The following is a 40,980-nucleotide window of genomic DNA, read 5'->3' on the forward strand; positions in this document are numbered from 1 at the left end:
TACGGCTATCAAATAAGAATTTGCATTTGCTCCAGAAATTGCATTCCCGTTTAAAAACCATTGAAAATCTGGATTAGCTGCATCTGTAGTTACAGTAACATTTAAAGTTTCTCCTTCGTTAATTGAAGTAGTTTCTGCAACATCTATGCTCGATTCAAAACCATTGCTGCTTAAATTAATACTACCTGTAGCTTTACATCCTCCAAAATCTACTTCTACAGTATACACGCCTGATTCGTTTGTAGAATAAGTACGGTTAACTGCACCCGCTATCGTTGCTCCATCTTTTTTCCAAACATAACTATTTCCAGAAGTTGCTGTTAAAATGGTTCCTGTACCATCTGAACAAAATGGGTTTCCTAAACTAGAAGTAATTGTAACTGCTGAGCCTCCGTTAGAAGGACTTACGGTAACACGATTAGAACTGAAGTTTTCATCTAAACATCCTCCGTAATCAATTTGTACATAATATACACCCTGCGAACTTGCTACCAGTGTTGTACCACTTTGTCCGACAATTAAAACATCATCTTTAAACCATTTGTATTTTAAATTTGGATAGTTTACAGGAGATGAATTCTGATCGCCAGGTGTAGGATTATCAATTGATAATGTGAAGCTTCCTCCTGCACAGTAAGATGCTGTCTCATTTCTATTATTAATATAAAATGATTCAACAAATGTTCTATAGTATACAGGAAAATTAGTTACGTTTTGTGAATTTCTAAATTTGATACTGTAAACAGGACTAGAAGTATTACTCTTTATACGAAGACTGTATGTATCTGAACCTTTTAAATTAGTTGGAACTCCAAATTTTATAGTCTGCTGCTGTAAAGCTGCGTTCTCTGTTACAGAAATCTTTGTAGTAGCGATTGGTGTTGTAAAATTTCCTGCATCATCTGAGAGTTCTACCTCAAAAGATGTACCTGCAGGAAAATCTACATAACTAAAGGTTGCATTGTATTCATTAAAGGGTTTGCCATCGACAATAAGTCCCGCGCAAATCCTAGGATAGCCCAACTGTTGTGGAACAATAGTTTGGGCATAAGAATTTGATTTAGTAAAAATGATTATACTAAATAAAATGAAAACTTTAAAAAAAGATAAAGTAGTTTTTTGAATCATATAGTACGTTTTCTTGCTAAGTCTATACGCTCAAAAAACAAGATATCAATAAATGTTTCTGAAAAGTCATATTTGTAGTTCTCAATAATATCTTTTGCAAGAATTGAGGTAGAACTAAGCAATGCATTTTCATTACATTCTATGAACTGATTATTCGTTTCAGTCGCCATAGTAAGGTTGTCCTTGGGGGTGGACAACCCTACTATAAACTGATTGGAATTATCTATTTTACTGTTATTTAAAACAGCTGAGTCATTGTTTTGATTTGCCTCGATTACCGCAGCTGATTTGCAGTCAAAACCAACAGAAACTGTAGGTTTTTCTGTTGTCAAACTTTGTGCATACAGACTTAACGAAATAGGAGAAACCAAAAAGAATATATATAAATATTTTTTTGTAGATAGAGCCATTATGTTTTGATCTTTATTTGGTCCGTACAAGACGATACATAAATTGTGTCTGGGGACTTTATTAATAAAATTTACGCGAAATAAAAATCGAAATTTATTTATCTATTGCCGCTTGAAGCTGTAATTTTTCCTAACTGTAATCTGTAGTCTGGCTTTTTAGGGTTGAACATATCAATGAATGTTTCTTTGTTGTCACTTTGTGAGTAAACATTAAAGAAAACACTGTTTCCATACCAGCTCTCTAAATCTTCATTGTTAGAATTGTATTCAGTAAAGATGTTTCCTTTACATAAGTTGAAATACATTTCCTCAAATTTGATTTTTTTAAGGTTAGCATCATTGATTTCAGTTTTGCTGTCTAATAATACTGCAGGATTAAATCCAGAGATCACACTTCTTTTCATTTCAAGAGAAGCATTTTCAGCTACGTATACAGCTTCTTTTACCAATCCTGCCTGAATATCAGCATTGATATTTTCACTGTCGTTAAGCATTGTAATGTTAGTAGCAACAACTAAAGTTTGTTTTTTAGTAAAGTCTGTTTCGCTCTTTTTCTCATAAGATTTTACTTCCATACAACGAGAACCGTCTTTTGTACTAGAGAAATAAGAAGATCTAACAGCTAATGAATTGTAGAAACGACATTGAACTCCCTGAGAGAATTTGTAATCGTCATTGATTGATTTATAAGAAACAAATTTTGTAGCATTAACATCTCCTCCTAAGAAACCAAATGAGTCACCACCAGCGTAGCTTACCATAATGTTTTCAAGGACAGTTTTGTTTCCAACACCAGCCAAAGTCAAACCGTTGAAAGTATCAACACCTTTTACTTTTTTACCAGCGAATTCGATTCTAACAAATCTTAAAATTCCAGAGTTTGAAGCAACATTGTCACCACCATAAGTAGTTAATGTTGGGTCAAGATCCATGTTGTAAGAACCTACGTTTCCAAATTTGTTAATTGGAGCATCTCCAAGAATAACAATTCCACCCCAGTCTCCAGCTTTTTTCTGGCTGCGGTTTGAAGTAAATACGATTGGATCTGTTTCTAAACCATCAGCAACAAGTTGTGCACCTTTTGTAACTACCAATGTTCCTTTAGTTTCGAAATCACCAATAATTAATGTTCCTGGTTCAATTGTTAAAACTGCATTGTTAGTAACATAAACATTACCTTGAAGTACGTAGATGTTTCTCTTAAGCAACTTTGTATTAACAGAAATGTTTCCTGCTAAAATTTGATTTGCTTCTCCATACTCTACTTTGTTAGGCTTAAATTCTGTCCAGTTGTTTAACCAGTTTGTGTAGCCCATAATTCCTTTTTCTTGTTGAGCATTCATACTCGCTACAGTCAAAAGAACGCAGATCATTTGAGTAATTTTTTTCATGATCAATGTGTATTAGGTTAATAATAAATTTGGGTATGCGTAAATACAAAAACTCCCCTCGTGTTTTCTAATAAAATTTCAGAATACAACGAGAACGAGTTGATGATGATTTCTTTCTCGAAATAACGCAGAAATTTTATGCATCTACGTAAACAATCCGAAAAAGGTTTTAAAAATATTTTTTAATTACATTTCGTTCAATTCATTGAACTCGTGTAAAGATTTTAATGTGTTTTCGTAAAATAAGATTGCTGCAATAAGGTTTCCTTTATCAGAGTAAGGCATCATTTTTCTTTGAAACTCAACTGTAGTATCTAAGAAAGTTGATGTACCAACTGCCTGAGCATCTAAAACTTTTTTGTGTTCGTTATCGTCTGGAATACCTAAGTCTGCCATCGTAACACCTGGTTTAGTAACCAAAGCAATGTAAGGGAGAGTTTTTACTAATACTTTAATTCGTTCGATGTACAATTCCAAAAGTTCTCCTTTTTGCATACCGCTCAATTCTTTTTGATCATGGTATTTACGAATAAGAGCTGTTGTACTAATAATACTTCTTGGAGCATTCTTTGCCTGAGCCGAAACAGCTGCAGTTGTCATGATTAAAAATGCACTAAATAAAATAATTTTCCCTTTCATAAATTCTTATTATATAATTGGTTGTTGATGCAAACAAAAATATAGAAATTAACTTAAATTGCAACTTTATTGATTTTTTTTTTCAAAAAAAAACCTTAAAAAAACCTTAAAAACCAGTCTTATGTCGAGAAAATGTGCGTTTTAACGGGCTTTTTGTTAAAATTGTTAAAAAGCAAAGCATAAGATATTCCCTATAAAAAAACAGCACTTTGAACTAATAAATAGCTAAAAAAAACGTACGATTGTCGTTTTAAGCAAAAAAATATTAACAAAAAAGTCTTGATATCTGCTCGCGTGAAGCAATTTATTAACAAAAGCTGGTTAACATACATCAAAAATTTTAGCAAAAATCAATCATAATCTCATAAATCAAATCCAGCCGATAATCTTTTAATCTAAAATTTTTGACTACATCATTTTCTTCTATCTTTGCTTCATGCAATTTTCTCAAATTTTAGGTCAGGATTATATCAAAAGCCACTTAATAAAAAGTGCATCTTCCGGACGAATTCCGCATGCACAATTATTCATTGGACCCGAAGGAAGCGGTACACTTTCTACTGCAATTGCCTATGCGCAGTATATTTTATGCAATAATACCGGAAACGAAAATGAAAACGGAAACGATTCTTGCAATTTAAAGTTTCAAAACCTTTCGCATCCCGATCTGCATTTTATTTACCCAACAGTTACTACCGAAGATGTAAAAACCAAACCAAAAAGTTTAGACTTTATTCAGGATTGGCGAACATTTATTCAGGAAATGCCTTACGGCGGTTTATTTGACTGGTATAAAATTCTGGGCGTTCAAAACAAACAGGGTGAAATCAGAGTCGAAGATGCACAGGAAGTTTTAAAATCGCTTTCCCTAAAGTCGTATGAAGGCGGTTATAAAATCATGATTATCTGGATGGCAGATAAAATGAATATTGCAGCTTCAAATAAACTTTTAAAGCTTCTTGAAGAACCATCAGATAAAACCATTTTTATTCTGATTTCTGAAAATGAAGAAGACATTATACAAACCATACGTTCTCGCTGTCAGGTAATTCACTTTAACGGACTTCCGGAAAAAGTTATTGCCGAAGCATTGGTTGCCAGAGAAAATATTGATTCTAATTTCGCTAAAAAAATCGCTCATCAGGCACAGGGAAATTTCAATAAAGCAATGCATTTGTTAAAAGAAGATGATACTGAATATCCTTTTGAACAGTGGTTTGTTAATTGGGTCCGCGCTGCCTTTAGAGCAAAAGGAAACGCAGCAGCAATTCAGGATTTAATTTCATGGAGCGAAGAAATTGCCGGACTTGGACGCGAAAGCCAGAAAAAGTTTATTCAGTTTTGTATCGAAATGTTCAGACAGGCACTTTTACTGAATTATCAAACGCCAAGTTTAGTTTACATAGAACCAAAAGTCGACAAATTTAAACTCGAAAATTTTGCTCCTTTTGTAAACGGGAATAATATTCACGAAATTTTCAAAGAACTTTCAGATGCCATGTATCACATTGAAAGAAACGGAAATGCAAAAATAATCCTAACCGATTTATCTATAAAACTGACTCGTTTAATTCATAAAAAATAGTCCTCAAATGAATAATGTTGCCTCAATTTTATCACTGGCATTTTTAGCCTTAACATTTTTACAATCAGGCTACGAAAAGATTTTTTACTGGAAAGATAATGTAGCCTGGCTTAAAGAACATTTTGCCAAAACGCCATTAAAAAATCAGGTTCCACTTGCTTTACTGCATTTATTAATTTTAGAATTAATTTCCGGAATTTTAAGTGTTGTCGGAGCCATACAATTACTAACGAACAGTGGTCGTGAGTATGGTTTTTATGCCGGAATTTTTTCATGTATCTGTTTATTAATGATGCTTTTCGGACAGCGATTAGCCAAAGATTACGATGGTGCGAGAACCATAGTTATATATTTCATTCCTGCCGTAATGGTAGTAAACTGGTTGAATTAATCAACCGCAATTATTTTAAATTTTCACATTAAAAAAATGAATCCAAAACATCCTTCAGAGTCCCTAACTATATTAACTGATTTAGTTTTACCGAGCGAGACTAATCCTTTAAACAATCTTTTCGGAGGCGAATTATTAGCCCGAATGGATCGTGCAGCAAGTATTGCAGCACGCAGACATTCCCGCCGAATTGTAGTTACGGCATCTGTAAATCACGTGGCTTTTAACAGGGCCATTTCGCTTGGAAGCGTAGTTACTGTCGAAGCAAAAGTTTCAAGATCCTTCAAAAGTTCTATGGAAGTTTTTATAGACGTTTGGGTAGAAGACCGCGAATCTGGAAACAGAACAAAAGCAAACGAAGCAATTTATACTTTTGTAGCTGTAGATGATACCGGAAGACCTGTCGAAGTACCGCCAATTGTACCGGAAACAGAAATTGAAATACAGCGCTTTGACGCAGCTCTGCGTCGTAAACAGTTGAGTTTACTGCTTGCCGGAAAAATAAAACCTTCTGATGCAACAGAATTAAAGGCTTTATTTTATAGTTAAATTGTGACAATTTGGAACAATCAAACTTCAAAAAAAGAAGTAATTTTACAAATTATAAGCCTGACCTTTAAAATTTAAAAGAAGCAATTTTTTTGAATTTTATCTGGAAAGAAAAATAACAATTTTAGATAATTAAGAAAAGATGAGTTCAGACAAAGAAGCCAAATTAAAAGCGTTACAATTAACGCTTGATAAACTTGACAAAACCTACGGAAAAGGAACCGTAATGAAAATGGGCGACAGAGCCATTGTGGAGGTAGAAACGATTTCTTCTGGCTCACTTGGTGTTGATTTAGCTCTTGGGGTAAATGGATATCCAAAAGGAAGAATTATTGAAATATACGGGCCGGAATCATCTGGTAAAACAACATTGACATTACACGCTATTGCCGAAGCACAAAAAGCGGGTGGAATTGCAGCGTTTATTGATGCTGAGCATGCATTTGACAGAAATTATGCTGAAAAATTAAATGTTGATATCGAGAACTTAATTATATCACAGCCAGACAATGGTGAGCAAGCTTTAGAAATTGCCGAAAACCTAATTCGTTCTGGAGCTATAGACATTGTTGTAATTGACTCTGTAGCTGCATTGACACCAAAAAGCGAGATCGAAGGTGAAATGGGAGATTCTAAAATGGGGCTTCATGCACGTTTAATGTCTCAAGCATTAAGAAAACTTACTGGAACTATCAGTAAAACAAATTGTACCGTTTTCTTTATTAACCAGCTGCGTGAAAAAATTGGTGTTATGTTCGGGAATCCTGAAACAACAACCGGAGGTAATGCATTAAAATTTTACGCTTCTGTACGTTTAGATATTCGTCGTTCTGCTCAAATTAAAGACGGTGAAAACGTAATTGGTAACAGAACTAAAGTGAAAATCGTTAAAAACAAAGTGGCACCGCCTTTTAAAACTGCTGAATTCGACATTATGTACGGAGAAGGAGTTTCTAAAACCGGTGAAATTCTTGACTTAGCGGTTGAATTTGATATCGTTAAAAAAGCAGGATCTTGGTTTAGCTATGGTGATACAAAATTAGGTCAAGGACGTGATGCTGTAAAAGCTCTAATTAAAGATAATCCAGAATTAGCTGACGAATTAGAAGAAAAAATAAAAGCTCATATGAAAGAATTAGCAAACGCTTAATCTTTTAAAATTAATACTTTACACATAAAAACCCGGACTTATAAAAGTCCGGGTTTTTTATTTTGAAAATAAAATTAGAAATCAACGCAACCTTTTTAAAACAAACTCATCTATTAAACAGACATACGATTTGTTTTTGGTATGGGCCATAAATACCAATTCGTCGTTTTTTTAGAATAAATTTGGTTGGTTGATTCAGTAAAAATCCGTTAGTATCCAAGAACTAACGGATTTTTTACTAATTATTTTAAAGAATTTTCTTCTTTCGACGCAACCTTTTTCATTTTTGACGCTCTTAATAATATGTGACATTAACTTGAGTTTAATAAACTCTTTATTATCAACCCTATAAATACTTAATCATGAAAGAGAGAATAGAAGTGTTGTTCAATAAAAACCGCAGAAAAACCAAATTAAAATTTAAAAAAGTATTACGATTCATCTCTGAAAAAATAATACACCGATAAACTTTTTGAATTATAAACGGGGGTTTTTATTCAAAAGAAAACCCGGCAATTTTTTATATTTTGCCGGGTTTGTATTTTAAATTACTCTTTTAAATCTTTCTTTTTAAATTCGAGTAAACCTTTATAAATCATTTCTCTGACTGTATCTCTAAGCTCTTTTCTGTTATCAGATGTCAGTCCGCTTGTTTCTACGAAAGGCAGAATGTTACTGCGCATTTTTCCAAGACTGCCGCTTAAAAACCTATAAGGAAAACGGTCTTTATTATCAGGAAATACAATAGGCACAATTGGAATTTGATGGTCTATGGCAAGTCTGAAAGCACCATCTTTAAACTCATCCAGCAAAATCGATTCATCATCCGGAACGCCGCCTTCAGGAAAAATACAAATACTTAAACCTTGGTTTAAACGGCTTTGAGCCCTTTTAAAAACCTCATTTTTACTTTTTGATGAATTTCTGTCAACCAAAATACAGGTTCTTTTATAGAAAAATCCAAACAAAGGAATCTTTACAAGTTCCTTTTTTCCAACAAAAACAAACGGATTTTTAATAATCGCCAGCATCAGCATAATGTCAGTCATTGATGTATGATTGGCAACGATCATATAGCTTTTTCCCTTGATCAGTTTTTGTTCTCGTTTTACTTTATAATAAAAACCCATTCCGTACAGAATGAATTTAGCCCAAATACGGGCCATTTTAAAGAAATATGGATATCCTCTCTCAGAGATGATAGAAATAAGCAGTAACGGCAGCATAATAAGTATTGGCACCGCCATTAAAACGTAAAACCAAACGCGCCATATAATCCAAAAAGCAATTTTCAATATTTTCATGGTTTCAAATGTAAGAAAACCGAAGTGAATTTTATAAAAGAATTTACATTCCAATAAACTTTGCGAACTTTGCAGTTAAATTAAAAATAAACTTTGCGAACTTTGCGGTTAAAATTAAACTTGCAATATTTGCGGTTAAGAAAAAAACTAGAATGGCAAAAATACTTACTGGTGTTCAGAGTACTGGAACGCCTCACTTAGGAAATCTATTGGGAGCTATCATCCCTGCAATTGAGTTATCGAATAATCCGGCAAACGAATCTTTTTTGTTTATTGCTGATTTACATTCGATTACACAAATCAAAGATGGTAAAACATTAAGAGAAAATACCTTTAGTGTGGCTGCTGCATGGCTTGCTTTTGGATTAGATATTGACCGTGTTACTTTTTACAGACAGTCAGATGTAGTTCAAACAGCTGAATTAACCTGGTATTTAAGCTGCTTTTTTCCGTTTCAGCGTTTAACTTTGGCACATTCTTTCAAAGACAAAGCCGATCGTTTAGACGATGTTAACGCCGGACTTTTTACTTATCCAATGTTGATGGCTGCTGATATTTTATTGTATGATGCAGAATTTGTTCCTGTTGGAAAAGATCAATTACAGCATATAGAAATTACCCGTGATGTAGCTTCAAGATTCAACCACCAAATGGGCGAAACTTTTGTACTTCCAGAAGCTAAAATTCAGGAAGACAGCAAATTGATTCCCGGAACTAATGGAGGAAAAATGAGTAAATCTGCTAATAATTACATCAACATTTTCCTGGATGATAAAGCTTTGCGCAAGCAGATTATGAGTATAGAAACGGATAGTACTCCGCTGGAAGCTCCAAAAAATCCTGATACCTGCAACGCTTTTGCTATTTATTCTTTAATGGCAGATGAGTCTCAAATTGCAGAAATGAGAGCGAATTATCTAGGCGGAAATTATGGTTACGGCCACGCAAAACAAGCTATTTTTGAATTGATTGCAGAAAAATTCAAAGCAGAAAGAGAAAGATATAATTACTATATAAACAATCTTGATGAAGTTGATGCCTTATTGAAAAAAGGTGCGGTGAAAGCTTCTGCAGTTGCTGACGGAGTCCTTCAAAGAGTTCGTGAGAAACTGGGATTTGGAAAATAAAACAAATTCAAACTGTATTTTAGACCTCTTGTTAATTCAGGAGGTTTTTTTTATATATTTTTTCGTAACTTCATATAAATTAATTCTTTATATAATTTAATAATATACAAAATGAATAAATATATTGAAGACTACGACATTCCTCCTTATCTTTTTCAGATACTAAATATTGCTTTTGGAATATTGATTATTTATATATTGTACCGATTATTTAAACATTTTAGAAACAAAAATAAATAACAGAAATTACTCGTTAAATATATAAACAACTTTCATAGTAAACTATATAGAATGTTTTTTTTTCAACTCTTCATAATTTGACTTATAGCTTCTTCCAACGGGTACAGAAAAGTTTTCAATAATGAGCTCAGTATTTCCTAAAGCATTTATTTCTTTTGAGTTTACTAAAAAAGATCTGTGAATGCGAACAAAACCAAGAGAGTTTAAATCTATTTCTAAATCACTTATTTTATACTTCACAATAAGCGGCTTTTCATTCTTTAAAACTACCTTGACATTATTTCCCTGACTTTCAATAAACAAAACAGATTTCAGGATAATTTTATATTGCAAACCATTTGACTTCAACATAAGAAAGTCATCTTTTACGTAATCAGAGTCATGTCTTAAAACGCGCTCAACAGCTTTAAAAAAACGATCAAAAGTTATGGGTTTCAAAATATAATCTACCGCTTCAAGTTCAAAACCTTCAACAGCGAAATCTCTGTATGCAGTGGTAAAAATGGTTTTTGGTTTGTTTTTTAATGATTTTAGAAAATCTATTCCGGTTAAGTCCGGCATTTGAATATCTAAAAAAATTAGATCAACAGCTTTAGACTTAGTGAGCTTATAAGCCTCTAAAGCATTTCCGGCAGTACCAACCAATCGCAGCTCTTCAATTTTAGAGATATGATTTTCTAAAAGCTTAATTGCAAGCGGTTCATCATCAACTATAATACAATCAATTTTCATTGGCCGGAATTATTATTTCTACAATAAAGCGATTATCTTTATTTTTAACTAAATAGGAACTCAGATTTCCATAAATAATTTTTAATTGTTCCTGAATTATCTTTAAACCCATACTCTTTTCATTATTAATTTCTTTAGGAACAAAAGAATTTTCAACTTTAAAAACTGTCTTTACAGCATTAGTTTCAATAAAAACTGAAATGAAAATATTTCCAGAAATACTTCCTGCGCCATGTTTAAAAGCATTTTCTACCAAAGATAAAAACAATAAAGGCGGGACAAAATTCTGATTTTTAATTTGTTCTGTAATAATAAGTTCTAGCCTTGAATCGTAACGTAATTTCTCTAATTCGATATAATCGTGAATTACCTTCAACTCATCTGAGATAGAAATTAATTTATTATGGCCTTTATATAAAATATAATCCAAAATGTTTGAAAGACGGCTTATTGATTCTGATGTTTTTTCAGAATCGATAATCGACAGCGAATAAATATTATTTAGCGTATTGAATAAAAAATGTGGATTTAATTGCGTTTTTAAGGCCTTTAATTCTAATTCTGCCTTTTCTTTGAGTATTTCTACAGAATATTGTTTTTCGTTCCTTAAATCGAACATAAATGCTACAGAAACAAAAACAAAAGAGGCTGTCGCAATTGGAATCACATAATAACAAAACAGATAATCCAAATCTGTAAAAATACTTAACAAATCGTCCTGCGGTTCATTACTAAAAAAAGGTTCGGCTATATAAATAGCAAAAACTCTGTTTGAAACTGAAAACAAATAAATACTAGTGACTAAAAAAACGACAAATTGAAAATAATGCTTTTTATAAAATAACCTTTTTATCAAAATGAAATATATAAAATTGGCACTTAAGACTTGAAAAATCAAATGGCACAAATCATACGGAATGTTCATAGAAAAAAGCGGCTGTCTGTATTCAGCATAAATTTTAGCTTCGCCGATTAAGAAAAACAAAATCCAGAAAAACAACTGAAATACAGTACTTTGCTTTGCATTATTATTTAAACTACATTTTATCATAATCCAAAAATAGACAATCAAATTCCATTTTTTATAAGTTGATGGTAAACGGCTTAAATTTAATGATGAACGACAAGAAGCGTCGTTGAAATATGAAATTAAGTTATTCATACATCAAAGTCAGCTTTCCAAATATCGTTCAAAAAACATAAGAAAGTCTGCTCTAGTTTTGCAGAAAAAAATGAACTCTCCAGCAACAGAAAAATTTCTTGGCCTTGATCATTTACGCACTTTGGCAATTGTAATGGTTTTGGTATATCATTATCGCATGTTTGCTCATCCAGAATGGGTCGACAAATATGGTCAATTTGGCTGGACTGGGGTAGATTTGTTTTTTGTTCTTAGTGGATTTCTGATTTCAAAACAGCTTTTTGAACAACTCAAACACTTAGATAAAATTTGCTTAAAAGAGTTTTATATCAAACGCTTTTTCAGAATCATTCCACCATACGCATTAACCTTAATTTTATATTTTTCCTTTCCTCTTTTTAGAGAAAGAGAAGCTTTGCCTTCATTTTGGAAATTTATCACTTTTACTCAAAACATTGAACTTGACCTGCTCCACTTTGGAACCTTTTCTCATGCGTGGTCATTATGTATTGAAGAACAGTTTTATCTTCTTTTTCCATTGTTTCTAATGTTATTTGTAAAATTCCAGAAGCTACATACAATAAAATATTTTCTGTTTTCTCTATTGTCCTTAACTATTCTTTTGAGAATAATTTCATGGCAGCTATTCATAGTTCCTAATCAAAATACGGATAATACATGGAGAATTTGGTACATGAAAATTTATTATCCAACCTACACAAGATTAGAGGGTTTAGTAACAGGAATTGGTATCGCATATTTTTATGAATATTCCAGCTGTTTTAAAAAATTCATTAATTCAAATGGCAGTCTATTATTTTTTATCCGGATTAGTAGTTGTTGGATTTTCGTTTTGGATTTGTTCAAATCAAACTTCACAATCAGCTTCTATAATTGGATTTACATTAGTTTCAATTGGCTTTGGATTAATTGTAATGTCGGCTGTTTCAAAATCTTGTTTTTTATATCATTCAAAATCTATTTTATCTGCTCGGCTGGCATCACTTTCTTTTTCTATTTATCTCACGCACAAAGGAATTATACACTTAACACAAATGGCATTAGAAAAATTAAATATTGAAAAAGACGGGCAAGTTAATTTATTAATTTGTTTTATTAACTGTATCATAATAAGTTATTTTATCAAACATTTAATTGAAAATCCCTCATCAAAAATTAAAAATTATATACTAAAAATTAAGTCTTAAAACATGAAAGCAGCCATTACAATTTTATTACTATTTTTTTCTTTAAACTTAATTTCTGCACAACAAACATCAAAAGATAAGCAGGAAATACATCAACTGTTAAACAGTTTTATGCAAAGTATTGTAAAAAAGGATTCTGTAACTTTTAATAGTTTATTTTTTGAAGGAAACGTTAACTGGATTGGTGTAATTAAAGAAAAAAGTCAGGCCAAAACAATCGAAGATAATCCATCAATCGTAAAAAATTATTTTACAAGCACTTATACTTCATTTATACAAAGTATTCTACAAGACAAAAAAAGCGAGGAAAAGTTCGAAAACATAGTAATTCATAATGATAATGTCATTGCCAGCGTAACATTTGATTACAGTTTTTGGTCTGAAGATTCGATGACAAATTGGGGTAATGAATATTGGCAGCTAGTCAAAATTAATGGAAAATGGAAGATTTCGAGTGTTCTTTTTTCTATTGAAATTTCAAAATATTATCCAAAATCTTAATTCTTTTAAACAACCTCAAACATTTTTCCAGGCAAAGGTCTTATAATTCCTTTCAGTTCCATATTTAAAAGAGTTCCGGAGATTTTAAAAATGGGCAAATCGCATTCCAAAGCGATAATATCTAGAAGTTCTTTTCCATTTTTTAAAAGAAAATCATAAATCTTTTGTTCGTCAGGATTGAGATCGATAAACAATTGTTGTTGAATCACTTTGGGTTTCTTTTCTAAGTCCCAGTTCAAAACATAAATCAAATCTGCAGCACTAGTTAAAACATTGGCTTTTTGAGTTTTAATTAAATCATTGCAACCTTGGCTGTATCTATCTGTTACTCTGCCTGGAACTGCAAAAACATCCCGATTATAATCATTTGCTAAATTGGCAGTTATGAGCGATCCGCCTTTATCTGCAGATTCTATAACAATTGTTGCTTCGCTGATGCCGGCCACAATACGATTTCTTTTCACGAAATTTTCTTTATCAGGATTTGATGAACTCCAAAACTCTGTTATAAAACCGCCGTTTTCTTCCATTTTCGCCATATACTTTTTATGCGTTCTTGGATAAACCTGATTTAACCCATGTGCCAGAACACCAATAGTCTGCAAATTATAATCCATAGCAAACTGATGCGCAACAATATCAACCCCATAAGCAAAACCGCTTACAATTACCGGATCTAGCGGTATCAAATCTTCTATAAGTTTTCGGCAGCATTCTGTTCCATAAGATGTTATCTGCCGCGTACCGACAATACTTATAATTTTTTTGTTTTTTAGATTTATGTTACCGCCCGAAAAAAGTAAAATAGGAGAATCTAAACAATGTTTTAACCGATCTGGATAATTTTCTTCCTGAAAATAAGAAACCGTAATATTGTTTTTTCTTATAAACTCAAGTTCTTGATTCGCTTTCTCAAAAATACTTTTGTCTTTCAGGTTTTTTAATAAAGCCGAACCAACTCCATCTATAGCAGCAAGTTGATTTGTTTTGGTTTTAAAAACATCTTCAGCTTTACTGCAATTTACCAGCAATTTTTTCGCCATTATATCTCCAACTCCATCTACTTTGAGTAAGGCTAATAAATAAAATAATTCCTGATCTGACATCTCTTTAAAATATTATGTAAAATAGAGCTAAAAACTAAACTCAAAAACTATTGCAAATATGATAAAAACAAAGTAATTTCTTAATAAAAATAACATTTTATAATAAACAAAATTTAATATTGCTGATAACCTAAATGTTAAAATACTGAAAATAAATTGTCTATAAAAAAATCTCAATTGTTAATAAAAATTGTGAATAAAATTTTGATAACTATATTCATTACTTAACTTTGTTACTATGAAAATCGAAACTTACATCGCGCAGTTATTGTATCGTTATCAGTGTGTAACGGTGCCTGGATTTGGAGCATTTTTAACCGAAATTCAATCGGCTCAACTGAATGAAAGCACAAATTCGTTTTTTCCACCCAAAAAAACAGTCTTTTTCAACAGCCGTCTAAAAAACAACGACGGATTATTGGCAAATCATGTTGCTCAGGCAGAGAATATATCTTACGGAGCAGCGGTAAATGGTATTGCTTATGAAGTACAAAACTGGAGACAAACTCTTGAAGAAAACGGCGTTATAAGTCTTAAAAATATTGGAGATCTTCGTCTTAATTCTGAAAGCAATATCATATTTACACCAAATGAGCAAATAAACTATCTGGCAACATCTTTTGGATTGAGCCCGTTTGTTTCTCCATTGGTTAAAAAGGAAATCTTTGAGAAAACAATCGAGCAAATTTCAGAAAAAGAACCAATTTCTTTATATGAAAATGAAGAAGTTAGATCTTCAAGACCATTCTTAAGATATGCTGCAATATTTGTTCTTGGACTTGGAATAACTGGAAGTATAGGATATCCATTATACCAAAATCAAATTGCTGCTCAAACCCTTGTGGTAGAAGGAAATGTTCAGAAAAAAGTTCAGAACAAAATTCAGGAAGCAACTTTTGTTATTCAAAACCCGCTGCCAGCAGTAACATTAGTAGATTCTGCAAAAGTAGAAACTGCCGAAAAATTAATGCCGTATCACATTATGGCTGGCGCATTTAGAAGCGAAGCTAATGCAAGAAAAGCTTATAACCAGTTAATTAAAGATGGATACAGCGCCAGAATGCTTGGTGAAAACAAACACGGTTTATTTCCGGTTTTATACGGAAGTTACGCTACAATGGCCGAAGCTGAAAAAGCGCAAAAAGAAATTCAAAAAGGTGAAAATCCAGATGCCTGGATTCTCGTTGAAAATCTATAAAAATCTTAAAATCCTATTCTTTACGAATAGGATTTTTTTATGTTTAACGTGGAACAATTTTGGCATCCTGATTCAAAATTTCTTTTCCGTTTTGTGTAATAACCAATCTTGCCGGAGGCGAATTTTTTTCTCCCAAAACTATGATATAGCATACATAAACATAGTTTCCTTTTTTAAATTCAATATAATGGTTTCCTCCTGTTCCATCCTGAACCCATTTACCGTTAGTTATAATCAAATCTGGTTTTTCAGTCATTTTTTGTTTGATAGACCATGAAGCATAACGAAAGTTATTATTGCCTAAATCATCAATTCTAATTCTGAATTTTGACGTTTCTAAAACATAAACTGGTTCTTTAAATTTAGATATAGACGCATGTACTTTAGTTTTCTCAGAACCTATCAGTTTATTTTTCAAATCGCTTTCAAATTTGGATTGATAATTAATGCTAATTAAACTACCTTCTTCATCAAACCAAATTGTTCCCTGATTTAGCATAATACCGCGCCATCCCATTTCTGTCCAGTCTTTATCGGCTTTAGACGATGTTATTTCTTTCTTCAAAGCGGCATCAAAAATTTCTGAATATCTCTTAATAAATTCTGCTTTATTTTTGATTGATGGAATTGGAGTATCTCTTTTTAACGGATACGAAATTATCTTTGCAATTTCTTCTTTCTTGTCCCCTTTTACGTTGTCAATGAAAACCTGAATGAATTTTTGATATTCTTTTTTAAGTTCCTGACCCGAAATATTTGTGACAGAAAAAATAAGTAATGTAATGTATATAAGCTTTTTCATAATTTCTATTTTACATAATGTTTTTATAGTTAATTCTAAAATTTAGAATTATACAACAAGTTACAAAATCTTAACCAAGCCGCACAAAAATCAAAAATCAAAAATCAAAAATCAAAAATCAAAAATCAAAAATCAAAAATCAAAAATCAAAAATCTAAAATCTAAAATCTAAAATCAGTTAATGCTGGCTTTAAACATCTTAAGTTCATCCCAGGTAAATTCTTCACCGTATTTTTCCTTTAACGGACTTAAGGATTCTTCATCGTAAAACTGAAATGCTTCACGTAAAGCAAGGATTTTATCATACGGAAGCACATCTGAAACGTCTACTTTCTTCGCCTGAATAAGTTTTATTAAATGCGATTCGACAGTTTGAACAGTCAGTTTTCTAATGCGTGCAATATCTTCTACAGAGTTTTTTTGCAGCCAGAGTTCGTGAGTCTCTTCGACAGTGGTCTTTTTTGGTCCGTTTTCGGCTGTTTCATCCACTTTTTTAGAAGAATAACGTATAACAGGCTCATCGACCTGAAACATGTCTGTATTCGCCATTTTATAGTCTTCCTTGATTTTCGAAATTTTATCTGTTTTATAATTTTTAATGGCCGGCGATGTTAAACTTTCCTTACTGATTGTTTCACGGGAAACCACAATATCAACCAGCAGTCTGGCTTTCATTAAACGCAAAACGGCTTTTGTCTGTAAATCGTCCAGCAGAGCTAATTCTTCATAAAACTCTTTTACCTTTTTAAATTTCTGGATTTCAGCCATTTTACTCAAAAGATCCGAAACCAATTTATCCATTGGTTTAAAAAAGTAATCGTAAGCAGCCACTACCCTTTCCTGAACAAACTTTAAATCAACAGTTTCTTTGCTGAAAATTTTATTGAGCTGCTGAATGAATTTCTGTGAAGGATCTGCCAATGCTTCAATCGTATCCATGCGTTTGTGTGCCCAGGCCGAATGTTTTGATTTTTCTGAAGCGACAGCATTTTCATTATAACTAAAACGGTGATTTCTCCATTCTTGAGCTAAATCTGTCCAGTTAAAACTGTTTATCAAATAGTTATGAATAAAATTCTTGGTTTCAAAATGAAGTGAATTTTTCAAATCATCTTCTGTTGCTTTGTTCAAAGCATAATCCATTACGTCCTGATCGTTTGACAGACCGTTCATCTGCATCTTAGAAAGCAAAATAAGACCGTTTAAGGAAGTTAAACGCGAAAGTGCTACATAGGCCTGCCCAGGAAGAAAAACTTGCGATACATCGAGCGCAGCTTTCTCAAAAGTTAAACCCTGGCTTTTGTGAACCGTAATGGCCCAGGCCAATTTGATTGGATAATGGGCAAATGTTCCCAGAACTTCTTCTTCGATTTCCTTTGTCAGTTCGTTGACTTTGTAGCGAATGTTTTTCCATTCGTATTTTTCAACTTCAATAGTTTTGTTTTCTTCTGGAAAATGAACAAAGATTTCTTCTGCCGAGAGTGATTTTATAACGCCCATTTTTCCATTAAAATAACGTTTTTCAAAAGATAAATCATTCTTGACAAACATTACCTGAGCACCCACTTTAAGTTTTAGATTTTCTTCTACAGGAAAAATTTTCTCCGGAAAATCGCCCACTACAAATGGCTGATAAGCAAATTCATTTCCTGCTAAATCATTGATAGCCTGTTCATTTATAGCATCAGCTTTTGCATTGTGCGTTGTAAGGGTTATATAGCCCGGATTCATTTTTAAGTCGAAATCCGGCTGTACATATTGGTTTAAAACCTCAATATCCTGAGTTGTGATTTGATTGTTTCGCAGATTGTTTAAAACCGAAATAAAAACATCGTCGCTCTGGCGGTAAATCTTGGATAATTCGATATACAAAGGCGGATTTTGCTGAATTACATGTGAATGAAAAAAGAATTTGCCTTTGTAAAAATTGCGCAGAGTACGCCATTCTTCATCCCGAATTACGGGCGGCAGCTGCAATAAATCACCTATAAAAAGCACCTGAACACCTCCAAAAGCTCGCGTATTTCTTCGGACTGTCTGCATCATAAAATCGATAGCATCCAGTAAATCAGCACGAAGCATGCTGACTTCATCAATAATCAGCAGTTCCATATTTCGAATTACATTTCGCTTTACATTGTTCATTTTAAAATGTCTGCGAAGTGATTCTTTATTCTCAAATTTTACGGTTTCTGTAAACTGGGAACTTTCTTCATACGAAGGAATAAATGCTGAAAAAGGCAGCTGAAACATCGAATGAATTGTTACACCGCCTGCATTTAAAGCTGCAATCCCGGTAGGCGCGACAACTACAGTGTTTTTGTGCGTTGTTGCTATAATTTCACGCAATAAAGTCGTTTTTCCTGTACCGGCTTTACCTGTCAGGAAGATTGATTTTTGTGTTTGATTGATAAATTGTAAAGTGTAAGCTGCAGCTTCAGAAACGTTTTGCATTAGACCGGTATTAAACGTCAAAATTATCGCATTTTTATAAAAGAAAAAAACCTAAATCCGGTGTGGATTTAGGTTTTTCAATTTTAGTTTTAGTTAGTTTGGCAGTTCTTATTTTTTAGCTTCTTCTTTTTTAGCTGGAGCTTTTTCTTCAGCTTTTGGAGACGCTTTGTATTTGTCGTTTAAAGCTTTAACTACTTCTTTTGTAATATCATACTTTTCTTCAGCATACAAAACTGTAGCTGCATCACCTGTTCCGTAGATATAAGAATATCCGTTTTTCTTACCGTATTCTTTGATGAATTTTTTAACTCCGCTTACAAGAGAATCCATTTCAACACCGCTTTCCTGCTGTAATTGCTGAGATAATGCTTGTTGAGCATATCCTAATTGCTGCTCTCTTTTTTGCAATTCTGCACCTCTTTGCTGCGCCCATTGCTGGCCATTTGCCTGTGCCTGACTTTGAAAATTAGCAGCGTCTTGTTTAAAGCGGGAAATTTCAGCTTGTAATTGTCTTCCTTTTTCTTCTGCCTGAGCTTTGTATTTAGCTTCAAGGTCTTTTGCTTCAGTGTACTCTTTCATCAAAACTGAAGTATCTATGTAAGCTGTTTTTACTTCCTTAACTTCTGTTGCTTTATTACACGAAACAACTAAAATTGAAAGTGCGATAATTGCTAATGCTTTTTTCATTTTCTAAATTTCTATTTTTTTATTGGTATGAAAGACAAAAATATAAAAAAATAAATAGGATCGACAGAAAGTTTAAAAAATGCTCGAATTTTAGCATATTAGTTTTCTTTATGGTACATTTTTATTCTATAAAATATCATTATTAAAAGTGACTTCTATAGCTTTCTTTAGAGCTATTTTCTAAAAAAAGACAACATAAACCCTCGATTTTACCAAGAAAAAGCCTCAAATGCGCTTATTTTACGTTTTGATGCTTTTTCAGCTCGTAAATTCTGAAACAAAAACTTTTTGAACCTCGTTGTTAAATTTCATTTCTAAAAATCAACAAAAACAAGAAATCAAGTTCATTTTTAAAAAAGTCATGAAATTTCTCTTTTGATACTTTTTGAAATTTTCATTTTTGAAAATCCAAAAAGCAAAATCCAAAAACAAAAAAATTTTGTTTTTTCATCTCGTTAAAGTCAAAAATTAAAAATTGAAAAAATCAAGAAAAAAATAGAAAAACTGCCCTAATTTAAGGTATTAGTTTTCTTTATGGATCAAAAAAAAGCTATAAAATATCACTATTAAAAGTGACTTTCATAGCTTTTATTAGAGCCTTTTTCTAAAAAAAGACAACACAAACCCTCAACTTACGAGAGAAAGTGCCTTAAATGCGCTTATTTCGCGTTTTAGCTGTTTTTTAGCACGTAAATGTGAGATGAATACTCTTTTGTACTTGATGCTTTTAAATTTGATCTTAAACCAATAAAAAATGCACGGACAAAATTCATTTTTCCTGTTTTGTATTTTTCAGAAAGCAGACTCACATAAAATGAATCAAATTTCATTGGAAGTACTTTTTCTAATTTCATATCGACTTTTTCGAAAAGTGATTTTATCGCTTTTTTTGAAAAATGCCAAAAATGAATTGGCACATCAAAAGCTGCCCAAAATTCTCCGTAATGTTTTGCGTCGAAAGATTTAAAATTTGGAACCGCAACAATTAATGTTCCAGTTGGTTTTAACAAACGCTTCAATTCCTGAATTTGAAGTTCTAAATTTGGAACGTGTTCCAAAACGTGCCACATGGTAATTACGTCAAAAGAATTATTTTCTAAAGAAGCTGTTTCTTCTGCAAACGAAATTCCTTTTTGCTTTGCAATATTTTTTGCCCGGTCGCTCGGTTCAATTCCGATTACGTTCCATCCGTCATTTTTTGCCGTTAATAAAAAATCTCCGGTTCCGGCTCCAATGTCTAAAATTTTTCCTTTTTGAGATTGTTCTGAATTTATCAAATTCAGTTTATTTTTTAAAGCGATACTTTTTACAAAATGATATGCTTTTTCAAAAACAGAACGTTTGTTATCTGTATGAGAAATGTAATCTTCACTTTCGTAATATCTTCCTAAATTTTCTAAATCCGGCTGCGGAGAAGTAATCAGCATATCCAGATTTTCATCATAGTACAAATCGAAAATTTCTTTTGAAACAGAATGGTCTTTTACAGTAAGAAAATGTTTTTTGTTTAAAACGTCCATTTTTTAATTCTTGGTATTTTTTGGTTTAATTCATGAGAAATGCTAAAAATGAAAAAATCACTTTTAGCATATTTTTTATTTCTATTTTTTGTTTGTCCAATTTATTTTAACTGCTTTAATTTTTTCATTTTCGATTCTTGTATTTTGATAAACACTAAAACCGTTTTTGATATAAAATAACAAAGGCGATTTATAAGCTTCGCCATTTTGCATTATATCATTTTCATGATCGATAACCCAGCCATTCAAATTGAAATTATTTCTTTTTAATTCTTCAATCAATTTTGTTCCGTTTCCTTTTCCCTGAATTTTATTATTTATCATTATCGAAAACCAAACTTCCTGATCTCGAAAAAAAGTAAAAGCCCAGCCTCCTATTTGATTTTCGTCTTTCAGCAAATAATGTTTTGCTTGGATCAAACTATCCAAATACAAATCAAATTCTTCAAATGCTGCATGACCAAACTGAAACGGAAATGCATTGTTACGAAGATGCATTAAAACCTTTTTTTCTTCTAATGATAAATTTTCTATTCTAACAACTCTCATTAAAATTGAATTCAATGTTTCACGTGGAACAAAATTTAGTATTCAGTCTCGGTTTTCAGTCACAGTTAAAAATACTAAAAACCGAAAACCGAGACTGAATACTTTTCTATCTTCCCATATAAATCAAAAGCACGGAAATATCACTTGGTGATACACCGCTGATTCTTGATGCCTGAGAAATTGTAACAGGTCGGATTTTGCTTAATTTTTGTTTTGCTTCAATCGACATTGATTTGATTTTATTGTAATCGAAATTCTCTGGAATTTTTACTTCTTCTAAACGATTTAGTTTATCAGCATTATTTCTTTCTTTTTCGATATAACCAGAATACTTAACTTGAATTACGGCTTGCTCAACAATTTCTTCATCCAGATTATTTTCTTTGATATAAGAATCCACTTTTTCAAATTTAAGCATATCCTCTAATTCAATCTGCGGACGAGAAAAAACTTTAAACATTTTATCGCCTTGTGAAATTGGTGCCGATTCTTTTTCAATTAAAATTGGATTTGTTTCTGCAACCGTTACACTTGTTTCTTTAAAGAAGGCAACCATCTTTTCAGACTCGTTAAGTTTATGCTCCATTCTTCTCATTCGATCTTCAGAAGCTAAACCAATTTCGAACGACATTGGCGTCAATCTGAAATCGGCATTATCTTGTCGCAGCAAAGTTCTGTATTCTGCTCTTGATGTAAACATACGATAAGGTTCTTCTGTTCCTTTCGTAATTAAGTCGTCGATCAAAACTCCAATATACGCTTCGTCACGTTTTAAAATTAACGGCGCTTTTTCATGTACTTTTAAATGCGCATTAATTCCGGCCATCAAACCTTGCGAAGCTGCTTCTTCATATCCTGTCGTTCCATTAATTTGTCCGGCAAAATATAAACCTTCAACCAACTTGGTTTCCAAAGTATGTTTCAATTGTGTCGGCGGGAAATAATCATATTCGATTGCATAACCCGGACGGAAGAATTTCACATTTTCAAAACCGGCAACAGAGCGCAAAGCTTTAAACTGAATATCCTCCGGAAGCGAAGTTGAAAATCCGTTTACATAAACTTCGCAAGTATTCCATCCTTCTGGTTCAACAAAAAGCTGGTGACGTTCTTTATCTGCAAAACGATTAATCTTATCTTCAATCGAAGGACAATATCTCGGACCTAAACTTTTTATTCTTCCGTTGAACATTGGTGAACGATCAAAACCTTCTCTCAAAATATCATGCACATTCAGCGATGTGTATGTCATGTAACAAGAACGTTGTTGCGTTAAAGGTTTAGTCAAATCAGAATATGAAAACTTATCTGGTTTTGCATCTCCTTTTTCTTCATTCATTTTAGAATAATCCAAAGAACGTCCATCAACTCGTGGCGGCGTTCCTGTTTTCATCCTTCCAGCTTCAAATCCGGCTTTCACTAAATCTTCGGTAATTCCGGTTGCAGCACTCTCGCCTGCTCTTCCTCCTCCAAATTGTTTTTCTCCAATATGAATTAATCCGTTCAAAAAAGTTCCGTTTGTCAACACAACCGATTTGGATCGAATCTCAACTCCAAGCGACGTTCTGATTCCTTTTATCTTTCCATTCTCGATTATCAAACCTTTTACCATCTCCTGGTAAAAATCTAAATTTGGAGTTCCCTCCAACATCATTCTCCATTCTTCTGCAAAACGCATTCGATCACTTTGAACTCTTGGCGACCACATTGCTGGTCCTTTTGATTTGTTCAACATCTTAAACTGAATTGCAGTTCGATCTGAAACAATTCCGGAGTATCCACCAAGTGCATCGATCTCACGAACAATTTGTCCTTTTGCAATTCCTCCCATAGCAGGATTGCAAGACATCTGGGCAATGTTCTGCAAACTCATTGTAACCAACAAAGTTTTGGATCCTAAATTTGCGGCCGCTGCCGCGGCTTCAGATCCTGCATGACCAGCACCAACTACAATAACATCGTACTCTTCTAAAAACATTTTGTTTTATTATTCTCTGCAAACCGTTTAAGGCAGTTCTCAGAATTAACTTTATTTTCTTTTTGTTCCACGTGGAACGGTTATTCTTTTTATTTCAAGTTTCAGGTTTCAAGTTCCGAACGTTTTCGAAAGCACTTTCAATCCCTTTATAACTTCTTCTTCTTCAAAATCAAATCAAATCAAATCAAAGGAAAAGTGTAAAAAAAATAATCAATTTTGGTTCCACGTGGAACCAAAATAAAAACTTCTACACATAGATCCTCTGTTTTAAAAATTCTCGTTAAACCAAAGTTTTAAAATCCCGAAACGATTAAATTCCAAAAAAGCTCAAATATCAAACCTAAAAAATATTTCAGGTGGCACGAAATATCAGAATTCCTTTTTCAGCTTTGCGTTACACACGTATATCGATATATAAACTGTTTCACGTGGAACATCAATTTCTTCTCTTGAAAAAACTCAAACCTTAAAAATTATCTCCAACAACTGTCCCACGTGGAACAAATTGATATAAAAATTTAAACTATGAATCACTTTATATATGTTCCACGTGGAACTAAATCTTGACTCTTTTAAAAAATTTTTAAAGCGTTTCACGTGGAACATATAAAATATTTATAAAATATGTGTTTCACGTGAAACATACTTGATTCAATTTAGATGTTTAATTACTGTTCCACGTGAAACATTGCAATCTTTTCATCTTCTTTTAAACGCATAAGTTCTGCATCTGCATCACTTTTATCTTTGTATCCACAGTAATGTAATATACCGTGAGCAAGAACACGTTTCAATTCTTCTTCAAAAGAAACATTAAAATCTTTAGCGTTATCTTCTACTCTTTCAACAGATATAAATATATCTCCGCTTATTTCTTTACCAACTGTATAATCAAAACTGATAATATCAGTTAGTGTATCGTGGTTTAAATACTCTACATTTATCTTATGCAGGTATTCATCATCACAAAAAATATAATTTATTTCTCCCTCGTTCTTCTTTTCAGAAACAATAACAGCGCTCAACCAATCTGTAAAAGCTTGTTCGTTGTCTAAAGAAAATTCGGTTTCGTAATTAAAGTTTATCATTTTGTATTAAAATATTCTTGAACCTTTTGATTAAAATTCGAGCGCAAAGGTAGCGATTGTCTATTTAAAATTTCTACACTATTTAAATAATCAGTTAATGAGCTTGGTAGAGCATTTGATCGATTAGAAAATTCAGCCTTGTTTGTTTCAGATTGACGCTTTGTATCTTGACCTTGTTCCTGAACTGCATTGTTTAATTTTAATAGTTCTTGCTGAATATTTAAAATTCTCTGCAGGTTCTCATTCTTAAATCCTTTATTTAAAATCTGTTTTTCTGAAGCTTTCATTTGTTCTATTGCAGATCTTCCTTGAGCATCTAATCCTTTTTTAGCTAATTCTTTTTGTAAAGCTTCACGAAGTTTAACCTGCTCTTTATAAATCTCCATTATCTTTTCAGCATCTCCTTCTCCATCTTCGCCTTCATTTCCATCCTTTCCTTTTCCACCTTCTTTACTTCCTTGCCCATTTTTACCCTGACCATTTTTTCCTTCTTTACCATTTCCTTCTTTTCCTTGCCCGCTGTCTTGACCTTGTTTTCCTTCTCCACTTTTTCCCTGCTGACCACTTCCTGGTTTATCTCCGGGTTTCATTCCCTCTTTCATTTTATCAGCGAGACCTTTTTGTTTTTGAATAATATCTGGTAATTGCATCCCTTGTCCATCACCTGGTTTTGGTTTTCCAGTTCCTGGTTTAGACATTTGCATCTGCATATTATTTAAAAGATCACTTAAAAAATCCGCTAATTTGTTTGCAGATGAAACAGCATATTGTTGATGCGAAACTCCTTTTGGAATTTGAACATCGGTTAAAACTTCAATTGCTTTGTCCATATTATATTGTACGTTGCCAATTTCCTTCGTAACATCTTCTGCTATTTTTGGATTTCTAAGAGACATTGCAAACAAACTATCATCGACATGACGGAACTGTTGTTTTAAATTCTGCTGAATTTTTATGTTCTTTGTATACGCAGAAGAACCCAATTTCATCGATTTAAATTGTTTCATAACATCTTCCTGAGATAATGAAAAAGCTAAAAGGTTATCCAAAATTTGACGAAGCATAGCAACATCTTCTTCTAATTGTTCTTGCTCTCCGCCTTCCATACTTGAACTCATTTGCTCTGCCATAGACTTCATTTTCTTTGAAGCACTTTTTTGTTTTGGCTTAGCCGAAGAAGTATTCTTTTTATTTAATTCTTCCGATGCTTTATTCAAATCATTTTCTACATCTTTTTCTTTAGATGCATCTTTAGGAATATTCAAAGGAGATTTTAAACTATTGTTTTCGTCTTTCAAATCTTTAAGATCTTCTTTGATTTTATCAAATGATTTATTGATATCGTCCTGCTTCTCTTTTGTGTTTTCTGCATCTTTATTAGAAAGCTGTTCTTGTTTTTCGGCTAACTTATTTAACTTCTCTGCAACTTGCTCTGCTTTCTTTTCTACATAAAAACGTTTCGTTAATTCAACTAATTGTTCTAAATTACGAGATTGGTTTTTGCTGATTTGTTTGAACTTTTCCATCTTATCAAACAACTCATCGCTGTTTAATTTATCATTTAAGTTCTTTAACTCATCCATCAATTTTTGATTTTTCTCTAAATCTTTCTCGGCATTATCTAAACGCTTTTGTAAATCTTCGGCAGTTTTATCTTTCTTATCAGTATTGAATTTATCTAAATTCTTGTTCATTTTTTCAGCAAACTGCTTCATCATTTCGTCTTGCTGTTTTTGACGTTTGATAAAATCATTTACTTTTTGCTGATCTTTAAACTCTAAATTATCTTTTTCTTTTCCGGTATTTTTTAGTTTATCCATTTCAGAAAATTGCTTTTCCTGATTCTTTAATGATTTAGATAAACTATTAATGTTGGCATTTTGCTGTTGTAATTCTGCATCCTGAATTTCATCTGTTGTAGAAACACGATCTGAAAATGTAGAAGACTTTGTACTCTTAAATCCATGTAATGCATCGTTATCAAAAACTTCAAAATAGTATTCATAAGATACTCCTTCTTCTACTGCAAGATTACTCGGGAAGTTAAAAACAAACTGATCGAATACTGCCTGCTTTACTGGAATGGTTCCTCGTTTTGCAGTTTGCGGTTTGCCATGTTCATAATAAACAACTTGTAATTTTGATAAACCGTAGTCATCGCCTAATCTTCCTAAAACATAATTCTTATCTAATTTTAAACTATCCGGAGCTGGCGAAACAGTAATTGTTGGATGCTGATCTTTGATAACTGACAGCTGATAGTCTAATTTTTCGTAATTTTTAACCTTATTATTGGAAGTAAGAATTTGATATTCTGTATTTTGATTAATATTTTTAGCTAATTTAAACTCGTTTTCGGCCTTATTAAACTTCAAAATTGAGTTTTCATCTTTCCAAACTACCTCTTGAGTGGATTGGGTTTTCATTTTCCAGGTTACAATTGTCCCTTCTGGTACGATTGCATTTCCGGTTCCCTGAATCGTTTCTGATTTCTTTTTTAGGTAAGATGGAAAATTCAAAACCATTTCGAAGTTGGCAATTGATGGAACTGTAATAACTTTTAATTCATATTCATTTGATGAAACTGAATTTCCTTCAAATGAAAACTGAACATCTGTTGTTGGTTTTTCGATCTTGAATTCGAACTTTCCGGTTTGAGAAGATTCCATAAAATAGCTTTCGTTACCAATATGGATCATTACATTTTCTGGAACTACGTTTCCTTCTGTTTCTACTTTTACAATGAAATCTTTGTTTTGTTCTGTTTGAAGTTTGTCATTTAAAACCACAAATTTGAAAGGAGCCGGCGGTAAAAACGAAGCATTAAAGTGTACTACTCTATTAAAACTTTGGGAAATTATATTACTGTTTCCAGAAACAAAAAAGACTGCAAACAGTAAAACCGGAATCAAAGCCAAAGGTAAATACTTCTTGTTTGATTTGTAATTGATGGCATTTCCAAATGGAATTGGCTGTAATGAATTGGCTTTTTGTTCTATCGAAGCCAACATTAATTCTGAACTTTCTGCAGAATTTTCGTTTGAAGAAAGCTGTAAAAAGTTCGTCAGCTTATCACTTACTTCTGTAAAATGATTTCCAATAATAGCCGAAGCCTGATTATAATCGATTCCCTTTTGAAGTTTGAACAACTTAAAAATTGGAAACAAGATAAAACGAAACAACAGAAAAACTTCTACTGCAATAAATATCCAGAATAAAAGGGTTCGTCCTAATGGTTTAAGCCAAAGAAAATACTCAATAAAAAGTGTAAATAGAAAATATAAAAGTCCAAAACCAATAAAAAGAAGTCCTCCTTTTATCAATTCATTCATATAATATTTCTTTATAAATCCTTCTAACTTCTGATATATTGCAGATGATGTTTTCAAAATAAAATCTCTTTTAATTATAACCCATAAAAGTAGTAATTATAACGATAAGTCTGAAAGTCAAAAGTCGAAAGTCAAAAGTTTAGCACACAGCTAAAAACCTTTCAGACTTTCGACTTTTGGCTTTTGACTAATATCGTATCTTTGCATCAAAATTTATACAAATGTCAAAGCAAGTTCGAGTGCGTTTTGCACCAAGTCCGACTGGACCATTACATATTGGCGGAGTTCGTACTGCCCTATTTAATTATTTATTTGCAAAAAAACATAACGGTGTTTTTTATCTGAGAATTGAAGATACAGATCAGACACGTTTTGTTCCAGGTGCTGAAGCTTATATTATGGAAGCGCTGGAATGGTTAGGAATTTCTCCTGAAGAAACTGTTGGAAAAAATGAAAAATTTGGTCCGTACAGACAAAGTGATCGTAAAGATTTATACCAAAAATATGCAGATCAATTGATCAATTCAGGCTGGGCATATTATGCTTTTGATACTCCAGAAGCTTTGGATGCACATAGAAAACAACACGAAGCTGAAGGAAAAACATTTATTTACAATCATCACAACCGTGAAAAATTAGATACATCTTTAGTAATTTCTGCAGAAGAAACTGCTAAGAGAATTGCAAATGGAGAACATTATGTGATTCGTTTTAAAACTCCGGTTGATGAAACTTTACATTTAAAAGATATCATTCGTGGTGATGTTAAGTTTGAAACGAACTTACTTGATGATAAAGTTCTTTTTAAAAGTGATGGAATGCCAACGTATCATTTAGCCAATATTGTGGATGATCATTTGATGGAAACTTCACATGTAATTCGTGGTGAAGAATGGCTGCCATCGATGCCACTTCACGTTTTATTATACAGAGCTTTTGGCTGGGATGCTCCGGAATTTGCACATTTGCCTTTGATTTTGAAACCTGTTGGAAACGGAAAATTATCTAAAAGAGATGGCGATAAATTAGGATTTCCTGTGTTTCCATTAGAGTGGAAAACGGAAGAAGGCATTTCATCTGGTTACAGAGAGAAAGGATTTTTCCCGGAAGCAGTTGTAAATTTTCTTGCTTTGTTAGGATGGAATGATGGAACGGATAAAGAATTATTTTCTCTTGAAGAATTAGTTGAAGCTTTTGACTTAAACCGAGTTCATAAAGCAGGAGCAAAATTTGATCCTGAAAAAAACAAATGGTTCAATCACCAATATTTAATCAAACAAAATGATGCTGATTTAGCAAAAAGCTTCTCTCCTATTTTAGAAGAAAAAGGCTTCTCTACTCCGCTTGAAGTAACAACTCGTATTGTTTCTTTGATTAAAGAAAGAGCTCATTTCGTTTCTGAGTTTTGGGATTTAACTGATTTCTTTTTCCAAGCACCAGCATCTTATGATGAAAAAGCAAGTAAAAACTGGAAAGAAGAAACTCCAGCTTTAATGAAAGAATTGATTACGGTTCTTGAAAATATTGAAGATTTTACTTCTGCAAACATTGAAACTATTGTAAAAGATTGGTTAACTAAAAACGAAATTGGAATGGGTAAAGTAATGCAGCCTTTCCGTTTAAGTTTGGTTGGAGCTCTTAAAGGTCCTCACCTATTTGACATTGTAGAAATTATTGGAAAAGAAGAAACTATTTCGAGAATTCAGAAAGCAATTTCTGCTTTATAAAAATATTTTACCGTTAAGATATTAAGTTAATTAAGCATTTCTTGGTGGTAAAAAACAGAACTTAAAAGTTCATAAAGCTAAGCTTAATTCTCTTGACAAAGCTTTGATCTTAATTTTCTTAATACCTTAATGGTTAAAAAAACAAACGCTAAGCAACATCTCAAAAATGTTCTTAGCGTTTTTTTAATGTTTTAAAATTTTAATTTAGAAGAATTTTCGTAATTTACCAAAATCAAAAATATAAACTATATCACCATGAGTACAGCATTTATTATCTTTTTAGTATTGGCATTCTTCATTTTCATGTCGTCTTTCTTTACAGTAAAACAGCAGTCTTCTGTAATTATCGAAAGATTTGGAAAATTTCAGAGTGTTAGAAATTCAGGACTACAACTTAAAATTCCGTTGGTTGACAGATTGGCCGGACGTGTAAATCTTAAAATTCAACAGTTAGATGTTATCATCGAAACGAAAACCAGAGACAACGTTTTTATTAAAATGAAAGTTTCTGTTCAGTTTAAAGTTATTCAGGAAAAAGTATACGAAGCTTTTTATAAATTGGAGTATCCACACGATCAAATTACTTCTTATGTATTTGATGTGGTTCGTGCCGAGGTTCCAAAACTAAAATTAGATGACGTTTTTGAAAGAAAAGATGATATTGCAGTTGCAGTAAAACGTGAATTGAATGAGGCAATGTCTACTTATGGATATGACATTATCAATACATTGGTTACAGATATTGACCCGGACATTCAGGTAAAAAATGCAATGAACAGAATCAACGCCGCTGACAGAGAAAAAACGGCTGCAGAATTTGAAGCAGAAAGTTCAAGAATTAGAATCGTTGCAAAAGCAAAAGCCGAAGCAGAAAGTAAACGTTTACAAGGTCAAGGTATTGCAGATCAGCGTCGTGAAATTGCAAGAGGTCTTGTAGAAAGTGTTGAAGTTTTAAACAGTGTTGGAATTAATTCTCAAGAAGCTTCTGCCCTAATTGTAGTTACTCAGCATTATGATACTTTACAAGCAATTGGAGCTGATGCCAATTCTAATTTAATTTTGTTACCAAATTCTCCACAAGCTGGAAGTGACATGTTAAATAATATGGTTGCTTCATTTTCAGCATCAAACCAGGTTGGTGAAATGATGAAAAAGCACAATAAAAAGATAGAGAAACCAAAACCTATTCAGCCGCAATCTGGTTATGAAGATGACATTCAACCAGATGTTCATTGATAATTTTAAAATAAAAAAGAGGCTTAACTGCCTCTTTTTTTATTTATAAACCAGCCAATTACATAAGGTAAAATGGATTGTAAAATACTTGTATAAGAATTTGAAAAGTAATCTGTATAAGATGAAACGAATCCGTTTACAATATTTTGTGGTGTAATGCTTTCTTTAGTTTTCTGAAAACTCAAAACTAATTTTTGATAATTGATATCTTTTTCCAGTTTTAGAATTTCTAAATCTCTGTCGATTTCAGCGTAAGACGAGTATTTTTTCTTTTCCATAATCTTTAATCGTTAAAAAATATTTCTGAAAATTTCTCTAAAATAGGACCTTCAACAATCTTATCTTTTATCAAGAAAAGTAAAATGGTAAATAAAAGATAGATCCCTCCTACTGCTAAAAATCCTAAAGCATTGCTACCAAATAAATCTCCAAAAGCATACGCAGCTGCAAAAGATCCAAAAAGTAAAACCATACTAAAACACAATAATATCAAAGTAAATTTGAAAATTAAAGTTGTGGATTTCATGGCTACTTTAAAACCCCAAAGTTTGTAATAAGCCAAATGACTATCTATATAAACTTTAGTCTGATCCTGAATTTTTTCAGTGTTTTCTCTTAACTCTTCAAATGCCATAATTAGTTTTTTAAATAAAAAAAGCACAAAACTCTCTTAAAAATAAGCAAGTTATGTGCTTTTGTATTAGATATTATTTTTGAAGTTTAGCGTTCTGCGCTTTTAAATCAGCCAATTTAGATTCTAAAAAAGTGATCACTTCTTCTGTTTTATGACTTACATTTGAAAGTAAATCATTCAAAGTTCCGTCAAGATTTTGTGTTGCATTTGTAAACTTTTCACGAAGTACTTCAGAACTTGCTTCAAAAGAATCCTGCAAATTATGTTTTGCATCATCAATTCCTTCTTTAATTTTAGCTCTCGTTTTTGATCCTTTATCCGGAGCAAATAAAATTCCGATCGTCGCTCCTACTGCAGCACCAGCCAAAATCGCTGCAATTGTATTTGAATTATTTGACATGATATTTATATTTAAAGTGATTAATAAAGATACTTCTTTTTTAAAATGCTAAACTTCAAAATTTAAAATTTAACAATATAATTAATACACATACGAAACTGCTTCATACTTACCATCAGCTTTTTCAATAATACTCACAAAAGGATAACCATTTGAAGCTGACTTAGATTTGATTCTCATAGCAGTCTGTTTTTGATTTGCAATTGGCGGTTCACCTTTTGTCCTTGTCGAGACACCTGTAAAACTAGCAGCCTGTTTCAGTCCTATTGTCTTTTCCTGAGGCAAAACAGTTACCATTTTGTAATCATCTTTTGAATCTACTATTATCTTATCTGAAATTTTCTGAGTTTGTTTAGTTTGTTTATTAGTAATTTGAGATACAGCATATTTGCTAATTTTAACTTCTTCAGAACTTCCGTTCAACGAATAATAAATTAAACCATTTTCGTTTTTAATGAAATTAACATCTAGTTGTTCCCCATTATGTTTTGTAATTTGATGTGTTTGAGAAATTGCAATATTTGCAAATAACATCGCCAGCGTAAAATATAAAATTTTCATGATAATTGGATTTTAAGTTTAATAATTAAAATTTGTCAGATTGAATTACAAAAACAATAATGACCTAAAACTAATGCTATGGAAATTTCATAATTATGAAGTAATTTGAAAAATACCTTTTACGCGAAATATTATCAAAACCACATCACAATAAAAAACAGAACATAAAATTGTCTTTTCAAGAATTCAGGTTTGAATTAATAAATCAAATAAAAAATTGTCTTTTTTAATTGTAAATAATAATCAATTGAGAATCTCTTCGGAAATATCAATTTTCTATAAAATCATCTCTGACTTTTGGTATTGAGTTAAAAATAGCAACTTTATAAACAATTGTGTGTTAACAAGCCGTTAAACTGACAAAAATAACAGCGAAAAGTTAAATAAAAGCTTTAAATAAACAATAATTCAAAAAACGAATTATCTATTTACCGTTTTAAAATAACGTCTTAAAAACGATTTATGAAGGTAAAAATCGATTTATAAAAACTATCATTTTTAATTTTATAATCAATTATATAAATAATAAGTAAAAACTAAATTATATTTTTATTAATTAGTAAAATCTATAAAAAAACAAGAAAAACTAAAAATATTAAAATAAGAAAAAACTTAATTATTTATTTTTTATAAAAATGGAAAAGCAGAGATGGTAAAAATATTTCTAAATAATATTAAACTATAAAATTTAAATATTAATAGTTTTTATAAATAATAAATAAAATAATACAAAAATAAAATATACTATCGTAAAAATTTATAATAAAGCCATTCGATTGAAAAATACAGCTTAAAAATTTAAAAAACTTAAATAAAGAGATTTAATGAATTAATATTTAAAAAATGAATCAGTTATCCGTAAAATTTTAATTCTGCTTTAAAATAAAAATATGAAAGTCAATTTTAATTTAATAAAATTATAATAAATATATAAATGATAGGTTTTATAAATAATAATTAAAATAAATTTAAAAAATATTTAAATCATAAAAATTTATAATATGAAGTATTATAGAAAAAATTGAGCTCAAAAAATTTAAAAATTGAAATAAAGCTATTAAATGAATTTAAATTTAAAAAATGAGTTAGTTATCCAATAAATTTTAATTCTTCTTTAAAATAAAAATATGAAAGCCAATTTTAATCTAATAAAATTATAATTTTTGAAATTAAATAGATTTTATATATAATAATAAAAGCGCTTTATAAAAGCGCTTTTCTATAGATTCTAATTATTTTTACTTTTTTACCATTTCAGATAAAATTTCAATTTCTCTCTCCGAAGCATTTTTTGGAGGATTTGAATATAATTTTAAAATTTCATCATCATATTCGTTTTTGAAACTTTCAACTTCAATATCTCTTAAATTTAAAAGTGCTTTTGATCTAACATAAGTTGATTCACTTTTTAAAGACATTGAATATAATTTTTTAATATCATCTTCCTCAAAATCAGTTGATTTCCAGTTTGAATATTTCAAAATAAACTGAGAAAACAACAATGAAGCCTTATTGTTGTTGATATTCTTCTTTAAAGAATTCTGTAAAAGTGAAAAAGTAGAGATATTTTTGATGTTCTCCCCTATTGCACTTTCGATTGCAATTCTCTCTGGTTTAGTCTCAACTTTAAAATATTTGTTGATATCTTTTAAAGAATTATTGATGCTGTTTTCTTCTTTTTTACCTTTTTCTTCCCAAGCATCTTTCAATCCAACAGTTTTGTTAAATACTAATTTTGAAGCAGTTGAGTCTTTATCAACAGTAAAATAACCTAAACGTTGAAACTGGAATTTATCTTCATTTTGAGCTGTTGATAAACTTGGTTCAACATATCCGGTTACGATTTCTAACGAATTTGGATTCACAAAATCTAAGAAATTTTTCTCTTTATAACTATCTGGAGCTTCATCTGTAAACAAACGATCGTACAAACGAACTTCAGCTTCTAATGCATGTTTGATAGAAACCCAATGCAATGTTCCAGATACTTTTCTTTGGCTTGCTTCTGTTCCGCTTCCACTTAAAGAATCAGTATCATACGTTACATGAATTTCTGTAATATTTCCGTTTTCATCTTTTATAACAGATTCACCTTTAATGATATAAGCGTTTTTAAGACGAACTTCTTTTCCTAAAGTCAAACGGAAAAACTTAGCTGGAGCTTCTTCTAAAAAGTCTTCTCTTTCTATGTATAACTCACGAGAAAATGGTACTTTTCTGAAACCGGCATTTTCATCTTCCTGGTTATTTTCGGCTTCTAACCACTCTTCTTTACCTTCAGGATAATTTGTAATTACCAGTTTTACAGGATCTAAAACAGCCATTACACGAGGTGCAATTTTGTTCAAATCTTCACGAATACAAAACTCTAAAACCGATACATTGATCAAATTATCACGTTTTGCAATACCAATTGTATTAGCAAAATTACGCAATGAAGCTGCTGTATAACCACGTCTTCTTAACCCGGAAATGGTTGACATTCTTGGATCATCCCAACCGTTAACATGCTTTTCTTTAACTAGTTGCTGTAATTTTCTTTTACTAACAACAGTATGTGATAAGTTACGTCTTGCAAATTCTCTTTGTTTTGGACGCAGTTTATTATCATCAAAAATTTGATCTAAAAACCAATCGTATAATTCACGGTGAGGCAAGAATTCTAGTGTACAAAATGAGTGAGAAATTTGTTCTAAATAATCACTTTGCCCGTGTGCCCAATCGTACATTGGATAGATTTTCCAGGCATCTCCAGTTCTATGGTGATGTTTGTGTAAAATTCTGTACATAATAGGATCACGCATTAACATATTTGTTGATTTCATGTCAATTTTTGCACGAAGAATATGTGTACCAGCCTCAAATTCACCGTTTTTCATTCTTTCGAATAAATCCAAATTTTCTTCAACAGAACGATTTCTGTATGGGCTGTCAGTTCCTGGAGTGGTTGGAGTTCCTTTCTGGATCGCCATTTCTTCAGAAGATTGACTGTCAACATACGCTTTATCTTTTTTAATTAATAAAACTGCCCAATCATACAATTGTTGGAAATAATCAGACGCATAACATTCTTCTGCCCATTTGTAACCCAGCCATTCTACATCTTTTTTAATAGCATCAACAAATTCCTGTTCTTCTTTTTCAGGATTTGTATCATCAAAACGTAAATTCACAGGAGATTGATAATCAATTCCTAAACCAAAATTTAACGCAATTGAACTCGCGTGCCCAATGTGTAAATAGCCATTAGGTTCTGGTGGAAAACGAAAGCGAAGTTTAGTATTTGAAAGACCTGATTTTACGTCTTCCTCTATGATTTGTTCAATAAAATTGAGTGATTTCTCTTCTGATGCCATTATTTTATAGTAATTTTAGCAAAGATAAAAAAAAGGTTTCAGGTTTCAGGTTTAAAGTTATTTAAGTGGCGCATAACCTGAAACTTTAAACGTGAAACAATATAAAAATGGGAGTTATTAAACTAAAAAACATCCGTACTTTTTCTTACCACGGATGTTTAATTGAAGAAGGAAAAATTGGATCTGATTATACTGTAGATCTAAAAATTAAAACCAATTTACAGAAATCAGCAGAAACAGATCATCTTTTAGATACTGTTGACTACGTGCATTTGAACAAAATTGTAGCAGAAGAAATGGCAATTCGCTCGCATTTATTAGAGCATGTTGCCAAAAGAATCAATATTCGTGTGCTGGCAGAGATAGAAATGGTAGAAAAAACAACAGTTTGGGTTTCTAAAATTAATCCGCCTATTGGTGGTGATGTTGAGTCAGTTACTATAAAAATGACGGAAACTAGAAAGTAATATTAAAAATTAAAATCCTAAAATTTTAAAATAGTTCATTCGAAACTTTTGAAATTTAAAGATTTTAGTTACTTTTGCCATCCGTTCAAGCAATGGCGTCGTGGCCGAGCGGCTAGGCTGGGCTCTGCAAAAGCTCCTACTCCGGTTCGAATCCGGACGATGCCTCTAAAACCTCTAAAGTAATTTAGAGGTTTTTTTGTGGCTAATTTTTAGAAAAAATTAATTAAAATATATTGGTTCAAATCCGGACGATGCCTAAAAAACCTTCAAAGCAATTTGAAGGTTTTTTTTATGTCTTGTCATTGCGAGGAACGAAGCAATCTCACTACTATGAGTTTACAAATGTTGACATACTTAGTAAGATTGCTTCGTTCCTCACAATGACTTATAAACACAAAAAAACCTCTGAAATTCAGAGGTTTGATTTTATATTCTATAGTTATTAACAACTACTTTTTCTCTATTCTTTCAAAAGCATTTTTTACCATTTCTTTTTCTTTTGGAAACCAGCCCTGAGTTATTAATACAACTCCAAAAACCATTAAAACAATACTAATTCCTTTTTTAATTTTCACGATATTAGTTGGCGTCATTTTAGATTTTAATTGTTTGGCTAATACTATTTTAAGGCAGTCAACTAACAAATACGTTATAATCACCGACGTAAAAAAAGTAATCATTCTTGAGTTTTGCATTTCTAATTTTGGCCCTACAGAAATAATTACAGCCAGCCAGAAACCTAAAACACCAATGTTAATAACGTTGAGTAAAAAGCCTTTTATGAATAAACTTCCGTAATTTCTTTTAATAATATCCCGGTCAATTTCTTCATCATCAATTTTTTCTTCATTTTTTAATCTTACAAAAGAAATTATACCATAAGCCAGCATTATGATTCCTCCAAAAATAAAGAGTGCAGGTTTATCTTTTAAACTGGAAATCAACCTGTAACTTCCTAGATAGGCAATTGCTATAAAAAAAATATCACCTAGAACTACTCCAAAATCAAAGACTATTGCAGCTCTGAATCCTTTAGTAATACTGGTTTCTAATAGTATAAAAAATACCGGACCTACCATAAAGCTTAGAAAAAGTCCCCATGGCAGTCCAGCCAGAATATCATTTATCATCAAAATACGACTTGTTATTTTACTTCTTCGATTTTACCTCCAAAAACTGTTTTTTGATTTATTTGTTTTGGTTTTCCATAAATGTAAATAGAGCCTCCTGCGCTCACTTTTGCATCGACAAGGGTCGAAGCATTAACATCGGCTTTTCCGCCCGCAGAAACGCTTACTTTGGTCTGAGAAGTGGCTAATTTACTTCCAAGGAAATAACCGCCGGCTCCTAAACTCGCATCAAGGTTGTCTGCTTTACCAGTTGCAGTGATTTCTCCGCCGGAAACTGAACTTACTTTTAGTTTATCAACGTTCAAATCTACATTAATTTTTCCACCTTCCTGCGCACTAACTTTAAATGAAGTTGCTTTTAAGGTTTCTTTACTTGTAACTTCAGCTCCTTCATTAACATCAATCAGCTCAATATGTTTATAATACAAAGTTACTTCAAGATCATTCCCTGACAAAAGTTTAGGAAAAGGCATTCTTAATTTTAATACACCATTTTTGTTAACAGCTTCTAACTCTGCTTCTCTTGTTCCTTTTATAACAACTTTATTTTCAGATGACTGAACTAATTTTACACTTAATTTGTCGTAAACTTTTACGGTATCAAAATCTCCTAATTCTTTGGTTACCTGACCAAAAGACATTTGTACAAATAAAATTGCTGCTCCAATAATTAGCTTTCTCATACTTTTATTTTTTTAATTAATATTTATTCTGCTCGTCTTAAAAAATGAAAATCCAGTTGTTTTTTCACTAAGTCGGCATTTTTTACTTTAACATAAATTTCATCTCCTAATTGCAAAATGCTGTTTGAAGTAGCTCCAACCAAAGCATATTGTCTTTCATCGAAAGTATAGTAATCATCTTTTATTTCTCTGATTCTTACCATTCCTTCGCATTTATTAGAAACGATTTCAACATAAATTCCCCACTCGGTAACACCAGAAATAACACCAAGAAATTCTTCATCCTGATGATCCTGCATGTATTTAACCTGCATGTATTTGATACTATCTCGCTCAGCATTAGTAGCTAAACTTTCCATGTTTGAACAATGCAGACATTTTGTTTCGTAGGTTTCTTCATCTACAGAAGCTCCTCCATCCAGATAATACTGCAGCAATCTGTGTACCATAACGTCAGGATAACGACGAATTGGCGATGTAAAATGGCTGTAATAATCAAAAGCTAAACCATAATGCCCAATATTATCTGTTGAATATTTGGCTTTGCTCATACTTCTAATTGCAAGAGTATCAATTAAGTTTTGCTCTTTTTTACCATTTACTTCTTCCATTAAAGAATTCAATGATTTGGCAATATCACCTTTATTTCTAAAATCAATTTTATAACCAAATTTAGCAATTACAGTTTGCATTGCAATTAACTTGTCTTCGTTTGGTTCGTCGTGAATACGGTAAACAAAGGTTTTCTTTTGTTTTCCAATGTATTCCGCCACTTTTCTATTAGCCAAAAGCATAAATTCTTCAATCAAATGATTGGCATCTTTTGAAATTTTGAAGTAAACTCCTTCTGGTTCTCCTGCTTCATCAAGATTAAATTTAACTTCAACTTTATCAAAAGAAATAGCACCTTGCTGCATTCTTTTCTTTCTTAAAATCTTCGCTAATTCATCTAATTTCAAAGTTGCTTCTCTAATTTCATCTGAAACAACATAAGATTCACCGGTAATAGAAACATCAACCGGAATTGTATTATCTTTTGTTTCAATGATATATTGCGCTTCTTCATAAGCAAAACGCTGATCTGAATAAATTACTGTTCTTCCAAACCATTGGTTGATAACTTGTGCAGTTGGCGAAACTTCAAAAATAGCAGAGAATGTATATTTTTCTTCATTCGGACGAAGTGAACACGCAAAGTTAGACAATACTTCAGGAAGCATTGGCACTACTCTATCTACCAAATAAACTGAAGTTGCTCTTTGGTACGCTTCATCATCAAGAATGGTTCCTTCTTCTAAATAATACGAAACATCGGCAATATGGATTCCAATTTCAAAGTTTCCATTCTCTAACTTTTTGAAAGACAAGGCATCATCAAAATCTTTTGCATCTTTTGGATCTATCGTAAACGTAAGTGTATCACGCATATCACGACGTTTTGCAATCTCTGATTCCTGAATTGAGGTATCCAGCTTTTGAGCATACACCTCTACTTCTACCGGGAAATCAGATGGCAGTCCATATTCAGCCAGAATAGCATGAATTTCTGTATTGTGTTCTCCAGGTTTTCCTAAAACACGAATTACAGATCCAAACGGACTATCAGCTCTCTTTGGCCAGTCTTCAATCTTAACCAAAACAACATCACCATTTTCTGCTTCTCCCAATTTATCTTTTGGAATAAAAATATCCGTATACATTTTTGGATTGGCAGTAGAAACAAAAGCAAAGTTTGGCTGAATGTCAATTACACCAACAAATTCTGTTTTATCTCTTTCAAGAACTTCAATTACTTCACCTTCAGGTCTTTTTCCTTTTCTTCTGTTATAAACGTAAACTTTTACTTTGTCTTTGTCTAAAGCACGATTCAAATTATTGGTAGGAATAAAAACATCTTCTTCAAATTCATCACAAATAAAATATGCCGTTTTTCTGCTCGTCATATCTATCGTTCCTTCGTAGTAATCCTGACTAACAGCTTTAACTAAATATTTTCCAGGTTCTGTTTCTATAATTTTCTTTTGTGCAGCCAGAATTTTTAAGTCTTTTATAATCTGGTTTCTGCTATTAGTATCGTCTAATTCAAGCTTTGCTCCTATCTGTTTATAATTGAATGGTTTATTAGCATTTTGCGATAAAATTTTAAGTATTTTTCCAGAGAAATCTTTCTCTTTTTTTATCGGCTTTCTAATTTTCTTACTCATATATCTTTTCTTATAAGGTTTAAAATTACAAATAAGAAATCAGATAATTCTTTTTAACAAATAGAATTATTAAAAATATAACTTTTCGTACATTTACAAAAAGACCTCATATGGAAAGCTTTAAGACAATCGCCGTATTCAATTATCAGCACGAAACAGTGGTTCTCAAACACTTACTTGAACAGGAAGAAATCCCGTATTTTTTCGAAAACGAAATGACACTTTCCGTCATGCCTCTTTACTCAAATGCACTGGGCGGAATCAAACTCAAAGTTCATCCGGAAGACTTCGAACAAGTTCAGCAAATTCTGGACAATCTCAACAATCCTCTCAAAATCGTCTGAAACAAACTTCAAAAACAAACTCAAATCA

36 protein-coding genes and 1 tRNA gene (1 of these 37 cut by a window edge) are annotated in these 40,980 nt (G+C 31.9%); 13 read left to right on the forward strand and 24 right to left on the reverse strand.

All coding sequences use genetic code 11. The annotated features are described in order from the left end of the window. The 4 genes from sprC to PQ462_RS23825 form a co-directional block, all read right to left on the reverse strand. Window positions 1-1,128, reverse strand: partial view of a gliding motility protein SprC gene (gene sprC / locus PQ462_RS23810; protein WP_274251870.1) — the 5' portion only. It extends 342 nt beyond the left edge of the window; only the first 1,128 of its 1,470 coding nucleotides appear in the window; it begins with the start codon at window positions 1,126-1,128; its stop codon lies off the left edge, out of view. Further along, window positions 1,125-1,538 carry a hypothetical protein gene (locus PQ462_RS23815; RefSeq protein ID WP_274251871.1) on the reverse strand — a complete coding sequence of 138 codons (414 nt, stop codon included), beginning with the start codon at window positions 1,536-1,538 and terminating at the stop codon, window positions 1,125-1,127. Before PQ462_RS23815 ends, sprC begins: the two co-directional genes overlap by 4 nt. Before the next feature lie 98 nt (window positions 1,539-1,636). Continuing rightward, window positions 1,637-2,929, reverse strand: coding sequence for a hypothetical protein (locus tag PQ462_RS23820; protein WP_274251872.1), 1,293 nt, complete (start codon window positions 2,927-2,929; stop codon window positions 1,637-1,639). A gap of 186 nt (window positions 2,930-3,115) precedes the next feature. After that, a complete protein-coding gene (locus PQ462_RS23825) occupies window positions 3,116-3,568 on the reverse strand; it encodes a hypothetical protein (RefSeq protein WP_012023070.1) in 453 nt (150 codons plus the stop codon). Between the two features lie 436 nt (window positions 3,569-4,004). Between PQ462_RS23825 and PQ462_RS23830 the strand changes: the two genes are divergently transcribed. The 4 genes from PQ462_RS23830 to recA all read left to right on the forward strand — a co-directional run bounded on the left by PQ462_RS23830 (window position 4,005) and on the right by recA (window position 7,243). Beyond that, window positions 4,005-5,153: a DNA polymerase III subunit gene (locus PQ462_RS23830; RefSeq protein ID WP_274251873.1), complete on the forward strand. Its 1,149-nt coding sequence runs from the start codon at window positions 4,005-4,007 to the stop codon at window positions 5,151-5,153. Window positions 5,154-5,160: 7 nt separating this feature from the next. Continuing rightward, on the forward strand, window positions 5,161-5,544 hold the full coding sequence (locus PQ462_RS23835; RefSeq protein ID WP_012023072.1) for a hypothetical protein: 384 nt from the start codon (window positions 5,161-5,163) through the stop codon (window positions 5,542-5,544). A gap of 36 nt (window positions 5,545-5,580) precedes the next feature. After that, window positions 5,581-6,093 (forward strand): acyl-CoA thioesterase, encoded by a 513-nt coding sequence (locus PQ462_RS23840; RefSeq protein WP_274251874.1) that lies wholly within the window; start codon window positions 5,581-5,583, stop codon window positions 6,091-6,093. Between the two features lie 142 nt (window positions 6,094-6,235). Further along, window positions 6,236-7,243, forward strand: a complete 1,008-nt coding sequence (recA, locus tag PQ462_RS23845) for a recombinase RecA (protein WP_012023074.1) — start codon at window positions 6,236-6,238, stop codon at window positions 7,241-7,243. A gap of 548 nt (window positions 7,244-7,791) precedes the next feature. On the opposite strand, the gene PQ462_RS23850 is transcribed toward recA, so the two are convergent. Beyond that, window positions 7,792-8,547 (reverse strand): lysophospholipid acyltransferase family protein, encoded by a 756-nt coding sequence (locus PQ462_RS23850; RefSeq protein WP_274251875.1) that lies wholly within the window; start codon window positions 8,545-8,547, stop codon window positions 7,792-7,794. A 152-nt stretch (window positions 8,548-8,699) separates the two neighbouring features. Here PQ462_RS23850 and trpS point away from each other — a divergent pair, with 152 nt between their 5' ends. Then, a complete protein-coding gene (trpS, locus tag PQ462_RS23855) occupies window positions 8,700-9,674 on the forward strand; it encodes a tryptophan--tRNA ligase (RefSeq protein ID WP_274251876.1) in 975 nt (324 codons plus the stop codon). 282 nt (window positions 9,675-9,956) lie between these two features. Here the strand turns inward: trpS and PQ462_RS23860 are convergent, their stop codons facing one another. Then, window positions 9,957-10,646, reverse strand: a complete 690-nt coding sequence (locus PQ462_RS23860; RefSeq protein ID WP_274251877.1) for a LytR/AlgR family response regulator transcription factor — start codon at window positions 10,644-10,646, stop codon at window positions 9,957-9,959. After that, window positions 10,636-11,808, reverse strand: a complete 1,173-nt coding sequence (locus tag PQ462_RS23865; RefSeq protein WP_274251878.1) for a sensor histidine kinase — start codon at window positions 11,806-11,808, stop codon at window positions 10,636-10,638. Before PQ462_RS23865 ends, PQ462_RS23860 begins: the two co-directional genes overlap by 11 nt. Before the next feature lie 70 nt (window positions 11,809-11,878). On the opposite strand from PQ462_RS23865, the gene PQ462_RS23870 reads away from it, so the two are divergent. Continuing rightward, window positions 11,879-12,868: an acyltransferase family protein gene (locus PQ462_RS23870; RefSeq protein WP_274251879.1), complete on the forward strand. Its 990-nt coding sequence runs from the start codon at window positions 11,879-11,881 to the stop codon at window positions 12,866-12,868. Between the two features lie 130 nt (window positions 12,869-12,998). Then, window positions 12,999-13,496 (forward strand): hypothetical protein, encoded by a 498-nt coding sequence (locus PQ462_RS23875; protein ID WP_274251880.1) that lies wholly within the window; start codon window positions 12,999-13,001, stop codon window positions 13,494-13,496. Window positions 13,497-13,501: 5 nt separating this feature from the next. Here PQ462_RS23875 and dprA read toward each other — a convergent pair whose 3' ends face one another. Beyond that, window positions 13,502-14,602, reverse strand: coding sequence for a DNA-processing protein DprA (dprA, locus tag PQ462_RS23880; RefSeq protein WP_274251881.1), 1,101 nt, complete (start codon window positions 14,600-14,602; stop codon window positions 13,502-13,504). Between the two features lie 238 nt (window positions 14,603-14,840). On the opposite strand from dprA, the gene PQ462_RS23885 reads away from it, so the two are divergent. Then, window positions 14,841-15,800, forward strand: coding sequence for an SPOR domain-containing protein (locus tag PQ462_RS23885; RefSeq protein ID WP_274251882.1), 960 nt, complete (start codon window positions 14,841-14,843; stop codon window positions 15,798-15,800). A 43-nt stretch (window positions 15,801-15,843) separates the two neighbouring features. Here the strand turns inward: PQ462_RS23885 and PQ462_RS23890 are convergent, their stop codons facing one another. From PQ462_RS23890 to PQ462_RS23925, 8 genes are all read right to left on the reverse strand, one after another. After that, complete coding sequence (locus tag PQ462_RS23890; protein WP_274251883.1) at window positions 15,844-16,602, reverse strand: hypothetical protein; 759 nt, start codon at window positions 16,600-16,602, stop codon at window positions 15,844-15,846. A gap of 174 nt (window positions 16,603-16,776) precedes the next feature. Beyond that, window positions 16,777-19,056: a helix-turn-helix domain-containing protein gene (locus tag PQ462_RS23895; RefSeq protein WP_274251884.1), complete on the reverse strand. Its 2,280-nt coding sequence runs from the start codon at window positions 19,054-19,056 to the stop codon at window positions 16,777-16,779. 108 nt (window positions 19,057-19,164) lie between these two features. Next, window positions 19,165-19,743, reverse strand: a complete 579-nt coding sequence (locus PQ462_RS23900) for an OmpH family outer membrane protein (RefSeq protein WP_274251885.1) — start codon at window positions 19,741-19,743, stop codon at window positions 19,165-19,167. A 671-nt stretch (window positions 19,744-20,414) separates the two neighbouring features. After that, complete coding sequence (locus PQ462_RS23905; protein WP_274251886.1) at window positions 20,415-21,263, reverse strand: class I SAM-dependent methyltransferase; 849 nt, start codon at window positions 21,261-21,263, stop codon at window positions 20,415-20,417. Between the two features lie 81 nt (window positions 21,264-21,344). After that, window positions 21,345-21,812, reverse strand: a complete 468-nt coding sequence (locus PQ462_RS23910) for a hypothetical protein (RefSeq protein ID WP_274251887.1) — start codon at window positions 21,810-21,812, stop codon at window positions 21,345-21,347. 106 nt (window positions 21,813-21,918) lie between these two features. After that, window positions 21,919-23,790 (reverse strand): tRNA uridine-5-carboxymethylaminomethyl(34) synthesis enzyme MnmG, encoded by a 1,872-nt coding sequence (gene mnmG, locus PQ462_RS23915; protein ID WP_012023089.1) that lies wholly within the window; start codon window positions 23,788-23,790, stop codon window positions 21,919-21,921. 668 nt (window positions 23,791-24,458) lie between these two features. Then, a complete protein-coding gene (gene ybeY, locus PQ462_RS23920; protein WP_274251888.1) occupies window positions 24,459-24,878 on the reverse strand; it encodes an rRNA maturation RNase YbeY in 420 nt (139 codons plus the stop codon). Beyond that, the gene (locus PQ462_RS23925; protein ID WP_274251889.1) at window positions 24,875-28,267 is read right to left on the reverse strand and encodes a DUF4175 family protein; all 3,393 of its coding nucleotides are present in this window, start codon (window positions 28,265-28,267) and stop codon (window positions 24,875-24,877) included. The genes ybeY and PQ462_RS23925 overlap by 4 nt, the downstream gene beginning before the upstream one ends. A 164-nt stretch (window positions 28,268-28,431) precedes the next feature. On the opposite strand from PQ462_RS23925, the gene gltX reads away from it, so the two are divergent. Next, window positions 28,432-29,937 (forward strand): glutamate--tRNA ligase, encoded by a 1,506-nt coding sequence (gltX, locus tag PQ462_RS23930; protein WP_274251890.1) that lies wholly within the window; start codon window positions 28,432-28,434, stop codon window positions 29,935-29,937. A gap of 255 nt (window positions 29,938-30,192) precedes the next feature. Further along, on the forward strand, window positions 30,193-31,173 hold the full coding sequence (locus tag PQ462_RS23935) for an SPFH domain-containing protein (protein WP_274251891.1): 981 nt from the start codon (window positions 30,193-30,195) through the stop codon (window positions 31,171-31,173). Window positions 31,174-31,196: 23 nt separating this feature from the next. On the opposite strand, the gene PQ462_RS23940 is transcribed toward PQ462_RS23935, so the two are convergent. The 5 genes from PQ462_RS23940 to PQ462_RS23960 all read right to left on the reverse strand — a co-directional run bounded on the left by PQ462_RS23940 (window position 31,197) and on the right by PQ462_RS23960 (window position 36,124). Next, window positions 31,197-31,451, reverse strand: coding sequence for a DUF6327 family protein (locus PQ462_RS23940; RefSeq protein ID WP_073410280.1), 255 nt, complete (start codon window positions 31,449-31,451; stop codon window positions 31,197-31,199). 5 nt (window positions 31,452-31,456) lie between these two features. Further along, window positions 31,457-31,807 (reverse strand): hypothetical protein, encoded by a 351-nt coding sequence (locus PQ462_RS23945; protein WP_012023095.1) that lies wholly within the window; start codon window positions 31,805-31,807, stop codon window positions 31,457-31,459. A gap of 73 nt (window positions 31,808-31,880) precedes the next feature. Then, window positions 31,881-32,207 (reverse strand): YtxH domain-containing protein, encoded by a 327-nt coding sequence (locus tag PQ462_RS23950; RefSeq protein WP_274251892.1) that lies wholly within the window; start codon window positions 32,205-32,207, stop codon window positions 31,881-31,883. An 81-nt stretch (window positions 32,208-32,288) separates the two neighbouring features. After that, window positions 32,289-32,768: a hypothetical protein gene (locus tag PQ462_RS23955; RefSeq protein ID WP_012023097.1), complete on the reverse strand. Its 480-nt coding sequence runs from the start codon at window positions 32,766-32,768 to the stop codon at window positions 32,289-32,291. A 1,238-nt stretch (window positions 32,769-34,006) separates the two neighbouring features. Continuing rightward, window positions 34,007-36,124 carry a glutamine--tRNA ligase/YqeY domain fusion protein gene (locus PQ462_RS23960; protein ID WP_274251893.1) on the reverse strand — a complete coding sequence of 706 codons (2,118 nt, stop codon included), beginning with the start codon at window positions 36,122-36,124 and terminating at the stop codon, window positions 34,007-34,009. Between the two features lie 107 nt (window positions 36,125-36,231). On the opposite strand from PQ462_RS23960, the gene folB reads away from it, so the two are divergent. Continuing rightward, window positions 36,232-36,591 carry a dihydroneopterin aldolase gene (gene folB / locus PQ462_RS23965; protein WP_073408318.1) on the forward strand — a complete coding sequence of 120 codons (360 nt, stop codon included), beginning with the start codon at window positions 36,232-36,234 and terminating at the stop codon, window positions 36,589-36,591. Window positions 36,592-36,685: 94 nt separating this feature from the next. Then, window positions 36,686-36,756 (forward strand) — tRNA-Cys (locus tag PQ462_RS23970). A gap of 284 nt (window positions 36,757-37,040) precedes the next feature. Here the strand turns inward: PQ462_RS23970 and PQ462_RS23975 are convergent. Genes PQ462_RS23975 through rnr form a run of 3 tightly spaced genes read right to left on the reverse strand, consistent with a single transcriptional unit; the run spans window position 37,041 to window position 40,608 of the window. After that, window positions 37,041-37,721 (reverse strand): LysE family translocator, encoded by a 681-nt coding sequence (locus tag PQ462_RS23975; protein WP_121362729.1) that lies wholly within the window; start codon window positions 37,719-37,721, stop codon window positions 37,041-37,043. A 14-nt stretch (window positions 37,722-37,735) separates the two neighbouring features. After that, on the reverse strand, window positions 37,736-38,404 hold the full coding sequence (locus tag PQ462_RS23980; protein ID WP_274251894.1) for a head GIN domain-containing protein: 669 nt from the start codon (window positions 38,402-38,404) through the stop codon (window positions 37,736-37,738). Window positions 38,405-38,427: 23 nt separating this feature from the next. Continuing rightward, the gene (gene rnr, locus PQ462_RS23985) at window positions 38,428-40,608 is read right to left on the reverse strand and encodes a ribonuclease R (RefSeq protein ID WP_274251895.1); all 2,181 of its coding nucleotides are present in this window, start codon (window positions 40,606-40,608) and stop codon (window positions 38,428-38,430) included. A 110-nt stretch (window positions 40,609-40,718) separates the two neighbouring features. Here rnr and PQ462_RS23990 point away from each other — a divergent pair, with 110 nt between their 5' ends. Further along, the gene (locus tag PQ462_RS23990; RefSeq protein WP_012023104.1) at window positions 40,719-40,952 is read left to right on the forward strand and encodes a putative signal transducing protein; all 234 of its coding nucleotides are present in this window, start codon (window positions 40,719-40,721) and stop codon (window positions 40,950-40,952) included. The last annotated feature ends 28 nt before the right edge of the window (window positions 40,953-40,980 follow it).

The sequence above is a fragment of the Flavobacterium sp. KACC 22758 genome, from assembly GCF_028736135.1.
In the GTDB taxonomy this organism is placed as follows: Bacteria; Bacteroidota; Bacteroidia; order Flavobacteriales; family Flavobacteriaceae; genus Flavobacterium; species Flavobacterium johnsoniae.

Coding starts and splice junctions, on each gene's coding strand:
- PQ462_RS23865 (WP_274251878.1), bottom strand. CDS start 11,808: ATGAATAACTTAATTTCATATTTCAACGACGCTTCTTGTCGTTCATCA.
- PQ462_RS23860 (WP_274251877.1), bottom strand. CDS start 10,646: ATGAAAATTGATTGTATTATAGTTGATGATGAACCGCTTGCAATTAAG.
- PQ462_RS23895 (WP_274251884.1), bottom strand. CDS start 19,056: ATGCAAAACGTTTCTGAAGCTGCAGCTTACACTTTACAATTTATCAAT.
- PQ462_RS23940 (WP_073410280.1), bottom strand. CDS start 31,451: ATGGAAAAGAAAAAATACTCGTCTTACGCTGAAATCGACAGAGATTTA.
- PQ462_RS23980 (WP_274251894.1), bottom strand. CDS start 38,404: ATGAGAAAGCTAATTATTGGAGCAGCAATTTTATTTGTACAAATGTCT.
- gltX (WP_274251890.1), top strand. CDS start 28,432: ATGTCAAAGCAAGTTCGAGTGCGTTTTGCACCAAGTCCGACTGGACCA.
- PQ462_RS23830 (WP_274251873.1), top strand. CDS start 4,005: ATGCAATTTTCTCAAATTTTAGGTCAGGATTATATCAAAAGCCACTTA.
- PQ462_RS23825 (WP_012023070.1), bottom strand. CDS start 3,568: ATGAAAGGGAAAATTATTTTATTTAGTGCATTTTTAATCATGACAACT.
- PQ462_RS23910 (WP_274251887.1), bottom strand. CDS start 21,812: ATGAGAGTTGTTAGAATAGAAAATTTATCATTAGAAGAAAAAAAGGTT.
- PQ462_RS23850 (WP_274251875.1), bottom strand. CDS start 8,547: ATGAAAATATTGAAAATTGCTTTTTGGATTATATGGCGCGTTTGGTTT.
- PQ462_RS23900 (WP_274251885.1), bottom strand. CDS start 19,743: ATGAAAAAAGCATTAGCAATTATCGCACTTTCAATTTTAGTTGTTTCG.
- PQ462_RS23935 (WP_274251891.1), top strand. CDS start 30,193: ATGAGTACAGCATTTATTATCTTTTTAGTATTGGCATTCTTCATTTTC.
- PQ462_RS23875 (WP_274251880.1), top strand. CDS start 12,999: ATGAAAGCAGCCATTACAATTTTATTACTATTTTTTTCTTTAAACTTA.
- PQ462_RS23905 (WP_274251886.1), bottom strand. CDS start 21,263: ATGGACGTTTTAAACAAAAAACATTTTCTTACTGTAAAAGACCATTCT.
- PQ462_RS23950 (WP_274251892.1), bottom strand. CDS start 32,207: ATGTCAAATAATTCAAATACAATTGCAGCGATTTTGGCTGGTGCTGCA.
- PQ462_RS23990 (WP_012023104.1), top strand. CDS start 40,719: ATGGAAAGCTTTAAGACAATCGCCGTATTCAATTATCAGCACGAAACA.
- PQ462_RS23835 (WP_012023072.1), top strand. CDS start 5,161: ATGAATAATGTTGCCTCAATTTTATCACTGGCATTTTTAGCCTTAACA.
- PQ462_RS23890 (WP_274251883.1), bottom strand. CDS start 16,602: ATGAAAAAGCTTATATACATTACATTACTTATTTTTTCTGTCACAAAT.
- PQ462_RS23840 (WP_274251874.1), top strand. CDS start 5,581: ATGAATCCAAAACATCCTTCAGAGTCCCTAACTATATTAACTGATTTA.
- dprA (WP_274251881.1), bottom strand. CDS start 14,602: ATGTCAGATCAGGAATTATTTTATTTATTAGCCTTACTCAAAGTAGAT.
- trpS (WP_274251876.1), top strand. CDS start 8,700: ATGGCAAAAATACTTACTGGTGTTCAGAGTACTGGAACGCCTCACTTA.
- PQ462_RS23960 (WP_274251893.1), bottom strand. CDS start 36,124: ATGGCATCAGAAGAGAAATCACTCAATTTTATTGAACAAATCATAGAG.
- PQ462_RS23870 (WP_274251879.1), top strand. CDS start 11,879: ATGAACTCTCCAGCAACAGAAAAATTTCTTGGCCTTGATCATTTACGC.
- rnr (WP_274251895.1), bottom strand. CDS start 40,608: ATGAGTAAGAAAATTAGAAAGCCGATAAAAAAAGAGAAAGATTTCTCT.
- PQ462_RS23975 (WP_121362729.1), bottom strand. CDS start 37,721: ATGATAAATGATATTCTGGCTGGACTGCCATGGGGACTTTTTCTAAGC.
- recA (WP_012023074.1), top strand. CDS start 6,236: ATGAGTTCAGACAAAGAAGCCAAATTAAAAGCGTTACAATTAACGCTT.
- ybeY (WP_274251888.1), bottom strand. CDS start 24,878: ATGATAAACTTTAATTACGAAACCGAATTTTCTTTAGACAACGAACAA.
- PQ462_RS23820 (WP_274251872.1), bottom strand. CDS start 2,929: ATGAAAAAAATTACTCAAATGATCTGCGTTCTTTTGACTGTAGCGAGT.
- PQ462_RS23945 (WP_012023095.1), bottom strand. CDS start 31,807: ATGGCATTTGAAGAGTTAAGAGAAAACACTGAAAAAATTCAGGATCAG.
- mnmG (WP_012023089.1), bottom strand. CDS start 23,790: ATGTTTTTAGAAGAGTACGATGTTATTGTAGTTGGTGCTGGTCATGCA.
- folB (WP_073408318.1), top strand. CDS start 36,232: ATGGGAGTTATTAAACTAAAAAACATCCGTACTTTTTCTTACCACGGA.
- PQ462_RS23815 (WP_274251871.1), bottom strand. CDS start 1,538: ATGGCTCTATCTACAAAAAAATATTTATATATATTCTTTTTGGTTTCT.
- PQ462_RS23955 (WP_012023097.1), bottom strand. CDS start 32,768: ATGAAAATTTTATATTTTACGCTGGCGATGTTATTTGCAAATATTGCA.
- PQ462_RS23885 (WP_274251882.1), top strand. CDS start 14,841: ATGAAAATCGAAACTTACATCGCGCAGTTATTGTATCGTTATCAGTGT.